The organism is Micromonospora sp. ATLC16 (genome assembly GCF_057196645.1).
The window spans coordinates 1-56,903 of the sequence record NZ_JBXUOW010000017.1; the positions used below are offsets into that span (position 1 = coordinate 1).

At 70.4% G+C, this 56,903-nt stretch carries 52 protein-coding genes (1 of these 52 running past the window's edge); 26 read left to right on the forward strand and 26 right to left on the reverse strand.

From position 1 onward, the window contains the following. On the forward strand, window positions 1–2,346 hold a 2,346-nt coding region (locus AC2CHE_RS09855), incomplete at its 5' end, for a transglycosylase domain-containing protein (RefSeq protein ID WP_484504593.1). A gap of 295 nt (window positions 2,347–2,641) precedes the next feature. Then, entirely contained in the window at window positions 2,642–4,171 is a 1,530-nt protein-coding gene (locus tag AC2CHE_RS09860; protein WP_484504594.1) for a glycosyltransferase family 87 protein, read from the forward strand. Between the two features lie 20 nt (window positions 4,172–4,191). Here the strand turns inward: AC2CHE_RS09860 and AC2CHE_RS09865 are convergent, their stop codons facing one another. Both AC2CHE_RS09865 and AC2CHE_RS09870 read right to left on the reverse strand, forming a co-directional pair. Beyond that, entirely contained in the window at window positions 4,192–6,240 is a 2,049-nt protein-coding gene (locus tag AC2CHE_RS09865) for a hypothetical protein (protein WP_484504595.1), read from the reverse strand. Beyond that, entirely contained in the window at window positions 6,237–7,028 is a 792-nt protein-coding gene (locus tag AC2CHE_RS09870; protein ID WP_484504596.1) for a deoxyribonuclease IV, read from the reverse strand. The genes AC2CHE_RS09865 and AC2CHE_RS09870 overlap by 4 nt, the downstream gene beginning before the upstream one ends. Window positions 7,029–7,538: 510 nt before the next feature. On the opposite strand from AC2CHE_RS09870, the gene rpsF reads away from it, so the two are divergent. The 4 genes from rpsF to rplI all read left to right on the forward strand — a co-directional run bounded on the left by rpsF (window position 7,539) and on the right by rplI (window position 9,179). Continuing rightward, window positions 7,539–7,829, forward strand: a complete 291-nt coding sequence (rpsF, locus tag AC2CHE_RS09875) for a 30S ribosomal protein S6 (RefSeq protein ID WP_484504597.1) — start codon at window positions 7,539–7,541, stop codon at window positions 7,827–7,829. A gap of 99 nt (window positions 7,830–7,928) precedes the next feature. Then, on the forward strand, window positions 7,929–8,438 hold the full coding sequence (locus AC2CHE_RS09880) for a single-stranded DNA-binding protein (protein ID WP_164448791.1): 510 nt from the start codon (window positions 7,929–7,931) through the stop codon (window positions 8,436–8,438). Window positions 8,439–8,479: 41 nt separating this feature from the next. Beyond that, the gene (rpsR, locus tag AC2CHE_RS09885; RefSeq protein ID WP_484504598.1) at window positions 8,480–8,719 is read left to right on the forward strand and encodes a 30S ribosomal protein S18; all 240 of its coding nucleotides are present in this window, start codon (window positions 8,480–8,482) and stop codon (window positions 8,717–8,719) included. A 13-nt stretch (window positions 8,720–8,732) separates the two neighbouring features. Then, window positions 8,733–9,179, forward strand: a complete 447-nt coding sequence (gene rplI, locus AC2CHE_RS09890; protein WP_484504599.1) for a 50S ribosomal protein L9 — start codon at window positions 8,733–8,735, stop codon at window positions 9,177–9,179. Between the two features lie 77 nt (window positions 9,180–9,256). Here the strand turns inward: rplI and AC2CHE_RS09895 are convergent, their stop codons facing one another. Further along, the gene (locus AC2CHE_RS09895; protein WP_484504600.1) at window positions 9,257–10,918 is read right to left on the reverse strand and encodes a hypothetical protein; all 1,662 of its coding nucleotides are present in this window, start codon (window positions 10,916–10,918) and stop codon (window positions 9,257–9,259) included. Between the two features lie 377 nt (window positions 10,919–11,295). Between AC2CHE_RS09895 and AC2CHE_RS09900 the strand changes: the two genes are divergently transcribed. Further along, window positions 11,296–13,953: a replicative DNA helicase gene (locus AC2CHE_RS09900; protein ID WP_484504601.1), complete on the forward strand. Its 2,658-nt coding sequence runs from the start codon at window positions 11,296–11,298 to the stop codon at window positions 13,951–13,953. Between the two features lie 179 nt (window positions 13,954–14,132). Here the strand turns inward: AC2CHE_RS09900 and AC2CHE_RS09905 are convergent, their stop codons facing one another. Genes AC2CHE_RS09905 through AC2CHE_RS09920 form a run of 4 tightly spaced genes read right to left on the reverse strand, consistent with a single transcriptional unit; the run spans window position 14,133 to window position 19,020 of the window. Beyond that, window positions 14,133–14,519: a TFIIB-type zinc ribbon-containing protein gene (locus AC2CHE_RS09905; RefSeq protein WP_484504602.1), complete on the reverse strand. Its 387-nt coding sequence runs from the start codon at window positions 14,517–14,519 to the stop codon at window positions 14,133–14,135. Between the two features lie 22 nt (window positions 14,520–14,541). Beyond that, a complete protein-coding gene (locus AC2CHE_RS09910) occupies window positions 14,542–15,174 on the reverse strand; it encodes a phosphoribosyltransferase (RefSeq protein WP_484504603.1) in 633 nt (210 codons plus the stop codon). Continuing rightward, window positions 15,171–16,499: a glycosyltransferase 87 family protein gene (locus tag AC2CHE_RS09915; protein WP_484504604.1), complete on the reverse strand. Its 1,329-nt coding sequence runs from the start codon at window positions 16,497–16,499 to the stop codon at window positions 15,171–15,173. The genes AC2CHE_RS09910 and AC2CHE_RS09915 overlap by 4 nt, the downstream gene beginning before the upstream one ends. A gap of 13 nt (window positions 16,500–16,512) precedes the next feature. Next, window positions 16,513–19,020, reverse strand: coding sequence for a putative bifunctional diguanylate cyclase/phosphodiesterase (locus AC2CHE_RS09920; RefSeq protein ID WP_484504666.1), 2,508 nt, complete (start codon window positions 19,018–19,020; stop codon window positions 16,513–16,515). Window positions 19,021–19,496: 476 nt separating this feature from the next. Between AC2CHE_RS09920 and AC2CHE_RS09925 the strand changes: the two genes are divergently transcribed. The 5 genes from AC2CHE_RS09925 (at window position 19,497) to AC2CHE_RS09945 (ending at window position 25,447) form a co-directional block, all read left to right on the forward strand. Beyond that, window positions 19,497–22,562, forward strand: coding sequence for an AfsR/SARP family transcriptional regulator (locus tag AC2CHE_RS09925; RefSeq protein ID WP_484504605.1), 3,066 nt, complete (start codon window positions 19,497–19,499; stop codon window positions 22,560–22,562). Between the two features lie 235 nt (window positions 22,563–22,797). Next, complete coding sequence (gene moaC / locus AC2CHE_RS09930) at window positions 22,798–23,289, forward strand: cyclic pyranopterin monophosphate synthase MoaC (RefSeq protein WP_210936262.1); 492 nt, start codon at window positions 22,798–22,800, stop codon at window positions 23,287–23,289. Then, window positions 23,286–23,768, forward strand: coding sequence for a MogA/MoaB family molybdenum cofactor biosynthesis protein (locus AC2CHE_RS09935; protein ID WP_484504606.1), 483 nt, complete (start codon window positions 23,286–23,288; stop codon window positions 23,766–23,768). The genes moaC and AC2CHE_RS09935 overlap by 4 nt, the downstream gene beginning before the upstream one ends. 9 nt (window positions 23,769–23,777) lie before the next feature. Continuing rightward, complete coding sequence (locus tag AC2CHE_RS09940; protein ID WP_484504607.1) at window positions 23,778–25,034, forward strand: molybdopterin molybdotransferase MoeA; 1,257 nt, start codon at window positions 23,778–23,780, stop codon at window positions 25,032–25,034. Then, on the forward strand, window positions 25,028–25,447 hold the full coding sequence (locus AC2CHE_RS09945) for a molybdenum cofactor biosynthesis protein MoaE (protein ID WP_484504608.1): 420 nt from the start codon (window positions 25,028–25,030) through the stop codon (window positions 25,445–25,447). Before AC2CHE_RS09940 ends, AC2CHE_RS09945 begins: the two co-directional genes overlap by 7 nt. 8 nt (window positions 25,448–25,455) lie before the next feature. On the opposite strand, the gene AC2CHE_RS09950 is transcribed toward AC2CHE_RS09945, so the two are convergent. Next, window positions 25,456–26,895 (reverse strand): glycosyltransferase 87 family protein, encoded by a 1,440-nt coding sequence (locus tag AC2CHE_RS09950; protein ID WP_484504609.1) that lies wholly within the window; start codon window positions 26,893–26,895, stop codon window positions 25,456–25,458. 234 nt (window positions 26,896–27,129) lie between these two features. After that, window positions 27,130–27,675 carry a DoxX family protein gene (locus tag AC2CHE_RS09955; protein WP_484504610.1) on the reverse strand — a complete coding sequence of 182 codons (546 nt, stop codon included), beginning with the start codon at window positions 27,673–27,675 and terminating at the stop codon, window positions 27,130–27,132. A 134-nt stretch (window positions 27,676–27,809) separates the two neighbouring features. Here AC2CHE_RS09955 and AC2CHE_RS09960 point away from each other — a divergent pair, with 134 nt between their 5' ends. Together AC2CHE_RS09960 and AC2CHE_RS09965 are read left to right on the forward strand one after the other, a co-directional pair. Further along, complete coding sequence (locus tag AC2CHE_RS09960; protein WP_484504611.1) at window positions 27,810–28,355, forward strand: GNAT family N-acetyltransferase; 546 nt, start codon at window positions 27,810–27,812, stop codon at window positions 28,353–28,355. Between the two features lie 103 nt (window positions 28,356–28,458). Then, window positions 28,459–29,913 carry a polysaccharide pyruvyl transferase family protein gene (locus tag AC2CHE_RS09965; protein WP_484504612.1) on the forward strand — a complete coding sequence of 485 codons (1,455 nt, stop codon included), beginning with the start codon at window positions 28,459–28,461 and terminating at the stop codon, window positions 29,911–29,913. A 61-nt stretch (window positions 29,914–29,974) separates the two neighbouring features. Here the strand turns inward: AC2CHE_RS09965 and AC2CHE_RS09970 are convergent, their stop codons facing one another. Continuing rightward, entirely contained in the window at window positions 29,975–30,265 is a 291-nt protein-coding gene (locus AC2CHE_RS09970; protein ID WP_484504613.1) for a hypothetical protein, read from the reverse strand. A 246-nt stretch (window positions 30,266–30,511) separates the two neighbouring features. Between AC2CHE_RS09970 and AC2CHE_RS09975 the strand changes: the two genes are divergently transcribed. Together AC2CHE_RS09975 and AC2CHE_RS09980 are read left to right on the forward strand one after the other, a co-directional pair. Beyond that, window positions 30,512–31,279, forward strand: coding sequence for a helix-turn-helix domain-containing protein (locus AC2CHE_RS09975; RefSeq protein WP_484504614.1), 768 nt, complete (start codon window positions 30,512–30,514; stop codon window positions 31,277–31,279). Next, entirely contained in the window at window positions 31,270–31,470 is a 201-nt protein-coding gene (locus AC2CHE_RS09980) for a DUF397 domain-containing protein (RefSeq protein ID WP_484504615.1), read from the forward strand. Before AC2CHE_RS09975 ends, AC2CHE_RS09980 begins: the two co-directional genes overlap by 10 nt. Window positions 31,471–31,677: 207 nt before the next feature. Here the strand turns inward: AC2CHE_RS09980 and AC2CHE_RS09985 are convergent, their stop codons facing one another. The 7 genes from AC2CHE_RS09985 to AC2CHE_RS10015 form a co-directional block, all read right to left on the reverse strand. Beyond that, window positions 31,678–32,919 (reverse strand): AAA family ATPase, encoded by a 1,242-nt coding sequence (locus tag AC2CHE_RS09985; protein WP_484504616.1) that lies wholly within the window; start codon window positions 32,917–32,919, stop codon window positions 31,678–31,680. A gap of 134 nt (window positions 32,920–33,053) precedes the next feature. Further along, window positions 33,054–34,103, reverse strand: a complete 1,050-nt coding sequence (locus AC2CHE_RS09990) for an LppU/SCO3897 family protein (RefSeq protein ID WP_484504617.1) — start codon at window positions 34,101–34,103, stop codon at window positions 33,054–33,056. 131 nt (window positions 34,104–34,234) lie between these two features. Then, complete coding sequence (locus AC2CHE_RS09995; RefSeq protein ID WP_484504618.1) at window positions 34,235–37,453, reverse strand: UvrD-helicase domain-containing protein; 3,219 nt, start codon at window positions 37,451–37,453, stop codon at window positions 34,235–34,237. Between the two features lie 61 nt (window positions 37,454–37,514). Next, window positions 37,515–38,831: a metallophosphoesterase gene (locus AC2CHE_RS10000; RefSeq protein WP_484504619.1), complete on the reverse strand. Its 1,317-nt coding sequence runs from the start codon at window positions 38,829–38,831 to the stop codon at window positions 37,515–37,517. A 12-nt stretch (window positions 38,832–38,843) separates the two neighbouring features. Next, the gene (locus tag AC2CHE_RS10005; protein ID WP_484504667.1) at window positions 38,844–39,098 is read right to left on the reverse strand and encodes a MoaD/ThiS family protein; all 255 of its coding nucleotides are present in this window, start codon (window positions 39,096–39,098) and stop codon (window positions 38,844–38,846) included. Continuing rightward, a complete protein-coding gene (gene moaA / locus AC2CHE_RS10010; RefSeq protein WP_484504620.1) occupies window positions 39,095–40,102 on the reverse strand; it encodes a GTP 3',8-cyclase MoaA in 1,008 nt (335 codons plus the stop codon). Before moaA ends, AC2CHE_RS10005 begins: the two co-directional genes overlap by 4 nt. Next, window positions 40,099–41,013 (reverse strand): fructosamine kinase family protein, encoded by a 915-nt coding sequence (locus AC2CHE_RS10015; RefSeq protein WP_484504621.1) that lies wholly within the window; start codon window positions 41,011–41,013, stop codon window positions 40,099–40,101. Before AC2CHE_RS10015 ends, moaA begins: the two co-directional genes overlap by 4 nt. Before the next feature lie 150 nt (window positions 41,014–41,163). Between AC2CHE_RS10015 and AC2CHE_RS10020 the strand changes: the two genes are divergently transcribed. Together AC2CHE_RS10020 and AC2CHE_RS10025 are read left to right on the forward strand one after the other, a co-directional pair. Continuing rightward, window positions 41,164–42,201 (forward strand): DUF4192 domain-containing protein, encoded by a 1,038-nt coding sequence (locus tag AC2CHE_RS10020; RefSeq protein WP_484504622.1) that lies wholly within the window; start codon window positions 41,164–41,166, stop codon window positions 42,199–42,201. A gap of 81 nt (window positions 42,202–42,282) precedes the next feature. After that, window positions 42,283–42,936, forward strand: coding sequence for a GAP family protein (locus AC2CHE_RS10025; protein ID WP_484504623.1), 654 nt, complete (start codon window positions 42,283–42,285; stop codon window positions 42,934–42,936). Between the two features lie 80 nt (window positions 42,937–43,016). Here AC2CHE_RS10025 and fdhD read toward each other — a convergent pair whose 3' ends face one another. Further along, window positions 43,017–43,871, reverse strand: a complete 855-nt coding sequence (gene fdhD / locus AC2CHE_RS10030; RefSeq protein WP_484504624.1) for a formate dehydrogenase accessory sulfurtransferase FdhD — start codon at window positions 43,869–43,871, stop codon at window positions 43,017–43,019. A gap of 180 nt (window positions 43,872–44,051) precedes the next feature. Between fdhD and AC2CHE_RS10035 the strand changes: the two genes are divergently transcribed. From AC2CHE_RS10035 to AC2CHE_RS10045, 3 genes are all read left to right on the forward strand, one after another. Beyond that, a complete protein-coding gene (locus AC2CHE_RS10035) occupies window positions 44,052–44,735 on the forward strand; it encodes an NTP transferase domain-containing protein (protein WP_484504625.1) in 684 nt (227 codons plus the stop codon). After that, window positions 44,732–45,016, forward strand: coding sequence for a DUF6457 domain-containing protein (locus AC2CHE_RS10040; RefSeq protein WP_484504626.1), 285 nt, complete (start codon window positions 44,732–44,734; stop codon window positions 45,014–45,016). The genes AC2CHE_RS10035 and AC2CHE_RS10040 overlap by 4 nt, the downstream gene beginning before the upstream one ends. 91 nt (window positions 45,017–45,107) lie before the next feature. Further along, complete coding sequence (locus tag AC2CHE_RS10045) at window positions 45,108–46,187, forward strand: T3SS (YopN, CesT) and YbjN peptide-binding chaperone 1 (protein ID WP_484504627.1); 1,080 nt, start codon at window positions 45,108–45,110, stop codon at window positions 46,185–46,187. Window positions 46,188–46,193: 6 nt separating this feature from the next. Here AC2CHE_RS10045 and AC2CHE_RS10050 read toward each other — a convergent pair whose 3' ends face one another. From AC2CHE_RS10050 to AC2CHE_RS10060, 3 genes are all read right to left on the reverse strand, one after another. Beyond that, window positions 46,194–46,682: a zinc-binding dehydrogenase gene (locus AC2CHE_RS10050; RefSeq protein WP_484504628.1), complete on the reverse strand. Its 489-nt coding sequence runs from the start codon at window positions 46,680–46,682 to the stop codon at window positions 46,194–46,196. A gap of 117 nt (window positions 46,683–46,799) precedes the next feature. After that, window positions 46,800–48,716, reverse strand: a complete 1,917-nt coding sequence (locus AC2CHE_RS10055) for a beta-propeller domain-containing protein (protein ID WP_484504629.1) — start codon at window positions 48,714–48,716, stop codon at window positions 46,800–46,802. Between the two features lie 58 nt (window positions 48,717–48,774). After that, window positions 48,775–49,233 carry an Lrp/AsnC family transcriptional regulator gene (locus tag AC2CHE_RS10060; protein ID WP_484504630.1) on the reverse strand — a complete coding sequence of 153 codons (459 nt, stop codon included), beginning with the start codon at window positions 49,231–49,233 and terminating at the stop codon, window positions 48,775–48,777. Window positions 49,234–49,292: 59 nt separating this feature from the next. Between AC2CHE_RS10060 and ddaH the strand changes: the two genes are divergently transcribed. Then, entirely contained in the window at window positions 49,293–50,126 is an 834-nt protein-coding gene (gene ddaH / locus AC2CHE_RS10065) for a dimethylargininase (RefSeq protein ID WP_484504631.1), read from the forward strand. Between the two features lie 50 nt (window positions 50,127–50,176). On the opposite strand, the gene AC2CHE_RS10070 is transcribed toward ddaH, so the two are convergent. Continuing rightward, window positions 50,177–51,376 (reverse strand): ABC transporter substrate-binding protein, encoded by a 1,200-nt coding sequence (locus tag AC2CHE_RS10070; protein ID WP_484504632.1) that lies wholly within the window; start codon window positions 51,374–51,376, stop codon window positions 50,177–50,179. A gap of 79 nt (window positions 51,377–51,455) precedes the next feature. Beyond that, window positions 51,456–52,253, reverse strand: a complete 798-nt coding sequence (locus AC2CHE_RS10075; protein WP_484504633.1) for an alpha/beta hydrolase family protein — start codon at window positions 52,251–52,253, stop codon at window positions 51,456–51,458. Between the two features lie 98 nt (window positions 52,254–52,351). On the opposite strand from AC2CHE_RS10075, the gene AC2CHE_RS10080 reads away from it, so the two are divergent. Further along, a complete protein-coding gene (locus tag AC2CHE_RS10080; protein ID WP_484504634.1) occupies window positions 52,352–52,957 on the forward strand; it encodes a bacterial proteasome activator family protein in 606 nt (201 codons plus the stop codon). Between the two features lie 46 nt (window positions 52,958–53,003). Here AC2CHE_RS10080 and AC2CHE_RS10085 read toward each other — a convergent pair whose 3' ends face one another. The 3 genes from AC2CHE_RS10085 to AC2CHE_RS10095 all read right to left on the reverse strand — a co-directional run bounded on the left by AC2CHE_RS10085 (window position 53,004) and on the right by AC2CHE_RS10095 (window position 55,527). Continuing rightward, entirely contained in the window at window positions 53,004–53,816 is an 813-nt protein-coding gene (locus AC2CHE_RS10085; RefSeq protein ID WP_484504635.1) for an HAD family hydrolase, read from the reverse strand. Continuing rightward, complete coding sequence (locus tag AC2CHE_RS10090; RefSeq protein ID WP_484504636.1) at window positions 53,816–54,637, reverse strand: HAD family hydrolase; 822 nt, start codon at window positions 54,635–54,637, stop codon at window positions 53,816–53,818. The genes AC2CHE_RS10085 and AC2CHE_RS10090 overlap by 1 nt, the downstream gene beginning before the upstream one ends. Before the next feature lie 176 nt (window positions 54,638–54,813). Beyond that, the gene (locus AC2CHE_RS10095; RefSeq protein WP_484504637.1) at window positions 54,814–55,527 is read right to left on the reverse strand and encodes a hypothetical protein; all 714 of its coding nucleotides are present in this window, start codon (window positions 55,525–55,527) and stop codon (window positions 54,814–54,816) included. 153 nt (window positions 55,528–55,680) lie between these two features. Here AC2CHE_RS10095 and AC2CHE_RS10100 point away from each other — a divergent pair, with 153 nt between their 5' ends. From AC2CHE_RS10100 to AC2CHE_RS10110, 3 genes are all read left to right on the forward strand, one after another. Next, window positions 55,681–56,112: an OsmC family protein gene (locus tag AC2CHE_RS10100; RefSeq protein ID WP_484504638.1), complete on the forward strand. Its 432-nt coding sequence runs from the start codon at window positions 55,681–55,683 to the stop codon at window positions 56,110–56,112. Window positions 56,113–56,243: 131 nt separating this feature from the next. Continuing rightward, window positions 56,244–56,582 carry a metallopeptidase family protein gene (locus AC2CHE_RS10105; RefSeq protein WP_484504668.1) on the forward strand — a complete coding sequence of 113 codons (339 nt, stop codon included), beginning with the start codon at window positions 56,244–56,246 and terminating at the stop codon, window positions 56,580–56,582. A gap of 67 nt (window positions 56,583–56,649) precedes the next feature. Continuing rightward, on the forward strand, window positions 56,650–56,903 hold the 5' end (the start) of the coding sequence (locus tag AC2CHE_RS10110; RefSeq protein ID WP_484504639.1) for an AIM24 family protein. Its footprint extends 463 nt past the window's final position; 254 of the gene's 717 nt are visible here — the first part of the coding sequence; the start codon lies at window positions 56,650–56,652; its stop codon lies off the right edge, out of view.

A 56,903-nucleotide genomic window follows, 5' to 3' on the forward strand; every position in this document is an offset into this window, starting at 1 on the left:
GGCGGGCCGGGTGGCCCCGGCGGGCCGGGTGGACCGACCCGGCCCGGCCGCGGTGGCCGTGACCCGGGTGCGGTGGCCCGCGCCCGCAAGCGCAAGCGGATGAACATGCTGATCGCCGGCTTCGCGGTGTTCATCATGCTGGCCGGCATCGGCGTGGTCGGGTTCACCTACTACTCGACGAACGTGGTGCTGCCCAAGGAGATCCCGCTGCCGCTGTCCACCACCGTCTACGCCAAGGACGGCAAGACGCTTGTCGCCAGGCTCGGCAACGAGAACCGCACCTTCGTCACCATCGACAGAATCCCCGAGTACGTGCGGGACGCCGTCGCCGCCGCCGAGGACCGGAACTTCTACCGGCACTCGGGCGTCGACTACAAGGGCATCGCCCGGGCCGCATGGAACAACCTCTCCGGCGGTGACAAGCAGGGCGCCTCGACCATCACCCAGCAGTACGCCCGCAACGCCTACGAGAACCTCCAGGACGACAGCTACGCGCGGAAGGTGAAGGAGGCGATCCTCGCCTCCAAGCTGAACGACAACTACACCAAAGACCAGATCATGGAGAACTACCTCAACGTGATCTACTTCGGTCGTGGTGCGTTCGGCATCGAGGCGGCGGCCCAGACGTACTTCAACACCAGCGCCAAGAAGCTGACGGTGGCGGAGGGAGCGGTGCTCGCCGCGTTGATCAAGCAGCCCGAGCCCACCGCCACCCACCAGGGCTTCGACCCGGATGTCAACGAGGTCGAGGCGAAGTCCCGGTGGGAGTACGTCATCAACGGGATGGTCGAGGAGGGCTGGCTCGGCGCGCCGGACAAGCCGGAACGGCCGACCGAGTACCCGAAGGTCGAGAAGCCGAAGAAGAACAACGGCTTCGGGGTCGGCACTCCGCGCGGCAACGTCATCAACTACGTCCGCAAGGAGATGGAGGAGTGGGGCATCTGCACCGAGTCCGGTGAGCCGGACAAGCCCACCTGCGTCGACGAACTGCGCGAGGGTGGGTACCGGATCACCACCACCATCGACCCGAAGATGCAGAAGGCGCTGGAGGCGGCGGCCCAGCCGGACCGCAAGGGCTCGGTGCTCAAGGGGCAGCCGAAGAACCTGATGGCGGCGGCGGTCTCCATCGACCCGAAAACCGGCCGGGTGCTCGCCTACTACGGTGGTGACAGCGGCGCCGACTTCGACTACGCCGGCCTCAACACGGATCAGAATGGCAACATCGTCGGCGGACACCCGCCGGGCTCGTCGTTCAAGGTCTACACCCTGGCCGCGGCGATCGACGCCGGCATCTCGGTGAAGTCGCGCTGGGACGCGACCCCGTTCAAGCCCAAGGGGTACGACGACGAAATCCAGAACGCGGGCCGGGACGTGCGACAGACCTGCGGCAAGCGGTGCACGCTCCAGGAGTCGACGGTCCAGTCGTACAACGTGCCGTTCTTCCACGTGACCGAGGACATCGGCCCCGACAAGGTCCTCGACATGGCCCGCCGCGCCGGCATCCGCAGCATGTGGGACGACAAGCAGAAGGTCTACGACCTGACGAAGGAGAAGCCCGAGAAACTCGCACCGAGCAAGTTCGACCGGGTAATTGGCTATGGTCAGTATCCGGTCACGGTGCTGGACCACGCCAATGGCCTGGCAACCCTCGCCAACAAGGGCAAGTACAACAAGGCGCACTTCGTCCGGACGGTGGAGAAGCAGAACAAGGCCACCGGCAAGTGGGACAAGGTGACCGGCACCGGCGAGAAGCTCAAGCCGCAGCAGGTGATCCGGTCGGAGGTCGCTGACGAAGTGACCGCGGTGCTCAAGGAGATTCCTGGCAAGAACAATGCCAGCCTGGTGAACCGCCAGGCCGCGGGCAAGACCGGCACCTGGCAGCACGGCAAAACCGACAAGAACGCTCACGCCTGGATGGTCGGCTACGACGAGAACGTGGCCACCGCAGTGTGGATCGGCAGCCGCGACCAGGACAAGCCGGCGATCGTGGATCGAAATGGCGTCAACGTCGGCGGTGGCAACATCCCCGCCGCACTGTGGAAGCGGTACATGGACGACGCCTTGAAGGGCTACGACCCGTCCGACCTGCCCGATGTGACCGGAGTTGGCGATCAGGACGCCGGCAACGGCGAGAAGCCCGCCCCGCCCCCGCCACCGCCACCGCCTGCGCCGGGTGGCGGTAACCAGCAGCAGCAGTGCAACCCGATCGACCTTCTCTGCCAGTTCGGTGGCGGCAACAACGGCGGCAACAATCCAGGCACCCCACCTGATCGTGATCAGGGACCGGGCGGGCCGGGCGGTGGAGGCGGCGGCCTGCTACCACCCAGAACGACGAGTCGGGAGTAGCTCCCGCTGACGCCGCGGGCGGCTGGACATCTTCCGGCCGCCCGCGGCGCTGTATGGCGGCATCTCCGGAGGTCGACCGGACACCCCCGTAGACGATCTTGCGTATCCGGCAGAGCTGCGCGGCCATACGGCCGTTGCGAAATTCCGCAGACCGCGATCGCCAAGGGTCGATTGCTGAGCGTCGGTCGCCGGTGCCCAGGTGGCCGACGTGCGTACCTCACCGGCGGCAGCGCCTCGGGGATTCGCGGCGGTTTCGGCTTCAACGCGGTCCCCGGATACGGCAGGATGCACGGTCATGAGCACGAAGTCGACGCCAGGCATCGATGGATCGGGTGCCCCCGATCACCCGTCCCGCTCCGACGGCTTCGTCCGGGGGCTTTCCGGGCTGATCGGCGGTCCGCTCGGTGACCACGCGGTCGCCCGTGACCGGCCCGTCGGCGCGGAGAACCGGTTCTGGACGGCGGTACGGATCGTCCTGGCGCTGACCTGTCTCACGCTGGCCCTGCACTGGGTGCAGAAGTCGCCCTGTCAGGACGGCGCGTGGGTGAACAACGAGCAGTACACGCGCTTCTGCTACACCGACGTGCTGGCGCTCTACTACGCCGAGCGACTCAACGAGGGGGCGGTGCCCTACCGGGACCACCCGGTCGAGTATCCGGTACTGACCGGGTACTTCATGGGGGCGCTCGGGTTGCCGGTCCACGCGGCCGGCGACGGCAACCCCGACATGAACCAGGGTCAGTGGTTCTACAACCTCAACGCACTCGTGCTCGGTGCGCTGGCGGTGGTCACCGTGGCGGTGATCCTGGCGCTGCGCCGTCGCCGGCCGTGGGATGCCGCGCTCTTCGCGCTCGCCCCCGCGCTGCTGCTCACCGCCACCGTCAACTGGGACTTCCTCGCCATCGGGCTCGCCGCGCTGGGCCTGCTGGCCTGGGCGCGCTCCGGGCCGGGACCGAAGGGGACGATGCTGGTGGCGCTCTCGGGAGTGCTGCTCGGGCTCGGTGGTGCGGCGAAGATGTGGCCGCTGTTCATCCTCGGACCCATCCTGGTGCTCGCGTTACGTGCCAACCGGATCCGGGCCGCGCTGCTGTCCATCGGCACGGCCGCGGCGACGGTGGTGCTGGTGAACCTGCCGGCGGCGATTCCGTACCGGGACAACTGGGACCGATTCTTCGAGCTGAACACCACCCGTCCGATCGACTGGGGCACGTTCTGGTACATCGGTCGCTACCTGGACGGGAAGTTCGGCGACCCCGCCAGCATCGGGCCCTTCCAGTGGCTCGACGCCCACATCCCCACGCTCAACTATCTGTCGTACGCCCTGTTCGGGCTGGCCTGTCTCGGCATCGGCGCGCTGGCGTTGCTGGCACCGCGACGTCCCCGACTCGGCCAGCTCGCCTTCCTGGTGGTCGCCGCCTTCCTGATCTTCAGCAAGGTCTGGTCGCAGCAGTTCGTGCTCTGGCTGCTGCCGCTTGTGGTGCTCGCCCGGCCCAAGTGGGGAGCGTTCCTCGTCTGGCAGGCCGCCGAGGTCTGCTACTTCATCGCCTTCTACGGCCAGTTGCTCGGCACGTCGACCGGCACTCCGGTCTTCCCGGAGGGCGTCTTCGTGCTGGCCGCGAGCCTGCGCCTGGCCGCCGTGGTGGCCCTGGTCGGCCTGGTCGTCCGCGAGATCCTGTACCCGGAGCAGGACGCGGTACGCCGCAACTACGCCGACGACCCGGACGGCGGCCTGCTCGACGGCACCCCCGACGCCCCCTGGCTCGACCGATGGCGAAGCCGCCGGGCAGCCGAGCCGACGCCGACGCCCGTGGCCGCAACCACCTGACCCGGTGACGCGCTCGACGTTCAGAGACGGAAGACGACGACGTCGTCTATCTCCTCGCGGGTGATGCCCAGCCCGTCGACCGGTGCGTCGACGCTCACCTCCCACGGGGTGCCGGCGATCTTGCCGCGCAGCACCAGGACGTTGTGCACGCCGAGCGTGCGCAGATAGTCGACGCTGGTCTGGTCGGGGAAGGTCATGGTGACCCGGCGTACGTCGTCGAGCTGACGTGGGGTGAAACCGCTGCCGCCGTTGACGATGTCCTGGAATCGCGTGGTCGACCACAGCATCACCGGTTGGTCGTGGTTCTGCCCGCTGGGCAGCACGAGCAGCGGGCCGTCGACCGAACGCATCGCTGCCGGCTGCGCCGGCGCCACCGGATGGGGTGTGGTGTTGGTGCCCTCGGCGATGACCAGCAGCAGCGGCACCAGGGTCGCCAGGCGCAGCCAGGGGCTCGGCCAGGAGGGGATCCGCTCGGCGTAGATCTCCCGGACCCGCTCGGCGAACGCGCTTACCGCACCCGCCGCGAGCAGCCCGAGCAGCAACGTGGCCCACAACATCAACCGCCCCGGCGTCCGGATGCCGCTCCAGCCGGGCAGATGGTCGAAGAGCGGTACGTAGGTGAAGCGACCGCCGAACAGTTCGGTGCCCATCGACAGGGCCATCGCGACCAGCACCCCGGCGAGCAGCAGGAGCCGTTGGCGGACCTTCCAGATGGAGAGGAACAGCCCGCCGAGGGCCAGCGCGTACAGCACGAAGCCGGGCAACAGCGTCATCTCCTGGTGCCACGGCAGTAGCGACCGGGCACCTTCGTGCAGCCCGCCCCAGAGGCGGGACTCGGCCGGGGCGGTGACGAAACCGGTCGCGGGCGGTGAGAAGACGGCGACGTCGCCGATCGTCCGTTCCGCGTTGGGGTGCAGCTCGGCGACGGTGAAGTACGGGATGGCCATCAGGGCGCCCACCCCGGCGAAGATCAGCCCGCCGATCAGGTCGGCGACGAACAACCGCCGAGCGAAGGGGCGCCTGAGCCGCCAGAAGATCCGTTTCGCGTACCAGATGACAGCGGCCACCAGTACGGTGCCGGCGAGGACGTACGCGAACGGCAGGCCGATACCGAATCCGAGGCTGAGCTGCCAGGCGGCCACCAGCCAGCCGGCGTACACCCAGCCCTCGTGCCGGCGCTCCGGCCGGTAGCCGTGCCGCAGCGACCAGCCGTGGCCCCGGGCCAGCATGGCCAGCGCCAGCGGAATGGCGCCGTTGGAGACCACGTGCAGGTGGCCGGCCTGGGCCAGCAGCCACGGCGCGTAGGTGTAGGCGGCACCGACCACCGCGGAGCCCGTCCGGCTCGCGCCGAGCTGCCGGGCCAGCACGTACGCGCCGAAGGCGGCGAGAGCGTGCGCCAACACGAACATGATGTTGTAGCGGACGAGGGCGGCCTCGGGGCCGCTGCCGATCATGCCGGCCGGCGCATACCCGAGCAGGGTGTCGGAGAAGGCGAAACTCCACCGTTCCGGGAAGAACGCGTTGGCGTGCCAGAGTTGAGCCGGTTCGGTCAGCAGGATGTGCCCGGACCAGGCCATCTGCCAGGCCTGGAGGCTCGGGTCCCAGTAGTCCTGCGGCAGCGTGTGTGCCGGGTAACGCAGTGTCGGCCAGGTCATCAGCACGGCCAGCGCCAGCGACGCGACGGCGGCCAGCGTCCACTCGTGGATCAACAGCCGGCCGACCCTCCGGCTCAGCCACCCGTACCGGCTGGGTACCGGCTCGGGTGCGGGTCCGAAAGCGGCCCACGGGTCCGGCTTGCTCCCACCCTCCGCCGGAGTGCCGTCGGGCTTGCTCCCACCCGCTGCCGGATTGTCCTCGGGCTTGCCGCTGTCGCCCGCGCCGGCCCCGTCGCCGCCCGCCTTCTTTCGGTCGTTGTCCTTATCCCCAGCCTCGGCAGCCTTGCCGGCTGTCGGGGCCTTCCCTGTGGCGGCCTTGTCCTGGTCGGCGCCGTTGGGCGCCGGACCACCGGTGACCCGGGCGTCGCGCGAGGTCGGCTTGCGGCCGCCGGCGGCGGACTGGTCCGTGGTCATCGTGCTCCGGTCTCCCCGTCGAGTTGCCGACGCAGGAACGCGATGTCGTTGCCCTGCCCCTCGACGCCCCCGGGCGTCTCCACGATGACCGGCGCGTCCGCCGCGCGGATCACCGCGACCAGGAGCTCTGGGTCGATCGTCCCGCCCGACAGGTTGTCGTGGCGATCCCGCCCAGACCCGAACCCGTCCTTCGAGTTGTTGGCGTGTACCAGGTCGATCCGACCGGTGATCGCCTTCACTCGGTCGACCAGGCCGAGCAGTTCCTCCCCACCGGCATGGGCGTGGCAGGTGTCCAGGCAGAACCCGACCTCCTGGTCACCGACGGCGTCCCAGAGCCGGGCGAGCGCATCGAGCCGGCGGGCGCAGGCGTTCTCGCCACCGGCGGTGTTCTCGATCAGCACCGGAAGCCCGAAGCCACCCGACTCGGCCGCGTACGACAGCGCCTTGCGCCAGTTGTCGAACCCGGTCGCCGGGTCGTCACCGGCGTTCACGTGTCCACCGTGCACCACCAGGCCCTTGGCGCCGATCGCTGCGGCGGCTTTGGCGTGCGCGAGCAGCAGCTTGCGGCTGGGGATCCGGATGCGGTTGTTGCCGGTGGCGACATTGATGACGTACGGCGCGTGCACGTAGACCTCGACTTCGGCACCGGTCAGCGCTGCCGCGTCGGAGCGGGGCTGCGGCGACTTCCAGCCCTGGGGGTCGGAGAGGAAGAACTGCACGGCGTCCGCTGCTCGGGCGGTCGCCTCCGCCAGCGGGTCGGTCGGATCGACGTGGGCTCCGATACGCATGCAGGCGAGCCTACGTCCCGCCACCGACGGGCGGGCCGACCGCCCGGTACCTGGCCGCGTCACCCGACACCGTTGGCAGTCGTTGATGCCAATGGATCATCCGGTCAAGACGACACAGCAGCACCCGGGATAAAAATGTCGGCAATTCTAGGATTTGCCCCATCAAGCACCGGCTTCCACGATAACGTCAGGTAACAACGTGATAAAGCTCCGCGGGGCGTCTCCGGTCCAACCTCATCGGTGTGGTCGTTCCTCCCCAGGTCCCACCCAAGGAATGCGGACCAGGCGCCCCGCGGCCCCGTGGCCGGGGGTCCGTGCCGACAGCGACGTCGGTACGGACCCCCGGTTCGCTGTGCCCGTCACCTCGGTGATGGTGATCGTCGGGGCCGGGTATCCTGGTCCGGTTGTCCGTCCCCGGTCGGGTTCCCCCGATACCGGAACGGGCCACGACGCACGACCTCCTGCCACGGAAGGACCGTGGCCGCCTAGCCCACAGGAGGTGAGCACGTCTTGCGTCATTACGAAATCATGGTGATCCTCGATTCCAGCCTCGAGGAGCGCACCGTCGCCCCGTCGCTCGACACGTACCTGAACGTGATCAGGACCGCGGGTGGCTCGGTGGAGAAGACCGATGTGTGGGGCCGCCGGCGCCTCGCCTACGAGATCAACAAGAAGGCCGAGGGCATCTACGCCGTCATCGACCTCCAGGCGACGCCGGAGGCGGTGGCCGAGCTGGACCGCCAGTTGCGGCTCAACGAGTCCGTGCTGCGTACGAAGGTCCTCCGGCCGGAGATGCGCTAGCAAACCCACCCCGGCCCCATCCGGAACAGCCTCACCGTCGCTGTCGGAGGGTTCTGAGAACCTGTACGGCGGAACGGATGAGCGCGCGAGGAGTTGGTCATGGCAGGAGACACCACCATCACGGTCATCGGCAACCTGACCGATGACCCCGAGTTGCGGTTCACCCCCTCCGGTGCCGCGGTCGCCAAGTTCCGGGTCGCCTCGACGCCCCGGTTCATGGACAAGGCATCCGGTGAGTGGAAGGACGGCGAGCCGCTGTTCCTTTCGTGCACCGTCTGGCGGCAGGCCGCCGAGCACGTCGCGGAGTCGCTTCAGCGCGGTGCCCGCGTCATCGTCTCGGGCCGATTGCGTCAGCGGTCCTACGAGACCCGCGAGGGTGAGAAGCGCACCGTCATCGAGCTGGAGGTCGACGAGATCGGCCCGTCACTGCGCTACGCCACGGCGAAGGTGCAGAAGATGTCCCGGTCCGGCGGCGGTGGCGGCGGCTTCGGCAGTGGTGGCGGTGGTGGCCAGGGCGGCGGAGGCAACTTCGACGATCCCTGGGCTTCGGCCGCACCGGCCCCCGCACGTTCGGGTGGCGGCAACTTCGACGAGGAGCCTCCTTTCTAATGGCGCCGAGCGCCCGTGATCGTAAACCAGGAGCAAGAGCAATGGCGAAGGCTGCGGCACTGCGCAAGCCGAAGAAGAAGGTGAACCCGCTCGACAAGGACGGGATCACGTACATCGACTACAAGGACACCGCGCTGCTGCGCAAGTTCATCTCCGATCGCGGCAAGATCCGCGCTCGGCGGGTGACCGGCGTCACCTCGCAGCAGCAGCGGCAGGTCGCCCGTGCGGTCAAGAACGCCCGTGAGATGGCGCTCCTGCCGTACACCGCGACGGCCCGCTGAGAGAGGCACCGACATGAAGATCATCCTGACTCAGGAGGTGTCCGGGCTCGGTGCCCCGGGCGACATCGTGGAGGTCAAGAACGGCTACGGCCGTAACTACCTGCTCCCGCAGGGCTTCGCGATCGCCTGGACCAAGGGCGCGGAGAAGCAGGTCACCCTCATCAAGCGGGCCCGCTCGGCCCGTGAGATCCGCGACCTGGATCACGCCAACGAGGTGAAGGCGCAGCTCGAGGCGCTCAAGGTGACCCTGAAGGCCCGTGCCGGTGAGGGCGGTCGGCTCTTCGGCTCGATCACCCCGGCCGAGATCGTCGACGCCGTCAAGGCGGCCGGTGGTCCGGCTCTCGACCGGCGGCGGCTGGAGGTTTCCGGCCACATCAAGTCGATCGGGTCGCACCCGGTGCGGATCAAGCTGCACCCCGAGGTGACCGCCACGTTCAACCTCAACGTCGTGCAGGGCTGAGTCCCGGCCGGCAACCGACGCAGGGCCCGCACCGTGCACCGGTGCGGGCCCTGCGTCGTTGTTCGTGCAGTACCCGATCATCCGATGGGTTGGCCGGTCACCGCGCTGATCATCACCGTCGAGAGACCACCACCCACCACGGCCGCGGCGAACGCCACAGTGGTCGGACGCCAGGTCGTACCCACCCGACGCAGCAGTGTCGCGATCGCCAGGCTGCTGGCCAGGGCCAGGCCGAAGCGCGGCAGCCCGCCCACCATCGCCCCGAACGCCCGCGCCCGGGATGACTCGCAGCCACCGCCACTGATGTCGGTCACACAGCCCGCCGGCGGCGCCCCGTCCAGGGTCAGCAGCCAGACGAAGACCACGACCGCCGGCAGGAGGTAACAGGCCGCGGTGTAGAGCAGGGGCAGCCAGGGGCCGCCCGGATCGGGATCAAGCAGGTCGTCTTCCAGCCGGCGGTTCCAACTGGCGTTGCCCACCGACTCGATGCGGCGTCGTACCGCCGCCATACCGACCGGCCGAGCCTGCGGGACCGCAGCGGTAGGCTGCCGTGGCACCGGGCGGGGACGCGGTGCGGTGTAGCCCACCACCGGCGACCGGGGTGCCGAAGCCGAAGCGGAGGCGCCCACCCAACGCGGATCGTCACCGGCCAACCTGGTACCCGGCCAGAAGGTCTCCTGCGGCGGTTCCGGCTCGGGTCGGCTGCTCCACGACCACTGCTGCGCACCGGGTGCGGCATCCGACCGGGGACGCTCCGTACGATCACGGTCCGGCTCGGAGTAGTCCTCCCACCTGTTGCGGTCCTGCTGCCGTCCTCGTCGATCAAGCTCGGGATCGCGGTCCCACTGGGCCGTGCTGTCCGGCTCCAGCCACTGCTCCGACGCCGACGACTGAAGCCACTGGCTCGTGCTGTCGGCATCCCAGGGATCGATTGGGCCGGAATCGGCACGACGATCCAGACCGCTGGGCTGCTCCCAGGCGTGCAGACCGGAGGCGTCCCACGGATCCACCGCAGGCCGGGGCGGTGCAGGCTCCGCCGTTCGCTCCCGGGGTTCCGCAGTCCGTTCCCAGGGGTCCACTGCCGGACCGGGCGCCGGCTCGACCGCCCGCCGTCGACGTCGGGGCGTCGGGTCGACGGCCGGCTCCGAGTCGGAGGTCTGCTGGCCCTCGTCCTCCAGGTCGGACCAGGTCACCTGGCGTCGGCGGGACTGTGCGCGGCGGGGCCGGCTCTGCGGAGCCACACCCGAGACCGGATCGTCCTCCTCGGCCCGGCGGCTGCCGACGTACCCCTCCTCCTGTGAGGTGTCGAAGGTCCACTCACGGGTGTGGTCGGATTGCGGCACCACCGCTGGCGACGAGGCGATGGCGCGGGGCGGCGGATCACGCCAATCAGCCTCAGCGGAGCGCTGGCTCCGACTGGCCCGGGAAGCCCCCGACGCACGCCAACCGCCATCGCCGTAGTGCGGCCGGTCGTCATCGTCATCGTCGTCCGGCGCGGCATGCCGACCGCCACCGTCGACGCTGCTGACTCCCGACTCCAGCGCCCAGCGCGGCAGATACGGCTCGGCCGGCTCCTCCTGGCCACGCTCGATCGCCCGCCGACGGCTCGGGGTGCGGTAGCGCTCGGCTGCCGAGTCGTAACGGTCGGCCCGTGAATCCTCGACGGGCTCGGCCCACGAAGCGGTCGGTCGCCGCTCGCGCGGACCGTCCTCCCCGCGTGCCCAGTCCCGGTAACTCACGGCCGGAGCGTGACCCTTCTCAACCGAAAGTGCAATCCGCTGTGCAGGTGTAGCCGTAGGGCACCGATCTTACGGGAGGTTCAGGACAAAGCCCTACCCGGAAATTTCCTCCACAGGCTGGGGAAGAAGTTTCCGCAGGTCACCGGCGTTCCGGCGAGAATTCCCCATCCCTTATCCACACCCTGTGCACACGCTACGCACATGGTTGTCCACCTGAGTCCACAGGTTGTCCCGAGGCTCGTCCACCGCCACGGTTGAGCGGCTGACCTCGGAGTCCGTATGGTTGCCACCGACCTGCTGATCCGATGGCCCCCGATCGAAGCGGCCGGTCGACGTTGTCGCACCTGGGCGGTTGAGCCTGGAACCGATCCGACGCAGTGGAGGGGGGGCCGGTGTCGGTCACCGGCGACGGGCCGCGCGACGGTCAGTTCGACAAGACGCCCCCGCAGGATGTCGCCGCGGAGCAGTGCGTCCTGGGCGGCATGCTGCTCTCCAAGGACGCGATCGCCGACGTCGTAGAGATCCTCAAGACCAACGATTTCTACCGGCCGGTGCACGCCACCATCTTCGACACCATCCTGGAGATCTACGGCAGGGGCGAGCCGGCCGACGCCATCACCGTCGCGGCGGCACTGGCCGACTCCGGCGATCTGGCCCGTGTGGGCGGTGCCCCGTACCTGCACACATTGATCGCGAGCGTGCCGACCGCGGCGAACGCCGCCTACTACGCGCGCATCGTCAGCGAACGCGCGGTACTCCGGCGTCTGGTCGAGGCCGGCACCCGGATCGTCCAACTCGGCTACGGCACCGCTAACGGTGGTAGCCGGGACGTGGACGACATTGTCGACCTGGCCCAGCAGGCCGTCTACGACGTCACGGAACGACGGGTCAGCGAGGACTTCGCGGTCCTGGCCGACATGCTGCAACCAACGCTTGACGAGATCGAGGCGGTCGGTGCCCAGGGCGGCGTGATGACCGGTGTGCCGACCGGCTTCACCGACCTGGACCGTCTGCTCAATGGGCTGCACGGCGGGCAGTTGATCATCGTGGCGGGCCGACCTGGCTTGGGAAAATCCACTGCCAGTATGGACTTCGCCAGAAACGCAGCTATTCGGGCAAATCAGGCATCGGCGATCTTCTCGCTGGAAATGAGCAAGGTCGAGATCGTCATGCGGCTGCTCTCGGCCGAGGCCCGAGTGCCACTGCACGTGCTGCGGAGCGGGCAACTGTCCGACGACGACTGGACCAAGCTGGCCCGCTGCATGGGTGAGATCAGCGAGGCCCCGCTGTTCGTCGATGACACGCCCAGCATGAACCTGATGGAGATCAGGGCGAAGGCCCGTCGGCTCAAGCAGCGGCATGACCTCAAGTTGATCGTGGTCGACTATCTCCAGCTGATGACCTCGCCGAAGCGTACCGAGAGCCGGCAGCAGGAGGTCGCGGACCTGTCGCGTGGCCTGAAGCTGCTGGCCAAGGAGGTCGAGTGTCCGGTCATCGCGGTCAGCCAGCTGAACCGTGGCCCGGAACAGCGCACCGACAAGCGCCCACAGTTGTCTGATTTGCGGGAAAGTGGGTGCCTGACCTCGGATACGAGAGTCATTCGAGCGGACGACAACTCCGAGGTCACTCTTGGTCAACTTCTGGCCGAGGACGCGCGGGACATCCCGGTCTGGGCGTTGGACGAGAGTCTGCGTTACGCACCGCGCGCAATGACGCACGTCTTCCCGAGCGGTCGTCGCGAGGTGTTCCGGATGACGTTGGCGTCGGGGAAGCAGATCGATGCGACGGCAAATCACCCGTTCCTCACCTTTGCTGGCTGGATCCCACTCGGCGAGTTGAACCCGGGGACACGTCTGGCGACGCCCCGCCATGTACCGGCGCCCTTGGACGTCCGAGCACTGCCGGAGGCCGAGGTGGTGCTCATGGCTCACCTGTTGGGCGACGGATCGTTCGTACGGCGTCAGCCCATTCGCTACGCCAGCGTCGATGAGGCGAACCTGCAGGCGGTATCGGAAGCAGCCAGGCATTTCGGTGTCACCGCAGTCCGGGACGACTACCCGGCTGCCCGGGTCACCACTCTGCGGCTCCCGGCCCCATACCGGCTTGCTCGACGACGGCGGAATCCCATCGCCGAGTGGCTGGACGGCTTCGGGCTCTTCGGCCTCAGATCACACGAGAAGTTTGTGCCACCGACGATGTTCGGCCTGCCCAAGGGCCAGCTCACCCTGTTCCTACGACACATCTGGGCGACCGACGGGTCCGTGCATGTGAACAAGTCCGGGCGTGGCGGGCGCGTCTACTACTCGTCCACCAGCCGGCGACTGGTGGAGGACATCTCCCGGTTGCTGCTCCGATACGGCATCACCGCTCGGTTGAAAACCGTGCCGGCAGCGCGATACCGCACCCAGTACACGCTCGACATCTCCGGACGTGACGACCAGTTGCGCTTCTTGCGCGAGATCGGAGTGCACGGTGAGCGGTCGGCCAAGTGCGAAGCACTACTCGCAGCCCTAACGTTGACAAGCAGCAACACCAACGTCGACACGGTTCCGCGTGAGGTCTGGGAACGCGTTCGCGAGATCCTCGTGGACAACGCCATGAGCCACCGCGAGTTTGCCGGTGCGATCGGTACCCAGTACTGCGGAAGCACGCTCTGGAAGCATGCACCGAGCCGTTCCCGGCTGGCGAGTATCGCCCGGACTCTCGACGCCGCCGACCTCGATCTGCACGCCACGAATGACATCTTCTGGGATGAAATCGTGTCCATCGTGTCCATCGGTGACCGTGACGTCTTCGATGCCACCGTGCTCGGTACGCACAACTTCGTCGCCAACGGGATCGCCACGCACAACTCCATCGAGCAGGATGCGGACGTTGTCATACTTCTACATCGTGACGACTACTACGACAAGGAGTCGCCGCGGGCCGGGGAGGCGGACTTCATCGTCGCCAAGCACCGGAATGGCCCGACCGACACGGTGACCGTCGCCGCTCAGCTGCACCTGTCGCGCTTCGTGGACATGGCGATCGTCTGACCGCTCAGCCGAGTACCGGGAACCGGGCGGCCAATGCACCGAGATCGCCTCGCCCCGGTCCGGTGAGCGGCAGCCGACCGGTGGCCTTGAGCAGGTAGTCGTGGTCGCTGGACGCGAACGGTGGTGCGGGGATGGAGGACCGGGCCGTCGGGCGGCCCGGTCACCCAGGGTCGTGCTGCTCAGCCGAACATGTCGTCGAGGAAGCTCTTGCGCTTCTTCCGGCGGTAGTGCCCGTGGTAGCCGTAGTGCTGCTGGCTGTGGCCGTAGGCGGGGGCCGGGTAGCCGTGCTGCGGTGGCGGAGGCGGTGGGACGGCACCGTAGCCCGGCTGGTGTGGCGCAGGCGGCGGAGGCGGGGGCTGGTAGCCGCCCGGCTGCGGCGCGTGCTGGGCGTGCTGCGGGGCGGGGGGCGCTTGCTGCGCGCTCCAGTTGGCCTCCGCCTCGAACAGCTTCTCCAACTCACCGCGGTCGAGGAAGATCCCCCGGCACTCGCCGCACTGGTCGATGACCACGCCGCTGCGCTCGTACTGACGCATTTCTCCGTGACACTTGGGACAGGTCAGGCTCATCGCCCGACGGTACCTGGTCGACTCACGCGGTAGCGGTCAGCGCCTCCGTCACCTCGACGTCGGACACCTCGTGGAAATCGTCGTAATACGCCCCGACGGCGGTGAAGGCATCCGGCCGCTGAGCACAGATGACCTGGTCGGCCTCGGCGGCGAGCATCTCGTACGCCTGCTGGGCGCCGACCGGCACGGCGACCACCACCCGACGGGCGCCGAGGTGCCGGGCCACCTGCACGGCGGCCCGGGCGGTAGCGCCGGTCGCCAGGCCGTCGTCGACGATGACGGCGATGCGCCCGGTCAGATCCAGCGGAGGTCGGCCGGCCCGGTAGAGCCGTTCGCGCCGATCCAGCTCCGCCTGCTCCCGGCGCTGCACGTCGGTCATGTCATCGGGGCTCAGTTGCCCGGCCACCACGTCGTTGACCACGCGTACGCCGGCCGGACCGAGCGCGCCGAAGGCGACCTCGGGGGCCCACGGCGTGCCGAGCTTGCGTACCACCAGTACGTCCAGTGGTGCGTCGAGGCGTTCGGCGACTACCTGGGCGACCGGCACGCCGCCGCGTACCAGGCCCAGCACGACGACGTCCGGTTCGCCGATCAGGGCGGTGAGTCGGTCGGCGAGCATCCGGCCCGCCTCGCTGCGGTCGCGGTAGGTGGTCATGCCCTCAGGTCTACGCCGTACGAGCCGTCTTCGCTCGCCGGTTGCCGGATCCCGGGAACGTCGAGTGCGGATGCCCAGACGAGGAACGCCACCGGATAGAGCAGGTAGCCGAACCGGGTGCTGGGCATCAGCAGGATCGCGACGAGCAATCCGTACCCGCAGACGAGCGCTGCGGTGCGGGCGGTGCGGGGCGGGCGGCGGACGAGCCGGACGGCGACTGCCGCTGCGGCGGCGACCAGCAGCGCCGCCGCCACGGCCCGGCCCGCCGGCAGCGCGTTCGCGACCAGATAGCCGGGAAACGGGGATTGCGCCGGGCTGGAGACCAGGCCGTGCCCGAGGGGAAACCGCAGCACGTTCTCCACCAGGGCGTCCCGGTCCACCAGCAGGGTGGGCAGTAGTGCGGCGGCGGGTAGGCCGAGCGCGCCGGCGGCGACCCGCAGGCCGGCTCGCCGGCAGACGCCCCAGATGATCAGGACGGCGGCGACCGGCCAGGCGAAGAGTTTGAGCGCACCGGCGAGCCCGACGGCGACGCCGGCCCAGCCGGGTCTGGCGGTGGCGGCGAGCGCGAGGCCCAGCAGGCAGAGCGCGAGTACGGGTAGGTCGTCGCCGCCGGTGGCGAGGGTCAGCGCGCAGATCGGCAGGACTGTGGCGGCCTGTACCCCGCGCAGCACGGCTGCGTCGTGCCCGGCTGCTGGTGCGCCCACACCCTCCGGTCGGCGCAGGACGCGGACGGCGAGAAGGAGAGCTAGGGCGGTGCCGATCGCGAACCAGACCCGGGCGTCGCTCCACCACGCGTCGGTGGCCGCGCGGGGCAGCCCGAACAGGGCCATTGCGGGTTGATACGGCGTGTAGCCGAGCAGTTGTTCGCCGGGCGGCAGCGCGGCGATGGCGTCCGGTCCCAGGTAGGGCGTGCCGGTCTCCACCAGCCGCCGCCCGGACTCCTCGACCACGAGCACCTCTTCCTGTGCCCGGTCGGTGCGCCCGGCCGCGCGCTGCACGCTCTGCCAGAGCAGCGGTAGCAGGGCGACGGCGATCCAGGTGAGAAGGGTGACCAGCCAGCGTGCGGGCAGTCCGGCCAGCGCCGAGCCGGGCCGGTGTCGCCGCAGCAGGAGCTGACCGAGCGCGACGATCGCCGCGCCGAGGTAGCCGAGTGCGGCGATGCCGCCCCAGGCACGGTGCGGCAGGAGGGTGGAGGTGGCCGCGGTGACTGCGGCGAAGGCGGCGGAGACGGTGTAGAGGCCGACGTCGAGAGCGAGACCTCCGGCGGTCGTGTCGGTCTGGTGCCACCACCCGGGACGGCGGCTGGTCGGGGTGGTGGTGCTCACCCGGGCAAGTCTGTCAGGCCGGCTGGTGGCGGCCCCGGCCGCCCTGTCGGCGTCCCTGCGGTAGCCGGACCACCGCGCCGGTGTCGTGCAGGGCGACCGCCAGGCTGCCGGGCCGGTCGCCGGTGCCGCGCTGGAGTGCGGCGAGCAGTGTGCCGGCGGGCAGTGGGCGGGCGAAGAGATGACCCTGGCCGGCGGTGCAGCCCAGTTCCCAGAGGGTGCGTCGCTGCGCCTCCCGCTCCACGCCCTCGGCCACCACGGAGAGGTCGAGGCTGCGACCGAGATCGAGGGTGGAGCGGATGATCGCGGCGGCCTGGGTGGAGGATTCCATGCCGGTGACGAAGCTTCGGCCGATCTTCAGTTGATGCACCGGGATCCGGGAGAGCAGCGAGAGTGAGGAGTAGCCGGTGCCGAAGTCGTCCAGGGCCAGCCGGACGCCGGCGTCGCGCAGTCGGGTGAGTACCCGGTCGACGACGTCGAGCTGACTGAGGGTGAGAGTCTCGGTGAGTTCCAGGATCAGCCGGTCGGGTGGCAGGTCGTGGGCGCGCAGGCGGGCCAGCACGGAACCGGAGAACCGGACGTCGAGCAGGCTGCGGGGGGATACATTCACCGCCACGGGTACGTCGAATCCGGCGTCCCGCCAGGTGCCGGCGGCGATCAGGGCCTGGTCGAGGATGGCGTCGGCGAAGGCCGGGAGCAGGCCCGACCGCTCGACGGTCTCCAGGAAGCGCAGCGGCTCGATCATGCCGTGGGTGGGGTGACGCCATCGGGCCAGCGCCTCGGCGGCGATGACCTCACCGCTGCCGAGTTCGACGATCGGCTGGAACTTGACGGTGAACTCGTGGTCGGCCACGGCCCGGGTCAGGTCTCCGTCGAGCGTGAGGCGACCCAGGTCGGCGGTGTCCCGGGCGGACGCGTAGCTGGCCAGCCGCTGCCCAGCCCGCTTGGCCTGGTACATGGCGACGTCCGCGCGGCGCAGCAGTTCGACCATCCCGCCGGTGGCGGGAGCGGCGGCGATACCGCCGCTGGCCTCGACGTTGAGCCGCATGCCGTCGAGTTCGAAGGGTTCGTGCAGCGTGGCCAGCAACGTTTCGGCGTGGTGTGCGGCGACCGCGGGCGCGGGCAGGGCGCGCAGGAGTACGGCGAATTCGTCGCCGCCGAGCCGGGCGACCAGGTCCTCGGCGTGGGCGGCAGCGCGCAGCCGTTCGGCGACGGCGGCCAGCATCTGGTCCCCGGCGGTGTGGCCGAGGGTGTCGTTGACCTCTTTGAAGTGGTTCAGGTCGATCAGCACCAGGGCGGTCACCCCGCCGGCGTGCCGTTGGTCCAGTTGGTCGTTGCCCGCGTCGAGCAGGTGACGCCGGTTGGGCAGGCCAGTGAGCGCGTCGTGCGTCGCGTCGTGCGCGTGGGCCTGGGCCACCCGGGCGAGTTCGGCGTACGCCTGGGCGTTGCGGATGGCGGTGCACAGCGCCGAGGCGAAGGTGTGGAGGGTGTAGTGCTCCCGCTCGGAGAGTTTCACGGGTCCACGGAATCGCAGCCGCAGCATGCCCACGTCGACCGTCTTGTCGTGCCCTTCCAGGCGGGCCGGGACCACCGCGCCCTGGACGGTGGTGGGCTCGGCTGCCGGACCGTCGTATGTGATGCCGTCGGCACAACCGCGTATCACCCGGTCGGCGTCGCGCAGCTCGACCTCCACCTCATCGGCGGAGAAGAGTTCCGCGGCCCGGGTGACCGCGGTGGTGAGGACTTCGTCCAACTCGACCACGTTGAGCGCGTCGGTGGTCTGCGCGAGCCGCTGCCACACCTGCTGCTCGGTGCGCTGTCTGATCCGGCCGGCGTATGCCAGGTGCAGGCTGAGCACGAGAGGCGGCACGGCGAGCAGTAACCTCGGGTCCGCTTCGAGGATGAGCAGGCTGCCGATGGCGACGCAGAAGCGTACGAGATAGCCCGCGATCCTGAGATCGAGGTTGTTGCGGAAGTGCTGGGAGATGGGGGTTCCCGAGGCCAGGGCAATCACCGGCATCGCCAGCGCCTCGTCGAGCAGAGCGGCGACGAGGTAGGCCGCTGCGAGCGGAGGGATCAGCTGCCACGGGTCGCCGCTGAGGCCCTCCCAGCCGGCGGCTTGAAGGGCGGCGCCGGCGCCGACGGCCATCAGGACGTTCTTGCCTACGCCGAAGGCGAGCTTGATCGGCGGCAGCCGTAGAGAGGCCAGTGCCACACCGGCTGCGGTGCACAACACCACCCACGCCGTTGGTGCGAGGGCCAGGGCGATGACCAGTGCGGTCTCATTCCAGCTAATCCGATGGGCTGTCGACCCGATCCGGACGGGCGTACGGGCGAGGGTGCCAACAGTGCTGACGAAGACCAACATCGCCAGGGCGGACAGCTCGTTGAGGGGAGTGATCAGCGGCGACTTCGACGCGATCATGGTAGAGGCGAGAACGGCTGCCGCTGCTGCCACGACGACGAGACCGACTAGCAGCGTGAGCCGGCTGTCGGTCTCGTCGTCTCGGGTCGAGGAACGGATCATGCCTCTCCTGCTGATCGCGCTACCGTGACGGCAAGCTTACCGTCGGCAGTGGGCGACTCAGTTATTGATCAGCCCCAATCGTTGCCGCGCATGCCGACCTCCTCAATCTTCGACGCCCCAGCTCATCGATAGAGGCTCCGCTCGATGGCGAAAGTGAGGTTAAGTCGGGACAGGCTGCGCGACCCAGGATAAATGTGACATTACGCAACATTAGCCGAGGATGCCGTTATTCATGACGTTCCGTCCATATGGGTTGTGCGGAGCGCATCGATCGTGGAGTATCGAGCGGCTCGTCTGCTGCCGCCAACCGACATACCCAATTCGGCCAGGGCCGATCGCCGCCACATCGGATTGTGGTCGCGTATCGGTGATGCCGCCACAGTGGGGCTCGAACGTTTGTAGGGTCCACCCGGTCCGATGCGCGCTGTTAAGGTGCGATCACGCGAATGCCTGCCTCACTAGGGGTGCGAAGAGTGAAGATTGAGGTGCTTGGCGGCTTTCGAGTCTCGTTTGGATCCTCAGGAGTGGACCTCGGTACTCCGAAGCAACGAACCGTTCTCGCCAAGTTGGTGATGAGTCCGGGACGAACGGTTGCCACGGAGGAACTGATCGATGAGATCTGGTCCGACGACCCACCGCGTTCGGCCGTACCGAACGTCCGGACCTATGCCGCGAACCTCCGACGTACCTTCGAGGCGTACGAAGGCGGCCAGGGGGTGCTGGTACGTCAGCGCGGTGGGTACCGACTGGGGGTCGCCACCGACGACGTGGACCTGCTCCACTTCCTTGACCAGGTCGAGCGGGCCCGTCAGCTTCGCGACGAACCGGAGACCGCACGGTCGATGCTGGGCAGGGTGATGCCCGTCTGGCAGGGGCCACCCCTGCTGGGTGTCCCCCTTGGGGTTTCGTTGGCTGCTCACGTGGCCGCCGCCCAGGAACAGCACCTCCTCGCCGTGGAGTTCCTTGCGGATCTCCACCTCGCGGCGGACCGCGTCGAGGAGGCCCTACCGCTGCTGTGGCGAACGGTTGCGGCCAATCCGATCCGTGAGCCGGCGCTGCTGTTGCTGATGAGGGCTCTGCATCGACGCGGCGACGCGGCGGGTGCGATCGCGGTATTTCGATCCGCAGCCCGAGTCATGCGGGCCGAACTCGGCGTCGAGCCGGGAGCCGATCTTCGGCGACTGCATCAGGAAATGGTCGGACCCCGAGCGGCTGCGGTATCGGCCGCCACCTCGGCGGCACCCGGAGGCAGTGACGATGCGAGTGCGCAGACCTCGACGAGACCTGACACCGGTGGCACGGACTGGGACTGGCTACCCAGACCGGTAGCTCACTTCGTTGGCCGGGAGGCCCTGGTCAAGCGGATTGTCGACCGGAGCCGAGCCGCCGCAGATCCGGCACCCGTTGTGCACCTGATCGATGGGATGGCGGGAAGCGGCAAGACGACTCTCGCAGTGCAGGTCGCCAGACGCCTGGCGGCTTCGCACCCGGAGGGTCGACTCTTCATCGACCTACTCGGTCACGATGAGGGCAACATTCTGGATCCCGCCACCGCCCTCGTGGTGCTCCTCCGTCAGTTGGGTGTGCCGGCCTCCCGAATTCCAGTGGATCTCGATGAACGGCGAGGGTTGTGGCGCAGGGAACTGTCCGCTCGCCGTGCGGTCGTCGTTCTCGACAATGCTGCTGACGGCGACCAGGTGGCTCCGCTGCTACCAGTCACGGCGTCGTCGGTCATTCTGGTCACTTCCCGCAGGCGACTTCTCGACCTGGATGTCGGCCCTCCCGAGTCCCTATCCGTGCTGTCGCCGGAAGAGGGGCTCCGCCTGCTGGCGGTCAGCGCTGGAGAAGAGCGGGTGCACGCGGACCCCGAATCCGCCGAAGAGATAGTTCGCAACTGCGGTTACCTGCCGCTGGCGATCCGGTTGGTCGGGTCGCGGCTCGCTCACCGGCGCAACCGTCGGCTTGCTGATCTGGCTGCTCGTCTCGCCACAAATGAGTCAGGGCTGGCCAGCTTCGGGACGGGTGAGCGTAGCGTCGCTGCGGCCTTCACCGCCTCCTACGAGCCGTTGCACGAGGTGAATAAACGGGTTTTCCGCTTGCTGGGTCTCCATACCGGGCGCTACTGCATCAGCATGATCGCGGCAATGTCTGGGTTGTCCTACGCTAGAACAGGCCAGATTCTCGATGATCTGGTCGACCGTCACCTGCTGGAAGAATCGGATAGCGGTCGTTACAGGATGCACGACCTTGTTCGACAGTATGCTCGTGAGAAGTGTATGGAGACAGACTCGGAGGAGACGCGAAGGGCGGCCCTTGCCAGTCTCCTCGATCAGGTCATGCACTTGTCGATCGCCTCCACAAAATCATTGAACAGTCTCGTCGACATCTACGCAGACATCGGCGACGTGGTGCCGGAGCGACCCGATCTCCTAGCCGGATCCGAGGCCGTTGACATCAACTGGGTCGAGCGGGAGCGAAGTAATCTGAATCTCTTCATCGAGCTGGCGGCAAAAGACTCATTCCACGTTTACGCCTGGAAGATTGCGCGCGTGCTGTGGCGCTTCTACTATGTACGCGGATACTTCGAAGATATTCAGCGGACGCACGAACTGGGGCTGGCCGCCGCACAGCAGGCGGGGGACAGCCGTGCAGTAGGCATCATGAACAACTATCTCGCCTCGGCGCTGACCAAGACCGGCTTCTACCATCCCGCGGTCCAGCTCTTGAAATCTGCGCTGATGGAGGCCGAAGCGGCCGGTCGTCAGGCAGAAATCGCCGGGATCCGGGGAAACCTGAGCGTGGTCCACTGCATGATGGGTGATTTCCAGGTGTCCGCCGCTCTCGCACTGGCAGCGCTGCGCGGTCTTCCGATGCAGCAGATAGGGCATATTCGGATTCATTTGCCGAACTTGGGCATCGCCTTCACCTGGTTGGGTCGTTACGAAGAGGCGCTGCGGGTACATCGCCTTCATCTTCTCTGGGCTCGGGTGGAAGGCGACGGTTACCAGATCGCCAACGCGTTGAGCCACATCGCCGCCGCGCGGGTGCGCTTGGGAGAGCACGCTCAGGCGCTGCGGTTGCTGCGATCCGCCATGGTGCTCTACGCCCGGACCGGTCACCGGCACGGAGAAGGGGATGCGCGCAACGTCATGGCCGTTGCGTACCGGGGATCAGGCCGACTCGCAGAGGCCCGGCAGCAGCATGAACTGGCGCTGGAGCTCACCGGCTACTCGGCCGAGCGGCAGGTGGAGAGCACCGCGTTGAATGAGTTCGGCCTGACGCTGGCGGCCGACGGCGACATCGACGCCGCCGTCCGGGCACACCAGCGAGCGCTTGATCTGGCGGTCCGGATCGACAACCGTTACGAACAGGCCCGGGCGCTGGCCGGTCTGGCCGAGCACCTGCTGAGCACGGACCCGACCGAGGCTCGGCGGCACCTGGAGCGCGCACTTGTGCTCATTGTGCCGACCGGGGCACCGGAGCGGTCCGAGATCGAGCGCCGTCTCGCCGCGTTCAAGCAGAGCACACCGATCTGCTGATCGCGAGATCTCGCTGGCCATCGTCCTTATCGATTTCTTATCGCCGGGGTCGCTAGCCTTCCGGATGTTCGCCGACGGGGGGAGATCCGACAGTTGCCGGATCTCGTCGCGACTCCTGCCGCGGGTGTACCCCAGCAGCCCGGGGCAGGATGGTGAGGAAGGGGCGGCGTCCCCGCGCCGCTCCTTCCGAGCCCACGGAACCGTCCTGTCACACGGCGGGGATAGGCTCGCGACCGTGACCGAACCCGCCCAGCTCACCCACGTCGACACTGCCGGCGCGGCACGCATGGTCGATGTCTCCGCGAAGCAGGTCACCGGTCGGGTGGCGACGGCCGCCGGCCGGCTGCGGACCACCCGCGAGGTGATCGACCTGCTCCGTGGGGAGGGTCTGCCCAAGGGCGATGCCCTGGCGGTCGGCCGGCTGGCCGGGATCATGGGGGCGAAGCGCACTCCCGACCTGATCCCGCTCTGCCACCCGATCGCGCTGCACGGTGTCACCGTCGACCTGGCGCTTACCGACGACAGCGTGGAGATCACCGCCACCGCCCGCACCGCCGACCGCACCGGGGTGGAGATGGAGGCGCTGACCGCCGTCGCGGTCGCCGGGTTGGCTCTGGTCGACATGGTCAAGGCCGTTGATCCGGCGGCCAGCGTCGACGCGGTCCGGGTGCTGCGCAAGGAGGGCGGAAAGACCGGTCTGTGGGAGCGCCCGGAGGATCGGTCGTGATCCGCGCCCGGGTGGTGGTTGCCTCCAACCGGGCCGCCGCCGGTGTCTACACCGACACCAGCGGTCCGCGCCTCGTCGCCGGTCTGCGGGAGTTGGGCTGCACGGTGGACGAACCGGTGGTCGTGCCGGACGGCGACCCGGTCGGCCAGGCGGTCTGGGCGGCCGTGGCGGACGGCTTCGACGTGGTGCTGACCAGCGGCGGCACCGGGATCACCCCCACCGATCGCACGCCCGACGTGACCCGGGCCCTGCTCGACTACGAGATTCCGGGCATCGCCGAGGCGATCCGCGCGTACAGCCGTGACAAGGTGCCCACCGCCGTGCTGTCCCGTGGGGTGGCCGGGGTGGCCGGCCGCACGCTTGTGGTGAACCTGCCCGGATCGACCGGCGGGGCGCGGGACGGCCTCGCCGTGCTGGGGCCGATTCTGGCCCACACGGTCGATCAGTTGCGCGGTGGCGACCACCCGACGGCCGGTTAGGCTCGGCCGGTGAGAACGGAAACCGCCTCCACGGACGAGGTCTCCGCGCCGCCACCGGTCGACTGGGCGCAGGCCCGATCCCGGGTGCACGCGGCCGGACTGGCCGCCGCGCTGCCCGCCGTCGCGCGTCCCCTCGCCGAGACCGACGGGCACACCCTCGCCGAACCGCTCTCCCCCCGGACCGACCTGCCGGCGTTCCCGACGTCGAGCGTGGACGGATGGGCGGTGCGTGGCGCCGGCCCGTGGCGGGTCGTCGGGCGCGTCCTCGCGGGTGGTGCGCCCGCCCCGTTGACCGAGGACGGGACGACTGTGGAGATCGCCACCGGGGCGATGGTGCCGGCGGGTGCCTCGGCGGTGCTCCGGGTGGAGGAGTCGACGCGTACCCCGGAGGGGTTGGTCGACGGCGTGCCACGTGCCACGCCGGAGTGGCGGCAATCCGGTGAGGAGGCCACCGCCGGTGAGGAGCTGCTGCCGGCCGGGACACCGGTCGACCCTGCGGTGATCGGCCTGGCCGCCTCCTGCGGCCTCGACACCCTGCGGGTACGCCGGCAGCCTCGGGCGGCGTTGCTGGTCTTCGGCGACGAGTTGCTCACGGCAGGCCCGCCGGGTGACGGGCGGGTCCGTGACGCGCTGGGCCCGGCGGTGCCGGGTTGGCTCCGCCGGTACGGCTGCCAGGTGGCTCCGGACGGCGTGGTCGGCCCCGTCGCCGACACGCTTGACGCTCACGTGGCGGCGTTGCGCGCCGCCCTGGACAGCACCGATCTGGTCTGCACCACCGGTGGCACCATGCACGGCCCGGTCGATCACCTGCACCCGGCGCTGGCGACGTTGGGCGCGGAATATGTGGTCAACACGGTCGCGGTGCGTCCCGGCTTCCCGATGCTGCTGGCCCGGTTGGTCGGTGCCGACGGGCAGGTCCGGTTCGTGGCCGGGCTGCCGGGCAATCCGCAGTCCGCCGTCATCGCGCTGGTGTCGCTGGTCGCCCCGCTGGTGGCCGGGCTCGCGGGTCGGTCGTTGCCGACGTTTCCGCAGGCCGTCCTCGCCGAGCCCGTCGCCGGTCGTGGCGACCACACCCATCTGGCGCTGGTCCGACTCGACCGGGCCGCCGGGACAGCCCATCCGGTCCGGCACGTCGGTTCGGCCATGTTGCGTGGGCTCGCCACCGCCGACGGGTTCGCGGTGATCGACCCCGGCACCACCGGCTCGGTGGGTGACCGGGTTCCGATCGTGCCGTTGCCACTGCTACCCGGGGAGCGGGCATGGTGACCGTCATCAGCAGCGTCACCGACCAGCCACTGGATCTCGCCGCGCACGAGGCGGCGGTCGCCGACCGTCGGGCCGGCGCGGTCGTGTCGTTCGTCGGGGTGGTACGCGATCACGACCACGGACGGTCGGTGACCAGCCTGGAGTACGAAGGCCACCCGAACGCCGAGAAGGTGCTCCAGGAGGTTGCCGACGAGGTTGCCGCCGACCCCGACGTGTACGCCGTGGCGGTCTCGCACCGGATCGGCCCGCTGGCCATCGGCGACGTGGCCCTGGCGGCGGCGGTCAGCACCGCCCATCGGGCCGCCGCGTTCGCTGCCTGCGCCCGGCTGGTGGACGAGGCGAAGGCCCGCCTGCCGATCTGGAAGCGGCAGGTCTTCACCGACGGCACCGAGGAATGGGTCAACTGCCCCTGACCGGTGGCCTACCGCCGTCCGTACAGCATCGAGGCACGTGCCGCCCGGTCGGTGTGGAACGCCGGTTCCGCGCCGGGCCGCCAGGGCAGTGCGGCGACCAGCAGGATCAGCGCCAGCGCCAGGGAGTTCTCCATCAACGCGCCGAACAGGCCGTCCTGGTAGTGGGAGGCCTCCGGCAGCTGGTGTTCGTACGGCCAGATCGGGGAGATCAGGAAGAGCAGGTAGAGCCCGATGGCGGCGAAGCCGTGGCGGAACCCGGTGAGCGTCGGGTACCAGATCGGTGGTCGGAGGGTGGCGACTCCCGGCGGCCCGCCGTACGGCGTTGGCGCGGATCGCACCGGCCCTCGGCTGGCATCGTGTCGCCGGATCGCGGCGTCGGCCAGGATGATGATCGCCGGGATCACCCAGACGAGGTGGTGCGTCCAGGAGATCGGGCTGATCACGTTGGCGGTCAGGCCCACCAGCGTGAAGGCGGTCAGTTCGTCGCCGTCGGAGTGTGCGTTGGACGCCCGGGACAGGCCGAGCGCCAACACCAGCACGGAGAAGGCGAGCCAGAGCAGGCCGGGGGTCTCGATCGAGTCGTAGAGCCGGGCCAGCAGCCCGGCCAGCGACTGGTTGGGCGTCATGTCGGCGGCACCCACCCGCTCGGTCTGCCACAGCACACCGCCGAAGTAGTCGCGGGATTCCGCGCCGACGATGCCGAAGCTGCCGATGGTCACCCCGACGGCGGTGCCGATGGCCGTCCAGGCCACCCGCCACTGTCGAGTGAGCATCAGGTAGAAGATGAACAGGGCCGGGGTCAGCTTGACGGCGGTGGCCAGGCCGATTCCCACGCCGGCCCAGGCACCGCCGTAGATGAACCGCAGCAGCGGGCCGTCGCCCTCGGCCTGGTGCGTGCCCCGGCGCGACCGCCAGCGCAGGGCGATCAGATCGGCCAGGATCAGGGCGAACAACAGCAGGTTGACCTGCCCGTAGCCGAGGGTCTCCCGGGTCGGTTCGATGGCGGCGGCCAGTGGCGTCGCGATGGCCACCGTGTACCACAGTGGCCAGCCCAGCCGGTCGACGATCGGACGCAGCAGGGCGGCCAGCACCACGGCCAGCGCGGCGATGCTCACTGCGGTGTTGACCAGACCGGCCAGGGTGACCGGCAGGTGCGCCATGGGCAGCATGGCCAGCCCGGCGAAGGGTGGGTAGGTGAAACCCAGGGTTGTGTCGGGCGCGACGAACTCATACAGCTCGTGACCGCTCGCCCACCAGACTACCGCGCCGTGGTAGATCTTCATGTCGAAGAAGTTGTACGGACGCCCGAACGCGCCGATGGCAAGCCATGCGGCGTAGGCGACGGCGGCGACGATGCCCGCCCGTACGACTGTCCTACGATCGATCCCACGCGTTACGCGACGGACTGTGGCGAGGCGGTCCAGCCCTCTACCGACGATCGTCGGCATGGCGTGGCCACCCCCGTACCATGGTCGTCCTACCCGTCCAGGTCCAGTACGGAGCCTAGAACGGTGCCTCACGTCAGTGCCTCCCGCGTTATGCGACCGTGTCCGATCCCACACATTCTTTTTACATTTCCACCGCGTTACCGCCTACCGGGCGGTTCAGGTGATTCGCGGCCTTAGCCGGGGTGGGGGTGGTTGGATCACAGCTCAGCGGGGGTGAGGTGGAACGCGTACGGCTCAGCCGGGGAGTCGCCGGGCGGCGGAGGCCGATCGCACGGCGATTCGGGCCTCCCGGCGGGCGGTCCGGACGGCGCGACTCACCGACCGTCGTGAGTGGTCGATGCGGTGACCGGCCCGCCAGCGTAGCCCGGGCTTACCCTCCGTGTCCGCCGCAGCGAGCAACAAGCCACCAAAGAGACCGAGGTTCTTCAGGAAGTGGACCTGGTTGTTGTACTTCGCGATCGGGTCGTCGGTGCGCCAGAAGGGGTGCCCGGCGAGGGTGACCGGGATCAGTGTGCCGGCCAGCACCAGGGCCGCCGGCCGGGTGAACCGCCCGGTGGCCAGCATCAGCCCGGCGCCGAGCTGCACTGCCGCGTTGGCGCGGATCAGGGTTTCAGTATCCGTGGGCAGCTGCGGATGCACCCGTTCCAGCAGCGGCGTCACCCGATCGGTGACCGGTTTGGCGGCGGGTGCAAACCGGCCGGGGTTGGCGAACGTGCGGGCGCTGCCGACCACGAAGATGCCGCTCAACATGGCGCGGGCGAGGGATCGTACGGGCGTCATGGAACAGTCATACCCTGTCCGGGGCGTTACTACGCCCCGGAACAGGGTATGCCGGTCGAGTGCGTCGGTGCCGCCGCGCCCGGGATCGAGGACCGTCGCGGGTGGACGGGGTCTTCCGGGGTACCCTACGCCGCGTGACCACCCTGCGGCTGCGACCCGAGGACCCGGCCGACACCGGCGCGATCCGCCGGGTGCTGGCCGCAGCCTTCGCCCGGCCCGACGTGGCCGTCCCACCGGAGGTACGCCTCGTCGATGAGCTGCGGGGCAGCGACGCGTGGCTGCCGGAGCTGGCGATGGTCGCCGAGTACGGCGGGGAGATCGTCGGTTGTGCCCTGCTCACCCGGGTGCTGGTCAATTCGGGCACGGCCAGCATGCCAGCGCTCGCGATGGGTCCGGTCGCGGTCGCACCGCACCGGCAGCGCATCGGGCTCGGCACGTCGGTGGTGCAGGCCGCGCTGGAGGCGGCGACCGAACTCGGCGAGCGACTGGTGGTGGTCCTCGGCGATCCGGCCTACTACCGGCGCTTCGGCTTCAGCCGCGCGGACCGGTTGGGTCTGACCAGTCCCTGGTCCGGCCTTGGCGAGCCGTGGCAGGCACTGATCCTGCCGCCAGCCACCAGCGGTGAGCCGTCGCCTCCCCGGGGCGAGGTCGTCTTCCCGCCGCCGTGGTCGAAGGTCTGACCCGTCTGACCGACCGGAAGCAGGTGGCGGGCGACGTCGGGGTTGGCTAGCATCGAGCTCTTTCGGCTACCCCTCGCATCCCGCACCCGGAGGCTTCAACCCGATGACTCGCGTCCTGCTGCGCTCCGCCAAGGACCCCTTCACCCCGGTCAGCCCGGAGCACTCCCTCGCGCTGTACAAGCAGGGCATTTTCGGGCGGAACGTGGGAAACCTCGTCTTCACCGAGGCGGTGCACAAGCTGATCAGCGTGCCGGGGACCGAGGTCGTGTCCAACTCGTTCCTGAGCGAACGGCCCGGCGTGGACCAGGCGTACGTGGACCGGATCAACGAGCAGTTCGACATGTTCGTGGTGCCCCTGGCCAATGCCTTCCGGCGGACCTTCCTGGAAAACCTCAAGCGCCTCACCTGGGTGATCGAGAACCTGCGGATCCCGGTCGTGGTGATCGGCGTCGGCGTCGCGGGCGGCACCGGGAGCCTCGACAACCCGTTCCCGCCGCCCACCGACGAGCTGCGCGCGGCGGTGGGTCGGTTCGTACGCGCGGTGCTCGACAAGTCGGCGACGATCGGCGTACGCGGTGAGTTCACCCGCGCCTACCTCGCCGAGCTGGGTTTCGGTGACGACGTGGTCGAGGTCGTCGGCTGCCCGTCGCTGTTCCGGTACGGCCCGGACTTGAAGATCACCAAGCGGGTGGCCGAGCTGACGCCGGAGAGCCGTTTCACGATCAACATCACACCGTACGTGCCGCTGATGGACAAGGTCGCGACCCGACACGCCAAGCGCTACCCGAACATGGTCTACGTGCCGCAGGGCGACGAGGTACTTGAGCTGCTGCTGTGGGGTACCCACCCGGACAAGGTCCGGCCGGGACTGCCGCACCACACCGCCCACCAGCTGTACCGGGAGGACCGCATCCGGTTCTTCGTCGACACCCGGACCTGGATGCGCTACCTCGCCGAGCGAGAGTTCTCCTTTGGCACCCGGATCCACGGCAACATCGCGGCGCTGGCCGCCGGCACGCCCGCATACGTGCTGGCGCACGACAGCCGGACCCTGGAACTGGCCCGATACCACGACATCCCGCACACCATGGTTCCCGGCCTGAGCCCGGAGATCGACGCCGCGGATCTTTACGCTCGGGCCGACTACACCGCGTTCAACGCCGGGCACACGCAGCGCTGGGACCGTTTTGCCGGTTTCCTTGAGCGCAACGGCATCGAGCACATCTTCCAGCCCGGAAAGGCCAACCCGGGTTACGACAAGCGGCTGGACGCCGTGGTGCTGCCGCCGCCGGTGACCACGCTGATGACCACTGATCCCGAGGCCAGGGAACGGATCACCGCCCGGGTGGCGGAGCTTTACGCGCTGGGCGGTCTCCGCGCGCTGCGCAGGGCGCACAAGCCGGATATTCCGTTCCCGCACACCGCTGCGCCGAAGGAGTCAGTGGCGACCGGCGAGCGGCGGCCCGTCCCTGCCGCGGTGCGACACCTGCCGGCACCTGTGCGGTCCGCGCTGCGCCGCAGCCGCGCGCTCGCACGTCGGCTCCGCCGCCAGTCCTGAAGGCGGCGCGTTCGCTGAGCCCGCGACCGGGACGGGTGCCGGGGAACTCGGGATGGGCGGCTCAGCGGGTTGATCTCGCCGAGGGGCGTCGGGCGGCGTACGGGACCGGCGGCACGTCGACCTGACGCATTCCCGCCGGCATCACGAACAGCTGGCGCTTCTCGATCGCGTCCCCGTGCCGGTCGAGCTGGTAGCAGTCGATCCACGTCCAGCCGTGCGGCGGGTGCCGGTCGGTCAACTCGCGGATCACCCGGACCAGGATCGGCGCGCTGAACTGCGGGGATGCCTCCCGGCTCAGCAGATACACGCCGGGCGGGACGGTCGGAGTGCCGTCGTCGCGCCGGCCGGTCACCGGCCATCGCGGTGGGGCTGTCGTGCGGGCATGCGTGCCTCCTCGTCGCCAGGAGATCTGGGAGGGGCCGCCCCGGGAGGTGCTCGCCCGGCGGGGCGGCCCCGACAAGCACGTCCAGCGAGTTCGGGGGAGTCTCCACTGGCTCGTGCCGTCCTGGTTTCCACCTTTCCTGCGCGTGTCCGCCGCATACACCACGTATCGGAGTGGATGCTGAGTGTCTTCGAACGTCCAGGAAGGACCGCGCGAGTGAACCGTGCCGTCGTCACAGCCATGACCGAGGCGGGCGAGACCGCCGACACCCTCGCGGCGCGGGTCGGTGTCGACCCGAAGACCGCCGCGCGGTGGGCCAGCCATGGACGCATCCCCCGCCCGCAGACCCGTAGGCGGGTCGCCGAGGCGCTCGGCCGGGAGGTGATCGAGCTGTGGCCGGACGTCCTCAAACGGCGTGAGCCGGCGTGGTTCCGGCGGTGGGTGGACATCGAGCGCGAGGCGGTCGCGCTGCGCTGGTTCGAGCTGGCCTGGGTGCCGGGGCTGCTCCAGACCGAGGCGTACGCGCGGGCGACGCTGGCCGGGGAGACGCTCACCGCCGACGACGTCGGGCGGCTGGTGGAGGCACGCCTGCAGCGGCAGGCCATCCTGCGTCGGGACAACCCGCCGATGCTGGTGGTGGTGCTGGACGAGCTGGTGCTGCGCCGGTCCGCCTACGGCGACCGGGCGCTGATGCGGGAGCAGTGCGAGCACCTGGTGACGTGCGGCGCGCAGCCCACCACGGCGATCCACGTCGTGCCCGCATCGGTCGGCATGTACGCCGGACTGGGCGGCCCCTTCACCCTCGCCGAGCTGGACGACGGCAGCGTGCTCGGGCACGCGGACAGCCAGGCCGAGGCGAAGATCGTCGATCAGGCCGCCGAGATTGCTACCCTGGGCCGCAGGTGGGAACGCATCCGTGGCGAGGCGCTGTCACGGACGCAGTCCCTGACACTCCTCAGGGAAGCGGCAGCATCATGGACATGACCGGTGCGCGGTGGCGCAAGAGCAGCAAGAGCGGCAACAACGGCGGGAACTGTGTGGAGGTTGCCGACAACCTTCCCGGCGTGGTCCTGGTCCGGGACACGAAGGACCGGGCCGGCGGCACGCTCAGCTTCCAGCCGGCGGCGTGGCGCGGCTTCGTCGAGCTGGCGAAGACCGACCGCCCCACCGCCTGACCGACCTCGAAGAGAAGCCCTCGGCACCCGGCCGAGGGCTTCTCGCCGCCTGCGTCGACTCACTGCCTCCGTGTCGGCCGCACACTGTCCGTGCCGCCGGCCAGGCCGCGCCGGCAGTCGGATCTGTGGCAGTAAAGGTGCCCGACACGCCGGGGCCGGGCTTGCTGCGCTGCCACAGATCCGGCCCGTCGCCGATCGACGGCTGCGTCAGGCGGGCTGGGTGCGCAGGTAGCGGCCGAAGTGTGGGACGGTGAAGGCGACCGTGCCGCGCTCCCCGGAGTAGATCAGCCCCTTCTTGATCAAGGCGTCCCGGGCCGGTGAGAGGCTGGCGGGCTTGCGGCCGAGGGCTCGGGCGATCTCCGAGGTCGGCACCGCGGCGTCCATGTCGTCCCGGCCACCGCCGTCGGTCTCCGTCTCGACAAGCGAGAGCGTCGCCATCGCTCGCATGTACTCCCGCTCGGCGGGGGTGGCCCGCTCGAAGCGGGAGCCGAAGAAGCCGACGGCCAGCTCCGCCTCGGCCTCCGGCGCGGCGACGCGTACGTCGGCCGGGGTGATCGGTGACCGGGGCGCGTGGTCCCAGGTGGCCTTCCCGTACGCCTGCACGAAGTACGGATAACCGCCGGACTTCTCGTAGAGCAGGTCGAGGGCCTTCGCCTCGTACTCGACGTCCTCCCGCTCGGCCGGCGCGCAGAGCGCGTGGTCGGCGGCGATCCGGTCGAGACGGTCGATGCGTTGGTAACGGAACAGCCGCTCGGAGTACGACTTCGCCGCGCTCAACACCGCCGGCAGGTGCGGCAGGCCGGCGCCGACCACGATCAGGGGTGCGCCGAGCTGCGACAGCTCGTGGCAGGCGGCGCAGAGCGCGGAGACATCTGCCGGACCGAGGTCCTGCATCTCGTCGATGAAGACGGCAACGCCGGTGCCGACGTCGCTGGCGACGGAGGCGGCGTCGGTGAGCAACTCCACCAGGTCGATCTCAATGTCGCCGGAGTCGGCCCGCCCGCTGGCCGCCGGCACGTCGATGCCGGGCTGCCAACGGTCGCGCAGTTTCGGAGCCGCTCCACCCCGGCCGGTCGGAGCGCCCCGTTGGGCGAAGGCCTTGAGCACCCCGAGGAAGGCGTCGATGCGCTCGGGTGCCCGGTGTCTCGGTGCCAACTCTCGGACTGCCATGTGCAGCGCGGCGGCAATGGGTCGGCGCAGCGACTGATCCGGTCGTGCCTCGATCTTGCCGCTGCCCCAGAGCCGGTTGATCGCCTGGGAGCGCAACGTGTTCAGCAGGACGGTCTTGCCGACGCCGCGTAGCCCGGTGAGCATCAGGCTGCGTTCCGGTCGACCCCGGGCGATGCGTTCCAGCACGACGTCGAAGACGTCCAGTTCGCGCCCCCGCCCGGCGAGTTCGGGCGGACGCTGGCCGGCGCCCGGCGCGTACGGGTTGCGGACCGGATCCACGCATCGCAGAGTATCGGGCCGTCTAGAGGAGAGGCTAGACATGGATAGACGGTGGTACCGGCGTGTTGCCCTCGACCAAAATCTAGTGCTGTCTAGCGTGGAGGCTAGACAGCACTAGATTTGCTGATAGGTCGTCAGTCGCGCTGCTTGAGGCAGAGCACGAAGTCGAGCGAGTCCAACTCGCTGTCGTAGAAGTACCAGTTGGTGTAGCCGTCGACCCCCGCGCACTTCTCCTCGGCGTCACGCTCGCCGCCGGTCTTGCCGTCGAAACGCCGCAGCACCTCGTACGACCCCGGCGAACACTCACTCAGCAGCAGCCGGGGCTTGCCGCCGGCCGCGGCGCCGTTGCGTACGCACTGCCCGGCCTGCACGAAACGGGGGTCGGCGGAAGGTGCGGTGGCCGGATCGTCGGGCGGGGTCTCCTCGTCCTGCGGGTCCGGCGTGGACGCCACGTCCTCGGTCGGCGCGGCCACCGGGGTCGGTGTCTGGTCGTCCCGCCCGACCAGATAGAACGCCGCCACACCTCCCAGCACCAGCACCAGCACGGCCGCCAGCACCACGAGCATCCGGCCGCGCCGACGCTGCGGCGGTGGTGTGGGTGCGCCGGCGTACCCGGTCTCCGCATCGGGCTGGTAGGCGGACTGCGCCCAGGTATCCGGTCCCGCCGGGGCGTGCCCCGGACCGGTCGTGTCGTACGGGCCGCCGCCATGCCCCCCGGCGGCGTCGTAGGACTCGCCGGACCCGTAGCGCTGACCACTGCCGTGGTCCTGGCCGTACCCGTGGTCCTGGGCGTACCCGTGGTCCTGGGCGTACCCGTGGTCCTGGGCGTACCCGTGGTCCTGGGCGTACCCGTGGTCCTGGGCGTACCCGTGGTCCTGGGCGTACCCGTGGTCCTGGCCGTACCTGTGGTCCTGGGCGTACCCGTGGTCCTGGGCGTACCTGTGGTCCTGGCCGTACCCGTGGTCCTGGCCGTACCGGTGGTCCTGGGCGTACCCGTGGTCCTGGGCGTACCGGTGGTCCTGGCCGTACCCGTGGTCCTGGCCCGGGTCGTGGGGCGGCTGCGCCCCGGCCGCCCCACCCTGGCCGTACCACTGGCCGGGCTGCGGCTCGGGCCGCGGCTGCTCGCCAGGATGCGGCTCGTGCCACGGCTGCGGGCCTGGGCCCGGTGCTCCGTAGTTCGCCATGCGCACGTCCTCCTGAGCCATCCCGTGAAGTCGGTGGTGGTCGGTCGACCACCGGCACCGTCACCGTAGTGCCTACGGCAGGTCACCGGTGCCACACTGCCCGGGCGATCGGCGACCCGATCGCCCCTTCGTCAGATGAGACGTAGTTGCCGGTCCCTGGGTCGCCGGGGGCCCTCGCTGTTGCCGAGCCGCTCGAACAGGCCCGGGTCGATCACGTCGAGGAACGGCGACGGGCGGCAGTCCCGCTCCGAACCGTGCCGGAATCGGCGGGCGGCATGGCTGACGTAGAGCCGGTCCTGGGCACGGGTCAACCCGACGAAGAAGAGTCGCCGTTCCTCGGCCACCGCGGCCTCGTCCGGCGTGGTACCGGGCCAGCGCAGCGGCAGCATCCCGTCCTCGGCACCGACCAGGAAGACCACCGGAAACTCCAGCCCCTTCGCGGCGTGCAGGGTCAACAGCGTGACCGCCTCGGCACGCGGGTCGAGCGCGTCCACCTCGGCGCCGGTGGCGAGCTGCGACAGGAACATCTCCAGATCGTCACCGCAGCGCCGGGCCAACGGCGTCAGCAGGTCGACGGCGGTCCGGACGTCCTCCGGGCGTACCCCACCGGACCCGTCCAGGGTGGGGGCGGCGAACCGGTCCGCGAGCACCTGGCCGGCGAGGCGCACCCGCGCCGGCAGGGCACCCTCGACACCGGGGGCGTGCCGTAGCTCGCGAGCGATGGCGGCCACCCCGGGACGGTCCCGCAGCCGGTCGTGCGAGCGCTTCTGCACCGGAACGTTGGCCCGGGCCAGGGCGTCCACGATCGGCGCGGCCTGCGAGTCGGTGCGGTACAGCACCGCGATGTCCGAGAAGGACAGCGTGGTCGACCGTCCGTCGATCCGACCGGAGTCCAGCGACCGGTGGGACAGGCCGCCGACCAGCTCGTCCACCGTGCGTACCACGAAGTCGGCCTCGTCGGCGACGGAGGCCGCGGCGTACCGGCCGACCAGCGGTGACTCCGGGTCGAGCCGGGCCGGATCCAACCGGCGACCCCGGACCAGCGATGACGGCGCGATGGCCTGCACCGCGGCGGCCAGGATCGGCGCGGAGGACCGGTAGTTGCGGTTGAGCCGGACCAGGCGGGCGTCGGTGAAGTCCTGCGAGAAGCGCAGGAAGTACCCGACGTCGGCACCCCGGAACGAGTAGATCGCCTGGTCCGGGTCGCCGATCGCGCACAGGTTCCCGTCGGCCGGGCTGAGCAGCCGCAGCAGCTCGTACTGCACCGCGTCGACGTCCTGGTACTCGTCCACGAAGATCCACTGCCACCGCTGCCGGTACCGGTCGACCAGCCTCCGGTCCTCGCGTAGCAGCGTCACCGGCAGGGTGAGCAGCTCGTCCAGGTCCACCAGGCCCTGCTTGCGCAGCAGCGCGGCGTAGCGGGCCGGGTCTTCTCCGGCATCGCTCCGCGCGGCGGCCCGTTCCGCGTCGTCGGCGATCCGGAAGCCGTCGGACAGGCCGGCGGCCCCGGCGTTCTCGCGCAGGATGGTCAGCCCGAGCGAGTGGAAGGTGCCGACGGTGACGTCCTCGGCGACCGGGCCGAGCAGGCCGTCGAGGCGGTGTCGCAGTTCCTCCGCAGCCCTTCGGGTGAACGTGATGGCCAGGCACCGCTCGGGGAAGACGTTCAACTCGGCGCAGAGATAGGCGATCCGATGGGTGAGCGTCCGCGTCTTGCCGGTACCCGGACCGGCGACGATCAGCAGCGGGCCACCGGGCGCCGAGGCGGCCACCCGTTGCATCGCGTCGAGCCGGTCGAGCAGGCCGGTGCCGACCTCCTCCATGCCGGCGAGCATCGGTTCGAACGGCTCGTGCGGGGAGGGCGTCGGCGCGATCGGCGGCGGCGGAGACACCGGCTTGCGTTTCGGCTCGGGCTTCGCCGACGGACGCCTGACGCCGGCAGCAGCCTTCGCCGCAGCGCCCATCCTCGCCGTGGTCTCCGGCGCCCGGCGTTGCGCGGGCACCGGCACGTCGAACAGCGTCTCCTGCCCGGCGGACTCGCCAGCCCCGCCGCTCAGCTCGGCCGGGTCGAACAGGGTGATCACGCCGTACTCGCCGTCGTACCCCGGCACCCGGCGGACCTCGCCGCGACGCAGTCGGCCGATCGCCTCGGTGAGCAGTTCGCCGCCGACCCGGTCGATCTCGTCCAGCGGAACGCGGGTCAGGATCTCCAGCTCGGGGCCGAGCGCGGCGACCAACTCGGTCAGCCTCCCCTCGACCCGCTTGGAGCGCGGACCGACCTTGTTGATCTCGCCGAGGATCTCGGCGAGCTGAATCAGGTGGGTCACCTCGGGGGCGTGCGCCGGCCGGTGACCCTCGGGCCGGTCGGCCAACTCCTCGACCCGGCTGAGTACGCCCACCGTCAGCGGCTTGCCACACTCCGGGCAGCGCCCACCGGCCTCCCGGGTCCGCTCCGGTGCCCAGTTCACCCCGCACAGCCGGTGGCCGTCGGCGTGGTACTTGCCCTCCTCCGGGAAGAACTCGATCGTCCCGGCCAGCCCGTCACCGGTACGCAGCGCCTCCCGGATGCCGAAGTAGTCCCGGGACGCGGCGAAGACCGTGGCCTCGCGGGCAAGCGCGGGTGGCGAGTGCGCGTCGGAGTTGGACACCAACCGGTAGCGGTCCAGGCTGCCCACCCGCCAGTTCATCTCCGGGTCCGAGGAGAGCCCGGTCTCCACCGCGAAGATGTGATCGGCCAGATCGGCGTAGCAGTCGGCGATTGCGTCGAAGCCGGACTTCGAGCCCAGGGCCGAGAACCACGGGGTCCAGATGTGGGCCGGCACGAGATACCCGTCCGCGCTCGCCTCCAGCGTGATTTCCAGCAGATCGCGCGAGTCCAGACCGAGGATGGGTCGACCGTCCGAGCCGAGGTTGCCGATCCGGCCGAGCGCGGCGTTGAACCGGCCCACCGCGTCCAGATCCGGCAGATAGATCAGGTGATGGACCTTGCGGGTCCGGTCGTCGCGCTTGTAGATGGTGGAGATCTCCACGCTGAGCATGAACCGGACCGGATCGCTCTCCGCCTCGCTGGCCAGCCGGGGCGGCAGCCGACGGGCGATGTCCCGCTCCGCCTCCGGCGACAGCCGGTACAGGCCCGGCTCGGCGGGATGCAGGGTCTCCCGCAGGTGGTCATACCAGGCGGGGTGGGTGAAGTCACCGGTACCGAGGACCGCGATTCCCTTGCGTCGCGCCCACCAACCGAGGTTCGGCAGAGTCAGGTCACGGCTACAGGCCCGCGAGTACTTCGAGTGGATGTGCAGGTCCGCGACGAAGGGCGGAAGGCCACCGGGGGGTACGGGGCTGAACGGGGGCACGCCGCATCCTGCCACGACCGGCCGCGCTCCCGCGCGCCGCCACGCGTGGAGGTGAGCTGCGCTATGCCGAACGAAGCTCGACGAGGGTGACCTGAGGCTCCGCGCCGACCCGTACCGGCGGCCCCCAGAAGCCGGCCCCATTGGTCACGTAGACCTTCGTGCCGTCCACCTCACCGAGCCCGGAGACGACCGGCTGTTCGAGTCGGACCAGCAGGTTGAAGGGGACGATCTGACCGCCGTGGGTGTGGCCGGACAGTTGCAGGTCGACCCCGTACCGCGCCGCCTCCAGCGCGGCCACCGGCTGGTGGGCGAGCAGCACCACCGGCCGGGACGGGTCACGGTCGCCCAACGCCGCGTCGTAGTCCGGCGGCGCGGAGACGCCGTTGCCGACGGCGGAGACGTCGTTGACACCGGCCAGGTCGAGCACCCCACCACCGGTGGCGATCTCCAGCCGCCGATTCTGGAGCACCTGCAGCCCGAGCCGGTCGACCTCGGCCACCCACTCCTCCACCCCGGAGTAGTACTCGTGGTTGCCGGTGACGAAGTAGCTGCCATGGCGTGCTTGCAGATCGCGCAGCGGTGCGGCGTCGTCGCCCAACTCGGCGACCGTGCCGTCGACCAGGTCGCCGACCACGGCGACGATGTCGGCGTCCAGCCGGTTGATCGCGGCCACGATCCGCTCGGTGTGCGCCCGGCCGGTCAACGGGCCGATGTGGATGTCCGAGACGGTGGCGATGCGCAGACCGTCCATGCTGCGGGGCAGCTTGGCCAGCGGGATCTGCACCCGGTCCAGCCGGGGCGGACCCAGCGCGGTGCGTACGCCGTAGCCGACCAGGCCGGTGGCGGTGAGCCCGGCGAAGATCGCCGCGCCGCGGGCGAGCAGCAGGCGGCGGCCCGGATCGTGGTCGGGGCCGACGGCGCCGGCGACCGGTCGATCTGTCGTCCCGTCGACGGTCGGCTGGGCCGGCGCACTCGGCGCGTCCGGCGTCTCGGCCGGGGTCGCCTGATCGCCCGACGGCGCAGCCATCGGCGCGACGGCCGGGGCGACCAGGACCGGCTCCGGGGCGACCAGGGCCGACCGGCGGCGCAGCACCAGCCGCGTCACCAGCATCGGAACTTCCAGCACGACGAGCAGCACCAACAGGTAGAACATCAGCGCGAGCCACAGGTAGCCCGGCCAGGCGAGCCAGTACATGCCGGCCCGGGTGCCGACCATGGTCGCCGGCACCAGCAGGGCCAGCACCACGGCGCTGACCGTGCCGGCCCGCCGCCAGCGCCCGGCGGTGGTGGTGTCCTTCACCAGGCGTTTCCACAGGTAAAGATGGATCAACCCGGTGATCACGGCCAGCGTGGTGACGAAGCCGAGTACCGCGAACACGTTGGCTCCCCCTCAGCCGCCGGCAAAAGGAGGCAGGACGTCGATCGTCACGCCGGCCGGCAGCGGCTTCCGCCGATCATGACAGGTCACGCCGTCGATCAGGAAACTCGACACCGCCAGTACCGACACCAAGCGCCCGCCGTGCCGCTCGGCCAGCTCGGCCACCAACTCGTCGAGCGACCGGCCCGCGGCGGTGGTCTCCTCGGCGCGGCCGGCCGCAGCCCGTGCGCCGGCGAAGTATCGGATGGTGACGCTGGCCACGGTCAGCCTCCGATGGCCGACATCGGCCGGGTCGGTTGCAGGAAGGACGGGTCGTCGATGCCGTGCCCGGCCCGCTTGTTCAGCGTCGCCGCCCGCCAGCGCCGGGCAAGCTCCTCGTCGTCGGCTCCGGCCCGCAACGCGCCGCGCAGGTCCGACTCCTCGGTGGCGAACAGGCAGTTGCGGATCTGCCCGTCGGCGGTGAGCCGGGTCCGGTCGCAGTCGCCGCAGAACGGCCGGGTCACCGTGCCGATCACACCTACCCGGGCCGGGCCGCCGTCGACCAGCCAGGTTTCGGCGGGGGCGGTGCCGCGTTCGGTCGGGTCCGGGCTGAGGTCGTACGCGGCACTCAGCGCGGCCAGGATCTCGTCGGCGGTCACCATGGCAGCCCGGTCCCAGCCGTGCTGTGCGTCCAGCGGCATCTGCTCGATGAACCGCAGCTCGTAACCGTGGTCGAGGGCGAAGCGCAGCAGCGCCGGTGCCTCGTCGTCGTTGACGCCACGCATCAGCACGGTGTTGATCTTGACTGGCGTCAGCCCGGCGGTGGCCGCGCCGGCCAGGCCGGCCAGCACGTCGGCCAGCCGATCCCGGCGGGTGAGCCGGGCGAAGCGGTCCCGGTCCAGCGTGTCGAGTGAGACGTTGACCCGGTCCAGGCCGGCGGTGCGCAGCGCGGGGGCGAGCCGGTCCAGGCCGATGCCGTTCGTGGTCAGCGAGATCCGAGGGCGCGGTTCGAGTGCCGAGACGGCTTCGACGATGCCGACCAGACCGGGGCGGATGAGCGGTTCACCACCGGTGAACCGCACCTCGTCGACCCCGAGCCGGCACACCGCGACCCGGATCAGCCGGACCACCTCGTCGTCGGTGAGCAGTTGCGGGCCGGCCAGCCAGGGCAGGCCCTCGGCGGGCATGCAGTAGGTGCAGCGCAGGTTGCACTTGTCGGTCAACGACACCCGCAGGTCCCGGGCGACGCGGCCGTACCGGTCGACGAGGCCGGTGGGCGGGGGCAGGCTCACCGGTCGACGGTAGCGCGACTCGCCCCGCTCAGGGCGTCCCGGGCGCTCCTGGTTACCGAATCACGGTGTGCCGCACCGAAAAGCGCGGTGTGCACGAGCAGCAGATGCAGTTGATGCAGTGGCACCCGGGCTCGCCACCCGTCGGCCAGCGGCCAGCTCTCCTGGTACGCCGCCATGATGCGGTCGAGGTGCGGAGGGCCGCCGAAGAGCGTCAACTGGGCCAGGTCGGTCTCCCGGTGCCCACCGTGCGCCGCCGGGTCGACCAGCCAGACCCGGTCGTCATCGCCCCAGAGCAGGTTGCCCGGCCAGAGGTCACCGTGGATGCGGGCGGGCGGCTCGTCACCGCCGAACTCGCCGAGCCGGGCGATGACCTGCTCGACCAGCGCGATGTCGGCGCTGGTGAGGGCTCCGCCGTCGACCGATCGGCGCAGGTAGGGCAGCAGCCTGGCCCGGGCGAACCACTCCGTCCACGGGCCGTCGTCGGGCGTGTTGTCCGCCGGCAGGGCACCGATGAACCCCGGCCACCGCGCGCCGAGCGCATCGGCGCCAGCCCGGTGCAACTCGGCCAGTTCCCGCCCGAAACGGTCGGCCGCCGCCGAACCCGGCTCGCCCGGCTCGATCCACTCCAGGGCCAGCAGCTCCGGCAATGCGACAAGCACCTCCGGTACGGCGACGGCATCGGCCTCACGCAGCCAGCGCAGCCCGGCCGCCTCGGTGGCGAAGAAGCCCTCCGGCACCGGCCGATCCGCGTTCTCCGGCCAGGACTTCGCGAACACCGAGTGACCGTCGTCCAGAGTCAGCCGGGAAGCCGCGCAGATGTTGCCGCCGGACACCGGCGTCTCCCGGATCCGCTGATGGGTCAGGAAGGTGGGCAACTGCTCCGGATGCGACCGCAGGTACGCCAGATCCATCCCCGCAACATATCGCCAGCAGCGCGTTGTCGGCTTCGGTAGCGCCGCTGATCGCGTGTGAGCTGCAAGAACACTGTGTGTGACTGTGGATGACCGGCGTGTCGTCCACAGGGGCAGCGGCGCAGGACCCCCGGCTCGCAGGCTGCCTGCATGAACTCGACCGAGCTGCCCCGCCTGTCCGTACGCTCTCCCGCCGACCTCATCGCCGCCGTGCCGTATCTGCTGGGTTTTCATCCCGCCGACAGCATCGTGGTGGTGGCGCTGTCTGGTAAGCGGATCGTCTTCGCCGCGCGCGGCGACCTGCCCGGCGACACCGACCCCTACGAGCCCGGCCAGCACATCGCCGCGGTGACCGCCCGCCAGGGTGCCGACTCGGCCACCGTTGTCGGATACGGACCGGCAGCCCGGGTGACCCCGGCGGTGGACGCGGTCCGGGCCGCGTTGGCCGAGGCGGGGCTGGCCGTGCTCGACGCGCTGCGGGTCACCGACGGGCGGTGGTGGTCCTACCTCTGCGAGGAGCCGGAGTGCTGTCCGCCGGAGGGCACCCCCTACGAACCGCAGGCCAGCGCGGTGCCCGCGGCGGCGGTCTTCGCCGGACAGGTGGCCCTACCGGACCGGGCGGCACTCGCCGCGCAGGTGGCCCCGACCGGCGCGGAGGCGATGCGGCGCGCGGTCGAGCGGGCGCAGCAGCGGCTCACCGACCTGTTGGCCGCCGCGCCCCCCACCGACCTGCTCGGCGCTCGGGCGCTGCGGGCGGCCGGCACGGCGGCGCTGCGGGTTACGGTGCGGCGGCACCGTGCCGGCGAACGGCTGACCGACGACGAGGTGGCCTGGCTCTGCCTGCTCCTGACCCACCTGCCGGTACGCGATCATGCCTGGGAGCGTACCGACGGTCGGGACGAGGACATCGCGTTCTGGGCCGAGGTGCTGCGCCGGGCCGACGAGGAGCTGATCGCCGCTCCGGGTTCGCTGCTCGCGTTCGCCGCCTGGCGCGACGGGCAGGGCGCGTTGGCGGCGGTGGCCCTGGAGCGGGTGCTGGCCGAGCATCCCGACTACTCACTCGCGGTGCTGCTGGACGACCTGCTCCGCCGGGGAGTGCCACCGTCCCAGCTGGACGGCTGGCCGGCGACGGGCCTGCCGAGAGCGCGGCGCCGGGCCAGGCGGCGCGCACGACGGCGTCCTCGGTGACCGCACTCCGCTGAGCGGGCGCACCAACCGGCCTGCGGTGCGGGATAATCGCCGCATGCCCGAGCATGGCGTCGGAACGGAATGAGCGTTGCCCTGCTGCTGTCCCTCGTCGGCCTGGCGCTGGTGGACAGCACCAGCATCGGCACCCTGTTCATCCCGGTGTGGCTGCTGCTCGCCCCGGGGCCGGTGAGCGTCCGGCGGGTGATGAGCTACCTCGGCACCATCGCCGGTTTCTACTTCGTGGTCGGGTTGCTGCTGTACTTCGGTGGCAGCGGCTTGGCCGCGCTGCTGGGCGGTGCGTTGGACAACCGGCCGGTGCTCTGGGGTCAGCTGGTCCTCGGGGTCGGCCTGTTCGCGTTGAGCTTTCGATACGACGGCAAGCGTGGTGCCGGTACGGGTCGGGTGCTGCGCTGGCGCGACCGGGTGACCGCCGGTGACTCGTCGTCCCGCTGGCTGGTGGGACTGGCGCTGTTCGCCGCGCTGGCCGAGGTGGCGACGATGCTGCCGTACCTCGGCGCGCTGGGCCTGCTCACCACCTCCGGCCTGGCCGTGCCCGCCAGCGTGGCGCTGCTCGTCGGCTACTGCCTGGTCATGGTGTTGCCGGCGATGTTGTTGGTGGCTGCGCGGGTGGCCTGGCAAGTTGGGTGGAGCCGGTGCTGGCCCGGCTCAACGCCTGGATCGTCCGCACCTCGGGCAGCATGCTCGGCTGGGTTCTGGGCATCGCCGGCTTCCTGATCGCCCGCGACGCCGCGGCCCGGCTGGAGCTGTTCGAGCTGCTGGCCAACCGTTGACGGTGCCCGCCCTCCGGCGGCACGTCAGGCGGTGACCCGGTGTCCGCCGGTGTAGACGTTCATCGTCCGTCCCCGTAGGAATCCGACCAGGGTCATGCCCGCCTCGGTGGCCACGTCGACCGCGAGCGTGCTCGGCGCCGAAACCGCGGCGAGCAGCGGCACACCCGCCATCCACGCCTTCTGGGTCAGCTCGAAACTGGCCCGACCCGAGACGAGCAGCACCTGACCGCTCAGCGGCAGCCGGTGTTCGCGTACCGCCCAGCCCACCACCTTGTCGACCGCGTTGTGCCGACCCACGTCTTCGCGCAGCACCACCAACTCACCGTCCGTGGAGAACAGGCCCGCGGCGTGCAGTCCACCGGTGCGGTCGAACCCCCGCTGCCCGGCCCGCAGCCGCTGCGGCAACCCGGCCAGCAGCTCCGCCGGCACGCTCAGCGGGTCGTCGCCGACATCGAAGATCGACCGGGTACGCACCGCGTCGATGCTCGCCTTGCCGCACACCCCGCAGGCGCTGGTGGTGGGGAAATGCCGGGTCGGGTCGGTGACCGGGTCCGGTACGCCGGGAGCCAGGGTCACGTCCACCACGTTGTAGGTGTTCGGGGTCTCGGTGCCGGCACACAACTGCGCGGTGGACACATCGTCCGCGGAGCGGATCAGCCCCTCGTTGAACAGGAAACCGACGGCCAGGTCGAGGTCGGCTCCCGGGGTGCGCATGGTGACGGTCAGCGGCGGACGTCGCCCCGGTCCGGCGGGACCGACCCGGATCTCCAACGGCTCCTCGGCGGCGAGCGTGTCCGGCCGCCGCACCCGGCGTCGGCCGGTCTCGGCCGCGTCCAGATCCACCCGCACCACATGACGTCGATCCGAAGCCCGTCCCACGCCGTCCATCCTGCCCCGGATCACCCGACCTCCGGCACGCCGCCCCCGGTCACCGTCCGGCCAGGTCCTATCGGTAGCGCGGCGCCGATGATTCGTCCATGCGTTCAGCTCGACAGGGGCCGGACACCATGGCGGACGCCGGGGACCCCTCCGGGGCGTGCGGGCGGCTAGCGTGGCGCCATGACGGCGTACGCGGCGGTGGTGCTCGCGGGTGGTGCGGGGCGTCGGATGGGCGGGCGGGACAAGCCGGCGTTACCGGTCGGCGGGGTGCCGATGCGGGAGCGGGTGCTGACCGCGGTGGCCGACGCGTCACCCCGGATCCTGGTCGGCCCCGGACCGGCGATCACCGGAGTGCGCCTGACCCGGGAGATGCCACCGGGCGGTGGGCCGGTGGCCGCCGTCGCGGCCGGACTGGCCCTGCTCGACACGGAGATACCCGTCGTCGCCCTGCTCGCCGCCGACCTGCCCCTGCTGACCCGATCCGCCGTCGGAAGCCTGCTGGATCACCTGCTCGACACCGGCGTCGGCCGTCCCAGGTGCGGTCGGCCGGCGGGCACGGCAGCGCCGAGCGCCGAATCGGCGCGCATCGGGACGCCGGGTTCGGTGACCTTCGACGGGGCCTGTTATCTGGACCGGTCGGGGCGGCGGCAGACGCTGTGCGGGGTGTGGCGGCCCGCCGCCCTGCGGGCCGCGCTGGCTCGACTCGCCGTCCGGCGCGGCGGTGACGTGACCGGTGCACCGCTGCGGGAACTGCTCGCCGGCCTGAAGGTGTGCGAGGTGACCTGGCCCGGTGCCGGCCCGGCACCCTGGTTCGACTGCGACACTGAGCATGACCTACGCCGGGCGGAGGAGTGGACGCGATGACGGTGCTGGACGACTGGGTCACGGCCGCCTGTGCGGAGCTGGGTCTCGATCCGGCACAGGTGCCGGTGGCGACCGTGCTGGATCTGGCCCGGGACGTGGCACACCAGGTGCTGCGGCCCGGTGCGCCGGTCACCGCGTACCTGCTCGGTCTGGCCGTCGGGCGCGGCGCGGATCCGGCGGTGGCCGTGGCCCGGCTCTCCGAGTTGACCGCGACCTGGCCGGTGGAACTGGGCGGCGACCCGCACTCCCGGGCCGACCCGGCCGGACCCGACCACCGCTGACGGCCCCCCCAAAGCGTTGTCCGATCACGGTCCGCGCTGATTCGTGCCGGCAGCCTGCTGGATAGGGTGACCGGAACGGACGGAGGCGATCATGACGGCTGACCACCCCTCTGCACCGCCCGGCACGCCGGTGCAGCACGAGTCGATCCTGCTCGACGAACCGAGCACGGCCGACCTGCGGTCGAAGGTGACCCAGGCGTGGCGGGATTTCGCCCAGGCTCTGGCGGAGCGGCTGTCCGCGCTGCCGTCGCGCGCGGAGGTGGCGCTGACCCTCGACCCGACCGCCTCCGGCATCGATGACGCCGTCTACTCCGTCTATGTCGAGGTGAAGAGCGACGGCCGGTTCGCGGCTCGGGCGGTGGGCAACGCCACACTGCCACCCGGCTACCGGCTGGACCGTGCGGCCGTCGCCGACATGATCGCGTTGGGGTGGTCACCGCCGGGCGTGGTCGACGGTTCCGGGGACCAGTTCGGGTTGGATTCCACGGCGGACGAGGCCAGCCGACTGGCCGCGCTGCTCTCCCGCACCCTGCGCGACATCTACGGCGCACCCCATCCGGCTTTCCTGGTCTACGCGATCGAGGACGGCGAGGGTGAGCCGATCCCCGGGGCGGCACTGGGGACCGCCCGCAGCGCGGCGAACCTGACGCGCGAGATCGGCACCGAGCTGGAGAAGGCGCTGGCCGCAACCGACGAGGCCGATGCCGACACCGAGGTGCTGGATCTGGCCGAGCGGGTGCGCACGGTCGTGTCGACCATGCTCAAGTCGGACTCCGACCGGCTTCAGGTCGACTCCGACGGTGACATCAACATCCGGGCCGGCTCGGCGATGGTATTCGTCCGGGTGCGGGACAATCCGCCGCTGGTCGACGTCTTCTCTCCGGTGCTGACCGAGGTCGAGCCGACCGAGCGGCTGTACGTCAAGCTCTCCGAGCTGACCAACCGGATGCCGATCGGCCGGCTCTACTGTGCCGACGACACCGTGTGGGCGTCGATCCCGGTCTTCGGCCGCAACTTCCAGCCGACCCACCTGATGCTGGCGGTGCAGGTGATGACCGGGCTCGCCGACGAGCTGGACGACCGCCTGCACGGCGAGTTCGGCGGCAAGCGGTTCTTCGGCGAGGGAGACAAGTCGGGACGCGGCGAGCATCGCACCGGCATGTACCTCTGAGGGCGGTCAGCGCACGTCGAGCAGGGTCTTGCCGACCGTCGAGCGGGCCTCGATCGCCGCGTGCGCCTCGGCTGCCCGGGCCAGCGGGAATCGCTGGCCGATCACCGGACGCAGCCGTCCGGCCGCACCCTCCGCCAGCGCTCGCTCGGTGTAGGCCCGCAGGAGGGCGGGGGTCGGCGTCGGCCGGACCAGGGCCACGCCCCGCTCGGCGGCGGACTCCGCGCCGATGCCGCTGACCACCCGTCGGCCGACCAGTCCCGGGTCTACGCCCGGCCCGACTCCGCTGATCAGACCGCCGACGCCGTTGCCCGGGATCACCGGCAGCGTCGCGCCCGACGGCCCGAAGCCGGTCGCCCGGAACTGGGTCTCCACAAAGGTGATGTTCGCGTGCACCACGTCGATCAGCACCTGTCCCGGCTCGGGTGCCGGATCGGGTGCGGTGCCGGGCACGAGGTGCTCCGGCCCGCCGAACTCGTGAATCCACACCGCGCGCATGTCTCCCCCTCACCGACGCTTCCCACCGGAGTCGACCAGTTGAAGCGTGGTTGAGGTCAAGGCGGGTGGGGCCCGGAAACCCCGAGAAACCGGACCCCACCCGCGTGGGAGGAAGGTTCAGGTGGCGGCGATCCAGGCCAGGCTGCGGGCCGTGGCCGGGTCGGTGGCGCGCAGGCCCGCCTCGGAGACCGTCCAGAGCACGTCGCCGACCACAAGGCACCGCCGTACCGGCTGACCCCACTGCCGCCGGCTGCTGTCGCCGGCCGGATGGGTCACCTCGCCGATCTCGCTGATGGTGTCGTCGCTGACGCGCAGCAGCCGGACACCGGCGTCGACGGGCAGCGCGACCAGTCCGGTCTCCGGGCGGTACAGGAAGGCGTGCGGATCGTGCTCGGCGCGGGACCGCCCGCCGGGCAGGTGCCACTGGTCGAGCCGGTCCGGCCGCCCCGGATCACGGACGTCGAAGAGCGACACCTGTACGCCCTTGGTCCGTCCCCGACGGTCGGCCTCCTGACCGACACCGAGCAGGCGTTCCTCGGGCAGCGGATGCAGGTACGCGGAGTATCCGGTGATCTTCAACTCGCCGGTGACCCTGGGCGCGGCCGGATCGGCGAGGTCGAGCGCGTAGAGCGGATCGATCTGCCGGAAGGTCACGACGTACGCGACCGGGCCGAGGTAGCGCACCGAGTAGATGCGTTCCCCCCGCCCGAGGCCGCCGACCATGCCGACCGGTACCAGCGCCCCGTCGTCGTGACGCAGCACCCGAACCGCCGACTCGGAGGCGGTGCCGTCATCCCGGGACTCGCCGGTGGTGGTGGCCACCCGCAGGTGCCCCGCCCACTCGGAGAGCGCGTACTGGTTGATCAGCCGACCGGGCACCGAGCCGGCGGCCAGGAAGCGGGGACGCCCCGGCGCGGCGGTGTCGAACTGGTAGATGTCGGTGATCTGCTCGGCCGGCGACGGCTCCCAGCGGGGCCGGCCGCTGATCGGCCTCGGACGCGGACCCGCCAGGTACAGGCTGGTCGCCGTGCCGTAGACGGTGTCGGCGTCGGCGGCCACGGCCACCGGGTCACCATCGCCGAGCCGGTCGCTGGTGAGGTCGAAGCTGAGCACGGTGAGGGTGGCCGAGCCGGTCATCCGGTCGGGTCGGCTGAGCCGGTCGCAGCCGACCCGGCCGGTGTGCCGCTCCGGCCCGGCGGTCCACTCGTACGCCGGCAGCCATGCCTCGACACCGGCCTCGGCGATCACCTCGCGGTTCCGCTCGGTGCGGACCTGGTCGGTGCCCTCGGACGCCCACGGAAACTCAAGTCGGGCCGGTGCCCGGACCGCCACCCGGGCCGTGTCACCGGTCAACCGGGCGTCGACGGTGCGGCCCTGGATGCGGTATGTGCCGAGCACCGCGGGACGGTCGGTCAGGTCGATCAGCAGCAGGCGGGTCGCGCCGGAACGCCTGATCGAGCTCAGTCCGTCGTCCGGGCGCGGCGGATCCTCGCCGAGTACCAGCGCATGGTCGCCGAGCAGCAGCAGGCGGTGCTCCTGCCAGCGCAACTCCTCCCGGCCGTCGGCCAGGTCGAGCCGCCCGGCGACGCGGCGGGTCACCGGATCGACCACCCGCAGCACCCCGCCGGTGACGGTGACGATCCGTCGGCCGTCGGTCTTCACCAGGTCGGGTTCGTCCGCGCCGGCCTCGTGGTTGTTGGTCGTCGAGTAGTCTGCCCCGGCGTCTTGGTCGGCGGCGTCGCCCGGCGCTCCGGCGAAGGTACGGGCCATCGACTCCGCGCCGCCGAAGGCCGCCGCCTGCGGCACTCCGTCCTCGGCGAGACCGTACGGGCCGACCGAGGCGGTCGCCGCCGCCCGCAACTCCGTGAGGGCGTCGGCGCAGGAGTCGAAGGAGACCAGGCCGACCGGCACCATCGGTGCCTCGTCGGTGTCGGGCCCGGTCGACGGAGGCTGTGACACGGCCAGGCTGCCGGCGAGCAGAGCGAGCGCGACCAGTGAACCGCCGGCCGCGGCGAGTTTGCTGCCCCGTTTCATGGCCGGTTCGACGTGGTGACTTCGTGTTCGGTTCCAGCCGGAGCCGGCTGTTACGGCCTCAGGCGGTGGAGGGGCCGACGCCCGGGGACTCGACCAGCCGGGAGAGCACGATGGTGCTGCGGCTGGAGGTGACGAACGACTCGGCCCGCAGCCGCTCCAGCGCCTCCTCCAGGTTGGCGATGTCGGCGGCACGCAGGTGCACCAGCGCGTCCGCCTCGCCGGAGACGGTGTACGCACCGACCACCTCGGGGTGACGGCACACGGCGGCACCGATCTGGGCCGGGGTGGTCCGGCCGGCACAGAACAACTCCACGAACGCCTCTGTGGTCCAGCCGACCGAGGCCGGGTCCACGATGGCCGTGAATCCCCGGATCACCCCGGCGGACCGCAGTCGATCGACCCGCCGTTTGACCGCCGGAGCGGAGAGCGACACGCGGGTGCCGATGTCGGCGTAGGTGGCCCGAGCGTCGGCAACAAGCAGCGCAATGATTCGCTGGTCAACGGCATCGATTTGCAATGTTCCGCCTCTGGGAAGCAATGTTTGCGGCTGTTACCGAAGTTCCAGCGTACCTACCCTTGGTCACCGTGAACCAGCAGCGAGAGCCGCGAAAGCGGATATATCTCATGTGCTCCCCCGAGCACTTCGCGGTCGAGTACGCGATCAACCCGTGGATGGACATGACCGCCCCGGTCGACGCGGAGCTGGCGATCAAGCAGTGGGACCGCCTGCGGGAGACCCTGGTCGGCCTCGGCCACGAGGTGCACCTGCTGGTACCTGAGCCCGGCCTGCCCGACATGGTCTACGCGGCCAACGGCGCGTTCATGGTCGACGGCACGGTCTACGGGGCACAGTTCAAGCATCAGCAGCGGGCCGCCGAGGCAGCCCCGCACCGGGCCTTCTACGAGTCGCTGGGCTGCCGGTTCATCGCGCCGAACGCGACAAACGAGGGCGAGGGTGACTTCGCATACCTGCCGGAGGCGCACGGCGGACTGATCCTGGCCGGGCACGGCTTCCGTACCGAGTTGCCGGCGCACGCCGAGGCGCAGGAGGCGCTCGTACGGCCGGTGGTCTCACTGCGGCTGGTCGACCCGCGCTTCTACCACCTGGACGTGGCGCTCGCCCCGATCGACGACGGGAACATCGTCTACTACCCCGGGGCCTTCTCCGCCGCCAGTCAGCGGGTGCTCGCCCAGCTCTTCCCGGACGCGGTGCTGGCCGACGACGAGGATGCCCTCGCCTTCGGGCTGAACCTGGTCAGCGACGGGGCCAACGTGGTGCTCAACAGCGAGGCCACCCGGCTCGCCGGTCGGCTCAAGGCGGCCGGGTACGCCCCGGTGCCGGTGGAGTTGGCCGAGCTGAAGAAGGGCGGTGGCAGTGTGAAGTGCTGCATCGCCGAACTGCGGCACTGAGCACTGAGCAGGCGACGGGGCCGTCCTCGGGCCGGGACGGCCTCGCGCTGTCAGCCCAGCGTGGCCAACTCGTTGACCAGCACGTTCGACACCACCTGGCCGTCACGTTGCACCTCGCGCAGGTACCACTTCTGCTGTGGCGTACGGGGCTGGTTGAACTGCCAGGCACCGCGTGGGCTGTCGATCTGCCCGATCCGGCCCAGCGCGAGGTTGACCTGCTGCGGGGTGGGTGCCGCGCCGGCAAGTCGGATCGCCTGGTCGAGCACCTTGGCCGCGTCGTACGAGGCCATCGCGTACGTGGTCGGGGAGGTGTTGTGCTTCTTGCGATACGCCGAGGCGAACTGGCGGTTGGCCGCGTTGTTCAGGTCGGCGGAGTAGTTCAACGCGGTACGGATGCCGAGCGCGTCGTCCACTGGCCGGATGTTGTCCAGCACCGAACCCTCGGTGAGGAAGCCGGGGGCGTAGATCCGGCCCCGGAATCCGGCGTCGCGCAGTTGCATGATGAACTCCACGGCCGCCGCACCGGAGTAGAAGCAGAAGACGACCGAGGGGTTGTTGGCCAGCGCGCGGTTGATGTCCGAGACGTAGGCGGTCCCGCTGGGGCGGCTGCTGCCGGAGGTCCAGACCACCTGGGAGGCGATCCGCGGGTCGGACTGGCCGAACTCCTCACGGAAGCCACGCAGCACGTCCTCGACGCCGAGGACCCCTTCGGGCAGGATCGTCGCGACCCGGTCGGAGGGGGCGAGTTCGTCCTTCAGGTAGCGGCCGAGCGCCCGGCCCGCCTCGTCGAGCACGTACGACGTACGCCAGATGTAGACGACGCTCTGCAGGCTCGGCGGTGAGGCGTTGGAGCCGATCAACGGAACCCGGGCCTGTTCCACGATGTCCCGGATGCCGAACATGACCGACGAGCTGGCGACCCCGGTCAGGGCGAGCACGCCCTGCTTGAGCAGGCCCTCGACGGCGGCCTGGCCGGACTTGACGTTGTTCCCCTCGTCGGCCGTGACCATGTCGACCGGGTGGCCACCGAGGCGCCGGTCGTTGAGGTCCAGGTACAGCTCGAAGCCGTTGCTGAGTTCGTCGCCGATCGCCTTGCTCGGGCCCGACTGTGGCGCGACGAGCCCGATCTTGATCGGGCTCTCTGTGCTGGTGACCTCCGGCTCGGCGTCGGAGCCGCATGCGGCGACGAGTCCGCCCGTACCGAGCGCGGCCAGCAGCTGGAGTGCCCGCCTGCGGTTAATCTGCGACACCGGGTTCCCTTCGAATGTGTTGCCGGGGCGCATCCCACCCCTTCGGCGTTCTACCTGCTCGGCGACGCTGCGTCAATGGCTAATGATCTTTGTACAAAGACCGCAACGCGCCGGTAACCTCCGGCCACGCCGACGAGCCGGGAGCGATAAGCCCGAAATGCTCGCACTCTGGCAGCTCGATCAGGCGGATATCGGCACCTGCGGCGCGGGCGGCAGCCACGTAATTTCGAGAGAGGTCGATGGGCACCTGTCGATCGAGCGTGCCGTGCATCACTACCGTGCGTGGTCGTAAGGGAACCAGCGACAGTGGATCGGCGGTCGCGTACCGCTCCGGCACGTCGGCTGGTCCGCCGCCGAGCAGAGCGGCCACGGCACCGGCGTCCAGATCCAGCCGGTACGCCTCGGTCAGGTCGGCGACCGGTGCGAGGGCCAGCACCCCGGCGACGGCACCGGGTGCGTGGGCCGCCGCGTACAGCGCGAGGTGCCCGCCGGCCGAGTGACCGACCAGCACCGGCGGCGCGGCGGTGACCCGCCCCGGCAGTGCGACCTCGGCCAACGCGGGCAGCGCGGAGACTCCGGCCAGCACGTCGGTGAGGGTGCCGGGCCAGCCGCCGCCGAGCTGACCGGTCCGCCGGTACTCCAACTGGGCGACCGGGTACCCGAACGTGGCCAGTGCGCTCGCCAGGGGACCGGTGTGCCGCCGGTCGTACTCCGCGCGCCAGAAACCACCGTGCACCACCACCACCAGCGGACGGGGCGGCCCGGAGCCGGCCGGGCGGCGCAGGTCGGCGATCTGGTCCGGGTGTTCGCCGTAGGCGACGGTCGCGTCCGGTTCGGGCGCGGGGCTGGTCAGCACCGAACGGGGATCGGAGGGCATCGGCCGACGGTAACGCGGCGCACGGACCACCGGGAGGTGGGTGCCGCCGGGTAACGAGCAGCGGGCCGCCGGACGCTGACGGGTACCGCTGGGTAAAGATGGAGGGCATGACCGAAGCGCGCTCCGCTGGACAGAACGACGAGCCCGACCGGGACGGTACCGGGCACTCCGGAACCGTGGTGGTGGTCGGACCGGACGGCCGGCCCGTCGGCACCGTGCAGACCGACGAAGGAGCTGGTGAGGATCCGTCGCGCCTGGTTGAACAGCCGGCCAAGGTGATGCGGATCGGCAGCATGATCAAACAGCTGTTGGAGGAGGTCAAGGCCGCTCCGCTGGACGACGCCAGCCGGCACCGGATGCGGGAGATCCACCAACGGTCGATCGTCGAGCTGAAGGAAGGGCTGGCCCCCGAGCTGCGGGAGGAACTGGAGCGGATCTCGCTGCCGTTCTCCGAGGACCAGGCGCCGAGCGAGGGCGAGCTGCGGATCGCCCACGCCCAGCTGGTCGGCTGGCTGGAAGGGCTGTTCCACGGCATCCAGGCAGCTCTGGTCGCGCAACAGATGGCGGCCCGGGTGCAGCTGGAGCAGATGCGTTCCGGTCGGCAGGCGCTACCCAGCGGGCCGGCCGGGGCGATGCTGCCGGGGATGTCCGGCATGGGGCAGCCGGGCGGTGGTGAGGGACACAGCACCGGCCAGTACCTCTGACCGGATCCGGCTGCGGCACGCTCGTCGCGCGCCGCAGCCGGACGGCTCAGTCCGCCCCGAACACCTTCTCCAGGTACGCGGCCACCCCGTCGGACGAGTTCGCCGGGGCGACCTCGTCGGCGATCGCCAGCACCTCCGGATGCGCGTTGGCGACCGCCACCGCCCGCCCCGCCCAGGTGAGCATCGGCAGGTCGTTGGGCATGTCACCGAAGGCCAGCACGTCCGGCGCGGCGACGCCGATGCGGTGGCAGTACCAGGCCAGGCCGGCTGCCTTTGTCACCCCGGCAGCCGAGATCTCCACCAGCCCGGAGTGTGAGGAATGGGTCGCCTCCGCGAGCCCGGTGAGAGCGGCGGCTACCAGTCGGGTTAACCGGTCGGGGTCCTGCTCGCCGGCCCGCGCCAGCAGCTTCACCGCCGGCGCCGACAGCAGCTCCTCGGCGGTCTGCACCGCCCGGATCGCCTCGTCGTCGGCGTCCCACCGCAACGGGTAGTGCGCCTCGTGGCGCATCTGCCGACCGTCGACGATCTCCACGGCCAGGCTCACCCCGGGCACCTCGGCGCGCAGGCGTCGCACCACCTCGGCGAGCAGCTCCGGTGCCAGCGGGTCGGCCCGCAGCACCTCGTCGTTGGTCGGGTCGTAGACCACCGCGCCGTTGGCGCAGACCGCCGGCAGCGGCTCGGCCAGCTGGTCGTACACCAGCCGGAGCCAGCGGATCGGCCGGCCGGTGACCAGGACGACCGGGGTGCCCTGGGCGGAGATCCGGGCCAGCACGGCGGCGGTGCGGGCGCTGAGGGTGTGGTCGTCGCGCAGCAGTGTCCCGTCGATGTCGCTGGCGACCAGGTGCGGTGTGGAATCCATCACCGGGACAGTAGCCGGTCGAGATAGACTGCCACCCCGTCGTCGTCGTTGCGCAGGGTGATCTCGTCGGCGACCGCGCGCAGGCTCGGGTGGGCGTTGGCCACGGCCACCCGACCCCAGCCGGCCCACTCGAACATCGGCAGGTCGTTCGGCATGTCACCGAAGACCAGCACGTCCGCCGGGTCCACGCCGAGGGCCTGCGCGATGACGCTGAGCCCGGACGCCTTGTCCACCCCGGGTGGGCAGATCTCGATGAAACCCAGGCCCGCCTGGGTGAGGGTGGCCAGGTGCGGTGGGACGATCCCCCGGGCGACGGCCAGCAACTCGTCCACGTGGTGATCGGCGGTACGTACGAACGCCTTGATCACATCACCGGCGAGGCACTCGGCGCGGCTGCGCACCTCGAACGCGTCCTGATAGGGCCACGCGGGGTGGTAGTCGCCCCAGAGTGGCGCGTCATGCTCGTCCGACGCCTCCACCATGACGGTCAGCGGGCCGACCGCGGCCTCCATCTCGGCCAGCAGGACGGCCAGCACCTCGCTGGAGAGGCGCTCGTCCCGCAGCACCACCGGCCCCTCCGGGTCGCTCTGGTCCACCACCCGGCCGCCGCCGGCCAGCACGAGGAAATCGGCGGCGCGGATGTCGTTGCGGGTCAGCTCGGTCAGCCGAGGGCCGCGACCGGTGGCGCCGACCACCGGGATCCCGGCGGCGCGTACCCGGTCCAGCACCTCGTGGGTGAAGGCCGACACGGTGTCGTCGCTGCGGACGAGCGTCCCGTCGAGGTCGGTGGCGATCAGCTTGGGCAGGCCCGGGCGGGTCATCGTTCCTCCTTCGCCCGCCGCCGTCGCGACCAGCCGTTCACCTCGTCGAGAGGCGACCCGGCGTGACGGCGGGCAGCAACCGTACCTCGCACAATCGGTCGTAACCATGGCTTCCAGGCGAATCGGGTGCCAACGGGCGACGCACCGGAGGTGACCTCGTGACCGGGGCCGGTGGATCAGTCGGACGGTGCCTCCCGAGCGAAGGGGACCGTCGGCGCGACGGTTATGTCCGCAGGTGGGCGATCCCCCTCCGGCTCCACATCCTCGACCGGACGGCGGTCGCGCCGACGCGGCCCGTCCGACCCGGTCCGGGCTCCGGCCGGTCCGGGCGAGGTCCGGAGAAGCGCGGCGGCGAACAACCCGACGGCGACGAAGGCGATGATCAGACCACGCCCGTACTCGATGTCGAAGGTCAGCTCCGGGTTCAGGTACATCCCCCGACCCAGGGTGTCGTCGAGTGCCGTCGCGGTCGCCGCGAGCAGCGCGAGCACGCCCGCGGCGAGGGCCAACCCGGCCACCCGGGCATTCGCCCGAACGGAGTCCGTACCGCGTACCGCGAGCGCGACCGTGGCACCGAGCGCGAGCAGCCCGACCAGGTACGCCGAGCCCAGCCCGAGATCGGAGACGCCGCTGGTCACCTGGAGTGGGGTGTCCGGATCCGGTCCGCCGTCGGGGATGGTGATCGTCGACCATTCGCCCAGCAGCGACAACAGGGCCGCCACCGCGCCGAGCCCGGCCAGCAGCACCGGCACCCGGTGGTCGCCGCCGAGGCCACCGAGGGCCCGCCGGAACCGGCCGTTCGCCGACGACTCGTCCTCCACACCCCACTCGATGACGCTGGCACCGTCGGTGCGGTCGTCCTGACGGGGAATGGGGAGGTCGTGGGTCATCACTCACCCCTCCTGGATGGCCGGGACGCGCGTCCGCCGCGCCGCGAGGTCCGGGTCGCATCATGACACAGCCGGACCGCGACGCCGAGGAACGACGACGCGGCCGGGGGCGGTCGGTCGCCTGCCGGCCCGCCGTGGACTAGCGTCAGGTGCATGCCTATCCGTACCGCTTCCGCACGTTGGCAGGGCAACCTCACCGAGGGGTCCGGCACCATCCGCACCGGCAAGGGCGGGCTGGAGGGGAACTACTCCTTCAAGTCCCGTTTCGAAGAGGGTGAGGGCACCAACCCCGAGGAACTGATCGGTGCCGCGCACGCCGGCTGCTTCTCGATGGCCTTTTCCAAGGCGCTCGCCGACGCCGGCACGACGCCCACCTCCGTGGAGACCACCGCCAAGGTGCACCTCGACAAGACCGACGCCGGGATGACCGTGACCCGGATCGAGTTGGACACCGTCGGTGCGGTGCCCGGGATCGACGAGGCGCAGTTCGCCAAGCTGGCCGAGACCGCCAAGCAGAACTGCCCGATCTCGCGCCTGCTCTCACCCGGCGCCGAGATCACCCTCACCGCTCGCCTCACTCCCTGACCAACTCCACTCCCATACCGCGCCGATCTTGCACTTTCGGGCTCCGTCATGCGGCTTCTGTGCCGGTTCGCGGCGACCGGAAGTGCAAGATCGCGGATGGGGTGGGGGAGAATGGGAGCGTGGCGGTCGAGATGGAGCGTGAGCGGTTCGAGGAGCTGGTCGGGGAGGCGCTCGACGAGGTTCCGGAGGAACTGCTGACGCTGATGAGCAACGTCGTGATTCTGGTCGAGGACGACCCGCCACCCGGTGAGGATCTGCTCGGCCTGTACGAGGGACACGCGCTGACCGAGCGCGGCTGGGACTACGCGGGCGTACTGCCCGACCGCATCCTCATCTACCGCAACCCCATCCTGCGTATCTGCCACAGCGACGAGGACGTCGTCGATGAGGTGGCCGTCACCGTGGTGCACGAGATCGCCCACCACTTCGGCATCGACGACGCGCGCCTTCACGAGCTGGGCTGGGGTTGACGCCTCTGTCCGGGGTTGCGGGCTGGCCCTACCGTCTCGGCCAGGTACGGCGAGTACGGGAGGAACCATGCGCAGCGAGCTGTTCTCGGCGGCGAATCTGGAGCAGGAGTCGACGCAACCCGGCATGCGGTTGCAGAACTCCAAGATGTTGAAGATCGACCTCGACGGTGAGGCGATGGCCCGGGTCGGTTCGATGGTGGCGTACCAGGGGCAGGTGCAGTTCCAGGCGCTCGGCTCCGGCGGGCTGGGCAACTTCCTCAAGCAGAAGCTCACCGGCGAGGGCGTGCCGCTGATGAAGCTCACCGGACGCGGCGACGTGTT

Bases quoted from the DNA above. Each gene is read 5' to 3' on its own strand.
- AC2CHE_RS09880 (WP_164448791.1), top strand. From the start codon at position 7,929: ATGGCAGGAGACACCACCATCACGGTCATCGGCAACCTGACCGATGAC.
- AC2CHE_RS10040 (WP_484504626.1), top strand. From the start codon at position 44,732: ATGACGGTGCTGGACGACTGGGTCACGGCCGCCTGTGCGGAGCTGGGT.
- AC2CHE_RS09965 (WP_484504612.1), top strand. From the start codon at position 28,459: ATGACTCGCGTCCTGCTGCGCTCCGCCAAGGACCCCTTCACCCCGGTC.
- AC2CHE_RS09945 (WP_484504608.1), top strand. From the start codon at position 25,028: ATGGTGACCGTCATCAGCAGCGTCACCGACCAGCCACTGGATCTCGCC.
- AC2CHE_RS09950 (WP_484504609.1), bottom strand. From the start codon at position 26,895: ATGCCGACGATCGTCGGTAGAGGGCTGGACCGCCTCGCCACAGTCCGT.
- AC2CHE_RS10050 (WP_484504628.1), bottom strand. From the start codon at position 46,682: ATGCGCGCGGTGTGGATTCACGAGTTCGGCGGGCCGGAGCACCTCGTG.
- AC2CHE_RS10025 (WP_484504623.1), top strand. From the start codon at position 42,283: ATGAGCGTTGCCCTGCTGCTGTCCCTCGTCGGCCTGGCGCTGGTGGAC.
- AC2CHE_RS10080 (WP_484504634.1), top strand. From the start codon at position 52,352: ATGGAGGGCATGACCGAAGCGCGCTCCGCTGGACAGAACGACGAGCCC.
- AC2CHE_RS09905 (WP_484504602.1), bottom strand. From the start codon at position 14,519: ATGAGCCTGACCTGTCCCAAGTGTCACGGAGAAATGCGTCAGTACGAG.
- AC2CHE_RS09990 (WP_484504617.1), bottom strand. From the start codon at position 34,103: ATGGCGAACTACGGAGCACCGGGCCCAGGCCCGCAGCCGTGGCACGAG.
- rplI (WP_484504599.1), top strand. From the start codon at position 8,733: ATGAAGATCATCCTGACTCAGGAGGTGTCCGGGCTCGGTGCCCCGGGC.
- AC2CHE_RS09865 (WP_484504595.1), bottom strand. From the start codon at position 6,240: ATGACCACGGACCAGTCCGCCGCCGGCGGCCGCAAGCCGACCTCGCGC.
- AC2CHE_RS10055 (WP_484504629.1), bottom strand. From the start codon at position 48,716: ATGAAACGGGGCAGCAAACTCGCCGCGGCCGGCGGTTCACTGGTCGCG.
- AC2CHE_RS10015 (WP_484504621.1), bottom strand. From the start codon at position 41,013: ATGGATCTGGCGTACCTGCGGTCGCATCCGGAGCAGTTGCCCACCTTC.
- AC2CHE_RS10090 (WP_484504636.1), bottom strand. From the start codon at position 54,637: ATGACCCGCCCGGGCCTGCCCAAGCTGATCGCCACCGACCTCGACGGG.
- AC2CHE_RS10085 (WP_484504635.1), bottom strand. From the start codon at position 53,816: ATGGATTCCACACCGCACCTGGTCGCCAGCGACATCGACGGGACACTG.
- rpsR (WP_484504598.1), top strand. From the start codon at position 8,480: ATGGCGAAGGCTGCGGCACTGCGCAAGCCGAAGAAGAAGGTGAACCCG.
- AC2CHE_RS10100 (WP_484504638.1), top strand. From the start codon at position 55,681: ATGCCTATCCGTACCGCTTCCGCACGTTGGCAGGGCAACCTCACCGAG.
- AC2CHE_RS10105 (WP_484504668.1), top strand. From the start codon at position 56,244: ATGGAGCGTGAGCGGTTCGAGGAGCTGGTCGGGGAGGCGCTCGACGAG.
- AC2CHE_RS10020 (WP_484504622.1), top strand. From the start codon at position 41,164: ATGAACTCGACCGAGCTGCCCCGCCTGTCCGTACGCTCTCCCGCCGAC.
- AC2CHE_RS09980 (WP_484504615.1), top strand. From the start codon at position 31,270: ATGGACATGACCGGTGCGCGGTGGCGCAAGAGCAGCAAGAGCGGCAAC.
- AC2CHE_RS09955 (WP_484504610.1), bottom strand. From the start codon at position 27,675: ATGACGCCCGTACGATCCCTCGCCCGCGCCATGTTGAGCGGCATCTTC.
- AC2CHE_RS09910 (WP_484504603.1), bottom strand. From the start codon at position 15,174: ATGACCACCTACCGCGACCGCAGCGAGGCGGGCCGGATGCTCGCCGAC.
- AC2CHE_RS10095 (WP_484504637.1), bottom strand. From the start codon at position 55,527: ATGACCCACGACCTCCCCATTCCCCGTCAGGACGACCGCACCGACGGT.
- AC2CHE_RS09870 (WP_484504596.1), bottom strand. From the start codon at position 7,028: ATGCGTATCGGAGCCCACGTCGATCCGACCGACCCGCTGGCGGAGGCG.
- AC2CHE_RS10035 (WP_484504625.1), top strand. From the start codon at position 44,052: ATGACGGCGTACGCGGCGGTGGTGCTCGCGGGTGGTGCGGGGCGTCGG.
- AC2CHE_RS10075 (WP_484504633.1), bottom strand. From the start codon at position 52,253: ATGCCCTCCGATCCCCGTTCGGTGCTGACCAGCCCCGCGCCCGAACCG.
- AC2CHE_RS09860 (WP_484504594.1), top strand. From the start codon at position 2,642: ATGAGCACGAAGTCGACGCCAGGCATCGATGGATCGGGTGCCCCCGAT.
- AC2CHE_RS10045 (WP_484504627.1), top strand. From the start codon at position 45,108: ATGACGGCTGACCACCCCTCTGCACCGCCCGGCACGCCGGTGCAGCAC.